At 66.9% G+C, this 56,929-nt stretch carries 49 protein-coding genes, 1 tRNA gene and 1 pseudogene (2 of these 51 running past the window's edge); 24 read left to right on the forward strand and 27 right to left on the reverse strand.

Going from position 1 to position 56,929, the window contains the following annotated elements; all coding sequences use genetic code 11:
* Positions 1-136, reverse strand: the 5' portion of a protein-coding gene (locus HALKA_RS0104125; protein ID WP_155119357.1) for a DUF8028 family protein. The gene continues 119 nt to the left of window position 1, outside the view; the window shows 136 of its 255 coding nt (coding positions 1-136); its start codon is at positions 134-136; the stop codon falls past the left edge of the window.
* Positions 137-410: 274 nt separating this feature from the next.
* Between HALKA_RS0104125 and HALKA_RS0104130 the strand changes: the two genes are divergently transcribed.
* Complete coding sequence (locus HALKA_RS0104130; RefSeq protein WP_018256795.1) at positions 411-1,055, forward strand: HAD family hydrolase; 645 nt, start codon at positions 411-413, stop codon at positions 1,053-1,055.
* 3 nt (positions 1,056-1,058) lie between these two features.
* On the opposite strand, the gene HALKA_RS0104135 is transcribed toward HALKA_RS0104130, so the two are convergent.
* Positions 1,059-3,443, reverse strand: coding sequence for a DEAD/DEAH box helicase (locus HALKA_RS0104135; RefSeq protein WP_018256796.1), 2,385 nt, complete (start codon positions 3,441-3,443; stop codon positions 1,059-1,061).
* Positions 3,444-3,587: 144 nt separating this feature from the next.
* Here HALKA_RS0104135 and lipA point away from each other — a divergent pair, with 144 nt between their 5' ends.
* The gene (lipA, locus tag HALKA_RS0104140; RefSeq protein WP_018256797.1) at positions 3,588-4,511 is read left to right on the forward strand and encodes a lipoyl synthase; all 924 of its coding nucleotides are present in this window, start codon (positions 3,588-3,590) and stop codon (positions 4,509-4,511) included.
* A gap of 50 nt (positions 4,512-4,561) precedes the next feature.
* Here lipA and HALKA_RS19915 read toward each other — a convergent pair whose 3' ends face one another.
* The gene (locus HALKA_RS19915; protein ID WP_018256798.1) at positions 4,562-6,199 is read right to left on the reverse strand and encodes a cellulase family glycosylhydrolase; all 1,638 of its coding nucleotides are present in this window, start codon (positions 6,197-6,199) and stop codon (positions 4,562-4,564) included.
* A 196-nt stretch (positions 6,200-6,395) separates the two neighbouring features.
* Here HALKA_RS19915 and HALKA_RS0104150 point away from each other — a divergent pair, with 196 nt between their 5' ends.
* The 10 genes and pseudogenes from HALKA_RS0104150 (at position 6,396) to HALKA_RS0104190 (ending at position 20,580) form a co-directional block, all read left to right on the forward strand.
* Positions 6,396-7,028, forward strand: a complete 633-nt coding sequence (locus HALKA_RS0104150) for a DUF8054 domain-containing protein (RefSeq protein ID WP_018256799.1) — start codon at positions 6,396-6,398, stop codon at positions 7,026-7,028.
* A 131-nt stretch (positions 7,029-7,159) separates the two neighbouring features.
* Entirely contained in the window at positions 7,160-8,266 is a 1,107-nt protein-coding gene (gene pdhA / locus HALKA_RS0104155) for a pyruvate dehydrogenase (acetyl-transferring) E1 component subunit alpha (protein ID WP_026190142.1), read from the forward strand.
* Entirely contained in the window at positions 8,263-9,246 is a 984-nt protein-coding gene (locus HALKA_RS0104160) for an alpha-ketoacid dehydrogenase subunit beta (protein ID WP_018256801.1), read from the forward strand. The genes pdhA and HALKA_RS0104160 overlap by 4 nt, the downstream gene beginning before the upstream one ends.
* Before the next feature lie 3 nt (positions 9,247-9,249).
* Positions 9,250-10,905 carry a dihydrolipoamide acetyltransferase family protein gene (locus tag HALKA_RS0104165; protein ID WP_018256802.1) on the forward strand — a complete coding sequence of 552 codons (1,656 nt, stop codon included), beginning with the start codon at positions 9,250-9,252 and terminating at the stop codon, positions 10,903-10,905.
* 318 nt (positions 10,906-11,223) lie between these two features.
* Positions 11,224-12,489, forward strand: coding sequence for a BamB-related PQQ repeat family beta-propellar protein (locus HALKA_RS0104170; RefSeq protein ID WP_281170676.1), 1,266 nt, complete (start codon positions 11,224-11,226; stop codon positions 12,487-12,489).
* A pseudogene (locus HALKA_RS21795) lies at positions 12,486-12,803 on the forward strand (2-oxo acid dehydrogenase subunit E2); the annotation flags it as partial. The gene HALKA_RS0104170 and the pseudogene HALKA_RS21795, both read left to right, overlap by 4 nt.
* Before the next feature lie 114 nt (positions 12,804-12,917).
* The gene (locus tag HALKA_RS0104175; protein ID WP_018256804.1) at positions 12,918-13,679 is read left to right on the forward strand and encodes an ABC transporter ATP-binding protein; all 762 of its coding nucleotides are present in this window, start codon (positions 12,918-12,920) and stop codon (positions 13,677-13,679) included.
* Complete coding sequence (locus HALKA_RS0104180; RefSeq protein WP_018256805.1) at positions 13,666-15,255, forward strand: hypothetical protein; 1,590 nt, start codon at positions 13,666-13,668, stop codon at positions 15,253-15,255. Before HALKA_RS0104175 ends, HALKA_RS0104180 begins: the two co-directional genes overlap by 14 nt.
* A 223-nt stretch (positions 15,256-15,478) precedes the next feature.
* Positions 15,479-18,247, forward strand: coding sequence for a leucine--tRNA ligase (leuS, locus tag HALKA_RS0104185; protein ID WP_018256806.1), 2,769 nt, complete (start codon positions 15,479-15,481; stop codon positions 18,245-18,247).
* An 80-nt stretch (positions 18,248-18,327) separates the two neighbouring features.
* Entirely contained in the window at positions 18,328-20,580 is a 2,253-nt protein-coding gene (locus tag HALKA_RS0104190; RefSeq protein ID WP_018256807.1) for a bacterio-opsin activator domain-containing protein, read from the forward strand.
* Between the two features lie 70 nt (positions 20,581-20,650).
* Here the strand turns inward: HALKA_RS0104190 and HALKA_RS0104195 are convergent, their stop codons facing one another.
* The 6 genes from HALKA_RS0104195 to HALKA_RS0104220 all read right to left on the reverse strand — a co-directional run bounded on the left by HALKA_RS0104195 (position 20,651) and on the right by HALKA_RS0104220 (position 25,889).
* On the reverse strand, positions 20,651-21,445 hold the full coding sequence (locus HALKA_RS0104195) for an NAD-dependent epimerase/dehydratase family protein (protein ID WP_018256808.1): 795 nt from the start codon (positions 21,443-21,445) through the stop codon (positions 20,651-20,653).
* Positions 21,446-21,486: 41 nt separating this feature from the next.
* The gene (locus HALKA_RS0104200; protein ID WP_018256809.1) at positions 21,487-22,272 is read right to left on the reverse strand and encodes a DUF7089 family protein; all 786 of its coding nucleotides are present in this window, start codon (positions 22,270-22,272) and stop codon (positions 21,487-21,489) included.
* Positions 22,273-22,362: a hypothetical protein gene (locus tag HALKA_RS22435; RefSeq protein ID WP_018256810.1), complete on the reverse strand. Its 90-nt coding sequence runs from the start codon at positions 22,360-22,362 to the stop codon at positions 22,273-22,275.
* A gap of 39 nt (positions 22,363-22,401) precedes the next feature.
* A complete protein-coding gene (locus HALKA_RS0104210; protein WP_018256811.1) occupies positions 22,402-23,898 on the reverse strand; it encodes an MATE family efflux transporter in 1,497 nt (498 codons plus the stop codon).
* 164 nt (positions 23,899-24,062) lie between these two features.
* Positions 24,063-25,451, reverse strand: coding sequence for an FAD-dependent oxidoreductase (locus tag HALKA_RS0104215; RefSeq protein ID WP_018256812.1), 1,389 nt, complete (start codon positions 25,449-25,451; stop codon positions 24,063-24,065).
* Between the two features lie 192 nt (positions 25,452-25,643).
* Positions 25,644-25,889, reverse strand: a complete 246-nt coding sequence (locus HALKA_RS0104220) for a ferredoxin (RefSeq protein WP_015761667.1) — start codon at positions 25,887-25,889, stop codon at positions 25,644-25,646.
* Positions 25,890-25,990: 101 nt separating this feature from the next.
* Between HALKA_RS0104220 and HALKA_RS0104225 the strand changes: the two genes are divergently transcribed.
* From HALKA_RS0104225 to HALKA_RS0104235, 3 genes are all read left to right on the forward strand, one after another.
* The gene (locus HALKA_RS0104225) at positions 25,991-28,417 is read left to right on the forward strand and encodes an ATP-dependent DNA helicase (protein WP_018256813.1); all 2,427 of its coding nucleotides are present in this window, start codon (positions 25,991-25,993) and stop codon (positions 28,415-28,417) included.
* Positions 28,417-28,917 (forward strand): KEOPS complex subunit Cgi121, encoded by a 501-nt coding sequence (gene cgi121 / locus HALKA_RS0104230; protein ID WP_015761669.1) that lies wholly within the window; start codon positions 28,417-28,419, stop codon positions 28,915-28,917. The genes HALKA_RS0104225 and cgi121 overlap by 1 nt, the downstream gene beginning before the upstream one ends.
* A gap of 129 nt (positions 28,918-29,046) precedes the next feature.
* Positions 29,047-30,024: a hypothetical protein gene (locus tag HALKA_RS0104235; protein WP_018256814.1), complete on the forward strand. Its 978-nt coding sequence runs from the start codon at positions 29,047-29,049 to the stop codon at positions 30,022-30,024.
* 29 nt (positions 30,025-30,053) lie between these two features.
* On the opposite strand, the gene HALKA_RS0104240 is transcribed toward HALKA_RS0104235, so the two are convergent.
* From HALKA_RS0104240 to HALKA_RS0104250, 3 genes are all read right to left on the reverse strand, one after another.
* Positions 30,054-31,457 carry an adenylosuccinate synthase gene (locus HALKA_RS0104240; RefSeq protein ID WP_018256815.1) on the reverse strand — a complete coding sequence of 468 codons (1,404 nt, stop codon included), beginning with the start codon at positions 31,455-31,457 and terminating at the stop codon, positions 30,054-30,056.
* Between the two features lie 68 nt (positions 31,458-31,525).
* Positions 31,526-32,068, reverse strand: coding sequence for a DUF1684 domain-containing protein (locus HALKA_RS0104245; protein ID WP_015761672.1), 543 nt, complete (start codon positions 32,066-32,068; stop codon positions 31,526-31,528).
* Between the two features lie 90 nt (positions 32,069-32,158).
* Positions 32,159-32,229 (reverse strand) — tRNA-Gly (locus tag HALKA_RS0104250).
* A 202-nt stretch (positions 32,230-32,431) separates the two neighbouring features.
* On the opposite strand from HALKA_RS0104250, the gene HALKA_RS0104255 reads away from it, so the two are divergent.
* Positions 32,432-32,884: a reverse transcriptase-like protein gene (locus HALKA_RS0104255; RefSeq protein ID WP_018256816.1), complete on the forward strand. Its 453-nt coding sequence runs from the start codon at positions 32,432-32,434 to the stop codon at positions 32,882-32,884.
* 15 nt (positions 32,885-32,899) lie between these two features.
* Here HALKA_RS0104255 and HALKA_RS0104260 read toward each other — a convergent pair whose 3' ends face one another.
* The 3 genes from HALKA_RS0104260 to HALKA_RS0104270 all read right to left on the reverse strand — a co-directional run bounded on the left by HALKA_RS0104260 (position 32,900) and on the right by HALKA_RS0104270 (position 36,919).
* Entirely contained in the window at positions 32,900-33,568 is a 669-nt protein-coding gene (locus HALKA_RS0104260) for a hypothetical protein (RefSeq protein WP_018256817.1), read from the reverse strand.
* A 10-nt stretch (positions 33,569-33,578) separates the two neighbouring features.
* Positions 33,579-36,269 (reverse strand): alkaline phosphatase PhoX, encoded by a 2,691-nt coding sequence (locus tag HALKA_RS0104265; RefSeq protein WP_026190145.1) that lies wholly within the window; start codon positions 36,267-36,269, stop codon positions 33,579-33,581.
* A gap of 236 nt (positions 36,270-36,505) precedes the next feature.
* Positions 36,506-36,919 carry a hypothetical protein gene (locus HALKA_RS0104270; RefSeq protein WP_018256819.1) on the reverse strand — a complete coding sequence of 138 codons (414 nt, stop codon included), beginning with the start codon at positions 36,917-36,919 and terminating at the stop codon, positions 36,506-36,508.
* Between the two features lie 490 nt (positions 36,920-37,409).
* Between HALKA_RS0104270 and HALKA_RS0104275 the strand changes: the two genes are divergently transcribed.
* Positions 37,410-37,730, forward strand: coding sequence for a cupin domain-containing protein (locus HALKA_RS0104275; RefSeq protein ID WP_018256820.1), 321 nt, complete (start codon positions 37,410-37,412; stop codon positions 37,728-37,730).
* A gap of 1,211 nt (positions 37,731-38,941) precedes the next feature.
* On the opposite strand, the gene thsA is transcribed toward HALKA_RS0104275, so the two are convergent.
* From thsA to eif1A, 4 genes are all read right to left on the reverse strand, one after another.
* Positions 38,942-40,618, reverse strand: a complete 1,677-nt coding sequence (gene thsA, locus HALKA_RS0104290; RefSeq protein WP_026190146.1) for a thermosome subunit alpha — start codon at positions 40,616-40,618, stop codon at positions 38,942-38,944.
* A 210-nt stretch (positions 40,619-40,828) separates the two neighbouring features.
* On the reverse strand, positions 40,829-41,377 hold the full coding sequence (locus HALKA_RS0104295; protein WP_018256824.1) for a 16S rRNA 3'-interacting factor aDim2p: 549 nt from the start codon (positions 41,375-41,377) through the stop codon (positions 40,829-40,831).
* A gap of 55 nt (positions 41,378-41,432) precedes the next feature.
* Entirely contained in the window at positions 41,433-42,353 is a 921-nt protein-coding gene (gene rio1 / locus HALKA_RS0104300) for a serine/threonine-protein kinase Rio1 (protein ID WP_015761680.1), read from the reverse strand.
* Between the two features lie 45 nt (positions 42,354-42,398).
* A complete protein-coding gene (gene eif1A, locus HALKA_RS0104305) occupies positions 42,399-42,686 on the reverse strand; it encodes a translation initiation factor eIF-1A (RefSeq protein WP_015761681.1) in 288 nt (95 codons plus the stop codon).
* A 107-nt stretch (positions 42,687-42,793) separates the two neighbouring features.
* On the opposite strand from eif1A, the gene HALKA_RS0104310 reads away from it, so the two are divergent.
* The gene (locus tag HALKA_RS0104310) at positions 42,794-43,204 is read left to right on the forward strand and encodes an SCP2 sterol-binding domain-containing protein (RefSeq protein WP_018256825.1); all 411 of its coding nucleotides are present in this window, start codon (positions 42,794-42,796) and stop codon (positions 43,202-43,204) included.
* Between the two features lie 573 nt (positions 43,205-43,777).
* On the opposite strand, the gene HALKA_RS0104320 is transcribed toward HALKA_RS0104310, so the two are convergent.
* Complete coding sequence (locus HALKA_RS0104320; protein WP_245545322.1) at positions 43,778-44,521, reverse strand: hypothetical protein; 744 nt, start codon at positions 44,519-44,521, stop codon at positions 43,778-43,780.
* Positions 44,522-44,878: 357 nt separating this feature from the next.
* Here HALKA_RS0104320 and HALKA_RS0104325 point away from each other — a divergent pair, with 357 nt between their 5' ends.
* Positions 44,879-45,079 carry a DUF7470 family protein gene (locus HALKA_RS0104325; protein ID WP_018256828.1) on the forward strand — a complete coding sequence of 67 codons (201 nt, stop codon included), beginning with the start codon at positions 44,879-44,881 and terminating at the stop codon, positions 45,077-45,079.
* On the opposite strand, the gene HALKA_RS0104330 is transcribed toward HALKA_RS0104325, so the two are convergent.
* The 3 genes from HALKA_RS0104330 to lrp form a co-directional block, all read right to left on the reverse strand.
* Positions 45,076-47,052, reverse strand: a complete 1,977-nt coding sequence (locus HALKA_RS0104330) for a DUF460 domain-containing protein (RefSeq protein WP_018256829.1) — start codon at positions 47,050-47,052, stop codon at positions 45,076-45,078. The genes HALKA_RS0104325 and HALKA_RS0104330 overlap by 4 nt on opposite strands.
* Positions 47,053-47,147: 95 nt before the next feature.
* The gene (locus tag HALKA_RS0104335; protein WP_018256830.1) at positions 47,148-48,704 is read right to left on the reverse strand and encodes an MATE family efflux transporter; all 1,557 of its coding nucleotides are present in this window, start codon (positions 48,702-48,704) and stop codon (positions 47,148-47,150) included.
* 150 nt (positions 48,705-48,854) lie between these two features.
* Positions 48,855-49,313: an HTH-type transcriptional regulator Lrp gene (lrp, locus tag HALKA_RS0104340; protein WP_015761687.1), complete on the reverse strand. Its 459-nt coding sequence runs from the start codon at positions 49,311-49,313 to the stop codon at positions 48,855-48,857.
* Positions 49,314-49,439: 126 nt separating this feature from the next.
* On the opposite strand from lrp, the gene glnA reads away from it, so the two are divergent.
* Complete coding sequence (gene glnA, locus HALKA_RS0104345) at positions 49,440-50,792, forward strand: type I glutamate--ammonia ligase (protein WP_018256831.1); 1,353 nt, start codon at positions 49,440-49,442, stop codon at positions 50,790-50,792.
* Positions 50,793-50,846: 54 nt separating this feature from the next.
* On the opposite strand, the gene HALKA_RS0104350 is transcribed toward glnA, so the two are convergent.
* Both HALKA_RS0104350 and HALKA_RS0104355 read right to left on the reverse strand, forming a co-directional pair.
* A complete protein-coding gene (locus HALKA_RS0104350; RefSeq protein WP_018256832.1) occupies positions 50,847-51,746 on the reverse strand; it encodes a phosphatase PAP2 family protein in 900 nt (299 codons plus the stop codon).
* Positions 51,747-51,748: 2 nt separating this feature from the next.
* Entirely contained in the window at positions 51,749-52,324 is a 576-nt protein-coding gene (locus tag HALKA_RS0104355; protein WP_018256833.1) for a hypothetical protein, read from the reverse strand.
* 27 nt (positions 52,325-52,351) lie between these two features.
* Here HALKA_RS0104355 and HALKA_RS0104360 point away from each other — a divergent pair, with 27 nt between their 5' ends.
* On the forward strand, positions 52,352-52,747 hold the full coding sequence (locus tag HALKA_RS0104360; protein ID WP_018256834.1) for a hypothetical protein: 396 nt from the start codon (positions 52,352-52,354) through the stop codon (positions 52,745-52,747).
* On the opposite strand, the gene HALKA_RS0104365 is transcribed toward HALKA_RS0104360, so the two are convergent.
* Complete coding sequence (locus HALKA_RS0104365) at positions 52,744-53,853, reverse strand: tRNA (guanine(26)-N(2))-dimethyltransferase (RefSeq protein WP_018256835.1); 1,110 nt, start codon at positions 53,851-53,853, stop codon at positions 52,744-52,746. The genes HALKA_RS0104360 and HALKA_RS0104365 overlap by 4 nt on opposite strands.
* Positions 53,854-53,940: 87 nt before the next feature.
* Here HALKA_RS0104365 and HALKA_RS0104370 point away from each other — a divergent pair, with 87 nt between their 5' ends.
* The 3 genes from HALKA_RS0104370 to HALKA_RS19055 all read left to right on the forward strand — a co-directional run bounded on the left by HALKA_RS0104370 (position 53,941) and on the right by HALKA_RS19055 (position 56,569).
* The gene (locus HALKA_RS0104370; RefSeq protein WP_018256836.1) at positions 53,941-54,288 is read left to right on the forward strand and encodes a hypothetical protein; all 348 of its coding nucleotides are present in this window, start codon (positions 53,941-53,943) and stop codon (positions 54,286-54,288) included.
* Between the two features lie 59 nt (positions 54,289-54,347).
* Complete coding sequence (locus HALKA_RS0104375; protein ID WP_018256837.1) at positions 54,348-56,141, forward strand: sensor histidine kinase; 1,794 nt, start codon at positions 54,348-54,350, stop codon at positions 56,139-56,141.
* Between the two features lie 107 nt (positions 56,142-56,248).
* Positions 56,249-56,569, forward strand: a complete 321-nt coding sequence (locus HALKA_RS19055) for a DUF7344 domain-containing protein (protein ID WP_044956480.1) — start codon at positions 56,249-56,251, stop codon at positions 56,567-56,569.
* Here HALKA_RS19055 and HALKA_RS19060 read toward each other — a convergent pair.
* Positions 56,566-56,929 carry the 3' portion of a helix-turn-helix domain-containing protein gene (locus HALKA_RS19060; RefSeq protein WP_018256839.1) on the reverse strand. It continues 161 nt past the right edge of the window, so the window shows 364 of its 525 coding nt (coding positions 162-525); its start codon lies off the right edge, out of view — the gene reads right to left on this strand; its stop codon occupies positions 56,566-56,568. The genes HALKA_RS19055 and HALKA_RS19060 overlap by 4 nt on opposite strands.

The raw sequence follows: 56,929 nt of genomic DNA on the forward strand, positions 1-56,929 counted from the left end.
CTGGCAGGACGACGGCCAGCCAGAACGCCAGTCGGCGAGCGATCAGGACGGAGCTACGCAGGACCGTCCGCACCCGACAGACGAGCGCGGGTGCGCGGTCGACCCCACGCCGCTCGGTGGTTTCGGGTTCCGACATCGTGGACGAGTACATATTGCCTGTCCAATCATTTAACAGTGAGGTGTGATAGCAATAGGCGTGCAAAAGTGATCGACGCCGTCGAGAGTCGGAAAGTAAATTGCAGTGGCCGAACCAGTGTCGGGCCACCAGACGACCGATACTGCCGGCGATGAGTTCGGGAGGAGAGTCGCCGCCCCGAGGCAGCGAGGCCGTTCACGCCGGCAGCCGGTAGTGGAACGGACACGCAGGCGCGAACGCTACGCATTTGTCACTGCGAGAGAACCGGACGAGCATGGACGCCGCGTGCTTCGACATGGACGGAGTGCTGGTGAACTCGGAGGACTACTGGATCGAACTGGAGCGCGGGGAGATCCTGCCGACGGCGGTCCCCGACCAGGAGGTGCCGGTCGAGGAAGTGACCGGGATCTTCTACGAGGAGCAGTACGACGTGCTCGACGAGAGCTACGACCTGGCCGTCGACTACGAGGCGTTCGTCTCGCTGTACGAGGGAGCGGCCGAGGAGATCTACGGCGAACAGGTCGAACTCACGCCCGGCGTGCGAGCGCTGCTGACGGAGCTGCGCGAGGCCGACGTGCCCGTCGCCATGGTGACGGCCTCGCCGCCCGAGTGGTACGAGATCGTCCTCGAACGGTTCGACCTCGGGGAGCTGTTCGACACCGTCGTCAGCGCCGCGGACCTCGACGGCCCCGGGAAGCCCGAGCCGACGATCTACGAGCGCGCCGCCGCCGAGCTGGGCGTCGATCCAGCGACCGCGCTGGCCGTCGAGGACTCCCACCACGGGACGACCGCGGCCCACCGCGCGGGGATGACCGTCGTCAGCTTCGGCGTCGGGGCGGCCGCGGGCGCGACCGAGAACGCCGACCTCGTCGCCGAGACGCCCGCCGAGATGGCCGAGATCGTCCGATCTCGACTCTGAGCGTCATCGTTCGACACTGACGGTCCGGGACTCCCTGACCGGCGGGATCGGCAACTCGGGGAAGGTGACCTCGATCGCGAAGGTGAGTTCGTCGGCGTCACCGCCGAACGCGGCGACCGGGACCGTCGCCTGACCGAGGTACGACGGTTTGGTGGTCATCTCGTGGCCGTTGACAGTCACGCGGATGCCGGCGCGGGCGCTGCCGGCGACCGAGCGGACCGTCACCTCGTGGAGTTCGCGCTCCCCGGCCGCGATCTGGTCCGGGAACTCGCCCCACTCGACGACGACGTTTGGCAGGTCGGTCGCGTTGTCGCGGACGCGCTCGGCGACGCTCTCGGAGAGCCCGGCCGCGACGAGTCCGGCGACGCCAGCGTCGACGACGTCTGCCGGCGTGCGAAAGCCCTCGGCGGCGAGCGTGCGCGCCCGTCCGGGGCCGACCCCGTCGATCGCCGTGAGGCCCGCCGCGTCCGCGCTGACGCCGTTCTCGACGCGCGCCTCGACGCGGCGTGCGAGGTTGGCGGCGCGACCGCCCGCGAAGCGGTCGAGGAAGGCCCGCAGCGCGGCGAGCATGCGGAGCGCGTTCTGCTTGATGACCCAGGCGTCGCTCTGGAGCTCTGACGGCGTCGTTCCGGACATCGAGGAGCGGAGGATCGCCAGCACCTTCCGCTGGCCGGCGGTCAGCTCCTCGCCCCGTGAGCCGATCACCGCCGCGACGGCGTCTTCCTCGTCGCTGCGGGCGCTGACGCTGTCGAACTCCGTCGCACCGGCGACCGTCGAGAGGATCGCGTCCTCGTCGAAGCCGTCCGGGTCGGCCGCCGCACGGTCGGCGCAGTCCTTGAACCGACGGGCCGTCGCCAGCCGGAGGTAGAACTTCGAGGCCAGTCGACCGAGCGGGGTCCCCTCGACCGAGAGGTCGTCCATCTCGACGAAGCCGTCGGCGACGAGGTCTCCGAGCGTGTCTGAGACCCGCTCGCGGAGGTCGGTGCCGGCGGTGTACCGCTCGGGAGCGCGCTGGGCGCGCCGGTAGTAGAACGTGGTTTCGAGCCAGTCCATCACGTCCTCGATGTCGCCCAGCGTCCCCAGCGCGATCTCGGCGTTGAGGTGTGCGTCCAGATCGTCGGCGAGTCTGGACTCGATCTCTTTGCCCTCCCGCAGGAGGGTGCGGTACTTGTCGGCGTCGGCCCGATCACAGACGATCCAGGCGTAGCCCATGTCGTCGTACCCCGGCCGACCCGCGCGCCCGAGCATCTGGAGCACGTCCAGCGGGCTCATGTCGACCTCGCCCTCCAGGGGGTCGTGGAGCTTCGTGTCCCGAATGACGACACAGCGGGCCGGGAGGTTCACGCCCCAGGCGAGCGTCGAGGTCGAGAACAGCAGCTGGATGAGCCCCCGTTTGAACCACTCCTCGACGCGGTCCTTGTCCTCGCGCGATAGACCGGCGTGGTGGAAGCCGACGCCGTCCAGCACCGACTGGCGGAGCGTGTCGTTGTCCAGTTCCGCCGCTTCAGTATGAAAATCGTACTCCCCGCGGGCCCCCATCGGCACGTCGCGCTCGACGATCTCGTCGCGGGCCTTCTTCGCGGCCTGGACGGTGTCCTGTCGCGAGGAGACGAACACGAGGGCCTGGCCCTCCTCGCGGATGTGTGGCTCGGCCAGATCCAGCGCCCGGTAGAGCCGCCGGTACTTGTCGGCGAAGGCGTTCTCGCCGTGGCTGTAGGTCTTCACGTCGGCGTTGAGCGGTACCGGCCGGTAGTCGTCGCCGAACTGAAAGGTCGTCTCGCTGGGCGCGTCGAGCCACGCCGCCACGTCGTCGACGTTCTCCATCGTCGCCGACAGCGCGACGACGCGGGGATCACACAGTCGACGGAGCCGCGAGACGGTCACCTCCAGTACCGACCCCCGTCGGTCCGAGTCCAGCAGGTGGACCTCGTCGATGAGACAGCAGTCCACGTCCGTGATGAACTCGTAGCGCCGGGAGTCGTGCTTGCGAGTGGCCGAGTCGGCCTTCTCCGGGGTCATCACGAGGATGTCGGCCCGCTCCGCTCGGCGGGGGTTGAGGTCGCGCTCGCCGGTGACGACGTACACCGAATACCCCAGGTCCTCGAAGCGCTCCCACTCGCTCTCTTTCTCGTTCGTCAGCGCTCGCAGCGGGGCCAGAAAGAGCGCGGTCCCGCCCGCCTGCAGGGTCTTGCAGATCGCGATCTCGGCCAGCGCGGTCTTGCCGCTGGCGGTGGGCGCGCTGACGACGACGTTGTCGTCGCGATTCAGGAGCGCCGGGAGCGTCTCCGACTGCATCCGGTTGAACTCCTCGAACGGAAAGGCGTCGGCGAAATCCGGGAGCACGTCCGCGACCGCGACGGCTGGCTCCCCGTCGGCGCTCGGTGACACGTCAGATGGCGGGGGCCGTGTGCTCAAAGGCGTTTCCATACTCGTGATCGCGGTGACCCACTCGGTCCCCGCTCGGTGCCCGGGAGCGACGCGAGTGGACGGTCGTTCCGTACGTTTTTGCCCGCCCGTGCCTAATTTCCGTCAATGAGTCGCGCCCGCAAGCCCGACTGGCTCAAGAGCCGGCCGCCGTCGGGACAGCGTTTCACGGAGATCAAACAGTCGCTGCGCGAGCGGGACCTCCACACAGTCTGTGAGGAGGCCAACTGTCCGAACGTGGGCGAGTGCTGGAGTGGCGAGGACGGGCCGGGGACGGCGACGTTCATGCTGATGGGCGATCGCTGTTCGCGCGGCTGTAACTTCTGTGACGTGGAGACCGGCGGGATGGAGCCGCTCGATCCCGACGAGCCCGAAAACGTCGCCGACGCGGTCGCGGACATCGGACTGGACTACGTCGTGCTCACGAGCGTCGACCGCGACGACCTGCCCGACCAGGGCGCGGGCCACTTCGCCGAGACGATCCGGGCGATCAAAGAGCGTGACCCGTCGATTCTCGTCGAGTGTCTGATTCCGGACTTCCGGGGCGAGGAGCGGCTCGTCGAGCAGATAATCGACGCCGGCCCGGACGTGATCGCCCACAACGTCGAGACCGTCCAGCGCCTCCAGTGGCCCGTGCGAGACCGCCGGGCCGGCTACGAGCAGTCGCTGTCGGTGCTGGGCCAGGTCGACCGGGAGTCGGACATCTACACGAAGACGAGCCTGATGCTCGGCGTCGGCGAGTACGCCCACGAGATCTACCAGACGCTCTCGGACCTGCGGGAAGTGGGGGTCGACGTGGTGACGCTGGGCCAGTACCTCCAGCCCTCCCGCTCGCACCTGGAGGTCTCGGAGTACGTCCACCCCGACGCGTTCGACACCTGGCGACGGGTCGCCGAGGAGGAACTGGAGTTTGCCTACTGCGCCTCGGGACCGATGGTCCGCTCGTCCTATCGCGCCGGCGAGCTGTTCGTCGAAGCGGTGCTGGAAGGCAACGATCCCGCGATCGCACGGCGGCGAGTGCGGGACCAGTAGGCAGCACACCGGCCGGCAGACGAACCCCGTCCGGTCCGGTGACCGGGCGATCAGCTGTCGCGGATCTTCTCGCGGACCCAGACGCCGGACTCCTTGAGACTCTCTTTGGTCCACGGACCGCTGGGGAGCGAGCCTTCTTTCCACGCCGCGCCGGACCGCTTGTCGTCGGAGTAGTTCCAGTTGGTCCAGCTAACGTCGTACTCGTCCATGATATCGAGGAACCGCTGGGCCGACTCGAAGTCGTTGTCGCCGTCGCCGGTGTACTCCTGTGCGCCCCACTCCGAGACGAAGACCGGCAGGCGCTTGGCCGCCCATTCGAGTTCGTCGCGGTAGGACTGGCCGTGTGAGGCCGCGTAGAAGTGGAAGGTGTACATGAAGTTCTCGGCCTCGACGGGGTCGTCGACGATGTCCTGGGCGCTGGCACCGTCGGAGACGCCCAGCGACGCCCAGCCGTGAGTGCCACACATGACGACCGCGTCGGCGTCGTACTCGCGGATCACGGGTACCATCTCCTCGGCGTAGCTCCGGACGCGTGACCACTCGACATCGTTTGGTTCGTTGGCGATGTCGTACAAGACGTTGTCCTTGTCGGCGTGTTCCGGGACCACGTCGTCGAAGAACTGCTTGGCGAGGTCGATGTTTGCCCACGGATCGCCCGGAGAGAGCTGGTGCCAGTCGATCAGCGCGTACATGCCCCGATCGGTCGCTTCCTCGACGAAGCGATTGACCTCCTGGGTGAACCCCTCAGGGTCGGTCTCGTAGCCGCCTTCCTGGACGTACATCGAGATCCGCAGGACATCGGCGTTCCAGTCGTCGGCCAGCGCGTCGAGTCCGTCGTCGGTGATGCAGTCGTCCCAGCCGTACCACTGGATGCCGTGCGTGCTCATTCCCCGTAGCTGGACGGGATCACCCTGTTCGTCGACGAGCTGGGTGTCGTCGACCCGGAGCTGGCCGTGGCGCTTGATCGGCGTGGTCTCGTTGGTGTCCTCGGAGACAGAGACGGTCTGGGTCGTGGTCGCGGTCCCACCGTCGTCGTCCGTGACCGTCAGTTCGACCGGGTAGTCGCCCGCCGTCTCGTAGACGTGGGTCGCGGTCTCGCCCATCGCCGTCTCCCCGCCACCGAAGTCCCACTCGTAGCTGACGATCGAACCGTCCGGGTCAGAGGCGCTCGCGCCGACGGTGAACTCCTGACCCGGCCGGATTTCGGAGGGGTATCCAAACGACACCGAGGGCGGGGTGTTCGGGTCCTCGGCACACGGCCCGACTTCGGTCCACGGTCCCCAGTCGCTGACGCCTGGCTCGTCGCCACTGGTCCACCACGACGCCTCCCAGAGGCTGCCGTCGTGAACCGCCTGAGTGCCGCTCTGGTACGTGACACTGGCGTCCCACGATGCGACAGCCGTACAGTCCGGGCCGCCGGACGTACCGTCGTCCGGCGTTCCGTCGTCGCTCCCCCCACAGGAGCCGACTGTGGTCCAGACGGACGCGCTGGTCGAAGGCTCGGTCCCCTTGGTCCACCACTCGGCGGTCCAGAGCGTGCCGTCGTAGCGCACGCGGTCACCACCGGTGTAGGTCGCGCTGTCGTCCCACTCGGGGACGCCGGTGCAGTCTGTGGCCGATGCGAACCCGGAGACACCGGCGAAGCCGGCAAGTCCAGGGATCGTCTTGAGAAGATTGCGTCGTTTCATGGTTCGAATCCGGTGACATCCAGCCCCAACACCCACGTGGCCGACACACTGGTGCCGGCCGAGCGGCCAGTGTGTCAGTCCGACACATAATTTCTACGGCGAAAGCTTCTGCGATTTTCTGTCGCAGTCGTTCACTCATGCGGGAGAGGTTCGTAAATAGAAGCGGGCGACTCGTCGCCTCGACCGAGGACGGTCGGTGGTCACACCGTCGACGCCGGAATCGGTTCGGACGGCAGGGCGGCGCGCACGGCACTGCCGGCACACGATTTATTGTCCGTCACTGCGATGGGAGAGCATCGACAGACAAGGCCCGCGAGACCGACCGGACGAGATCCCGACCGTCGAGTCACTGCTTCGCTCGGCAGGCGTCCTCGAACCGACGGCCGACGGCACCGACCTCCGGCTCGCCGAAGGGTTCGCCGAGGCCTGGCACGAGCGGATGGATCAGATGCGCGGGGGCGACCGGGCGCTGCGCTGGCTGGCAGCCAGCGAGGGGCTCGACGCCGACGCCCTCGACGTGACCGAGGCGGACGATCGGTACGTCGTCGCGCACGGAGACGAAACGGTGGGCGCGTGGCACTCCAGAGCGGGGTTTCTCGCCGCGATCGTCGCCGAACCGACGATCAGAGAGTGGGTCGACGCGGCCCGACTGGCACGGCTCCCGGACGCGCCCCGCGAAGAGCTGGCAGCGCGACTCGTCATGTGTCTCGAACGGTGTCCGACGTGTGACTCGGCGCTCGCCTTCGAAGACCGCCGCGACGGCGAGAGCGGCGTCGCCCTCCGGTGTCGCGGCTGTGGGGCGACAGTCGCGGTCAGTTCGATCGCGTGAGGAGGCACGCCGGGATAGTACCCACGTAGGAATTACCTTCGGTAATGCCACCGAGAGAGATATTCGTCCGCACAAACCATAAGCCGACCCCGCGACAACGTGTATCGTATGTCACACGGAAGGTGGTCCCACTGAGCGTCCTCCATCGCGACCCGACAGACCAGGTACAGGTACTCGACGAGAACGGCGAGGTGCGGGACGGCGCGACGGTTCCCGACCTCGCGGACGAGGAACTCGTCGCGATCTACCGCGAGATGAAGCTGGCTCGTCACTTCGACCAGCGGGCGGTGAGCCTCCAGCGACAGGGTCGGATGGGGACGTACCCGCCGATGGCCGGCCAGGAGGGCGCACAGGTCGCGAGCGCCCACGCGCTGTCCGACGGTGACTGGGTGTTTCCGAGCTACCGGGAACACGCCGCGCTGCACGCACACGGGTGGCCGCTCGACCAGATCCTCCTGTACTGGATGGGATCGGAGGCCGGTAGCGACCCGCCGGACGGCGTCGCCGCGTTCACGCTGGCCGTCCCGATCGCGACGCAGATCCCCCACGCAACGGGCGCGTCGTGGGCCGGGAAGCTACGGGGGCAAGACGAGGTCCACCTGGCGTACTTCGGCGACGGCGCGACCAGCGAGGGAGACTTCCACGAGGGACTGAACTTCGCCGGCGTGTTCGACACCCCGACGGTGTTTTTCTGTAACAACAACCAGTGGGCCATCTCGGTCCCCCGAGAGCGCCAGACCGCCAGCGCGACGCTGGCCCAGAAGGCCAGCGCCTACGGCTTCGAGGGGATCCAGGTCGACGGGATGGACCCGCTGGCCGTCTATCAGGTCACCAGCGAAGCCGTCGAGAAGGCCCGAGATCCGACCGGCGAGGACCCGCGCCCGACCATGATCGAGGCGGTCCAGTACCGCTTTGGCGCACACACGACCGCCGACGATCCCTCCGTCTACCGGAGCGACGAGGAAGTCGAGCGCTGGCGGCGCAAAGATCCGATCCCGCGCATGGAGGCGTTCCTGCGGGATCGCGGACTCCTCGACGACGAGTCCGTCGAGGCCATCGAGTCGTCGATCGCCGACGAGGTCGCCGACGCCATCGAGACGGCCGAGAGCTACGAGCGGCCAGCGCCCGAAGAGATGTTCGCACACGTCTACGCCGAGATGCCACAGCGGCTGCGAGACCAGCTCGACTACCTCGAAGCGCTGCGCGATCGCCACGGCGACGAGGTGTTGCTGGAATGAGCACCGACACGCAGGACCTGACCCTCGTCCAGTCGGTCCGGGACGGGCTCTACGGCGAGATGGACCGCGACGAGGCCGTGCTCGTGCTGGGCGAGGACGTGGGCGAGAACGGCGGCGTCTTCCGGGCCACACAGGGCCTGATCGAGGAGTTCCCCGACCGCGTGATCGACACGCCGCTGGCCGAGGCGGGCATCGTCGGCACCGCCATCGGCATGGCCGCCCACGGCCTGCGCCCGGTCCCGGAGATGCAGTTCTCCGGGTTCATGTACCCGGCCTTCGACCAGCTGGTGTCTCACGCCGCCCGCCTGCGGACCCGCAGCCGCGGGCGCTTCACCTGTCCGATGGTCGTCCGCGCGCCCTACGGCGGCGGCATCCGCGCGCCCGAGCACCACTCCGAGTCGAAGGAGGCCTTCTACGCTCACGAACCCGGTCTGAAGGTCGTCGTCCCCTCGACACCCGCCGACGCCAAGGGGCTGCTCGCGGCGTCGATCCGCGATCCCGACCCCGTCGTCTTCCTCGAACCGAAGCTGATCTACCGGGCCTTCCGCGAGCCCGTCGACGCCGAGTGCTACACCGTCCCGCTTGGCGAGGCCGCCGTTCGCCGCGAGGGGTCGGACGTGACCGTCGTCACGTGGGGCGCGATGACGCGCCCGACCGTCGAGGCGGCCGAGGAGCTCGCCCCCGAGGTCGACGCCGAGGTGATCGATCTGCGGACCCTCTCGCCGATGGACACCGAGACCGTCGTCGAGAGCTTCAAGCGGACCGGTCGGGCCGTCGTCGTCCACGAGGCCCCCAAGACGGGCGGGCTGGCCGGCGAGGTGATCGCGACGATCCAGGAGGAGGCGCTGCTCTACCAGGAGGCCCCCGTCCAGCGCGTGACCGGCTTCGACACGCCGTTCCCGCTGTACGCCCTGGAGGACTACTACCTCCCCGAACCCGCCCGGATCAAAGACGGTATCACAGACGCCTGTGAGTTCTAATTCATGTTCGAGTTCGAACTCCCCGACCTCGGGGAAGGCGTCGCCGAGGGGGAGATCCTCGCGTGGCACGTCGAGCCGGGCGACCGCGTCGAAGAGGATCAGGTACTCGCGGAGGTAGAGACCGACAAGGCCGCCGTCGACGTGCCCTCGCCGGTCGCTGGCGTCGTCCGCGAACTGCACTACGAGCCCGGCGATATGGTCGAGACCGGTGCCGTCGTCGTGTCGATCGCGACGGACGAGGCCGACGACGGGACAGACGGGGAAGCGGCGGCGACGGCGGCCGACGAGCCGTCGGACAGCGAGCCGTCAGCCACGGGCGGGCGCGTGTTCGCGCCGCCGAACGTCCGTCGGCTCGCCCGCGAACTGGGCGTCGAGATCACTGCCGTCGACGGCAGCGGCCCGAGCGGCCGGGTCACCGAGAGCGACGTGCGAGCGGCCGGCGAAGACGCGGCGTCCGCGGACGACGCAGGGATCGAATCCGCCGTCAGCCGCGTCGACGACGGTGACGGCGGCGACGGCGTGAAGTCGGCCGTCAGCCGTGTCGACGACGGTGACGGCAGCGGCGTGAAGTCGGCCGTCAGACGGGTCGACGACGGCGACGAGGCCGACGACGAGCCAGCCGTGAAGTCGGCCGTTTCCGCGGTCGGCAGCGACGCCGAGCGGGACCGCACGCTCGCGACACCGGCGACCCGCACGCTCGCGAGCGACCTCGGGGTCGACATCGACGCCGTCCCGACCGACGAGAGCCGCGACGGCGAGCCCTACGTCGACGAGGCGGCGGTCCGGGCCTTCGCCGCGTCGGCCGACGAGACCGAGCGAGAGCGAGCCGCTGGGTCCACGGGACGGGACGGGGAGCCGTCGACCGCGGACGGTGCGAGCGGTGAAGCCGCGAGCGCCGAGGGCCACCGCCGCGAACCGTACCAGGGAGTCCGGCGGACGATCGGCCAGCGGATGGCCGAGTCCCGCCGGGAGATCCCACACGCGACCCACCACGACCGGGCCGTCGCCGAGGGACTGGTCGACGCCCGCGAGCGCCTCGAACCGCTGGCCGAGGAGCGCGGCGTGGACCTGACCTACACCCCGCTGCTGCTGAAGTGCGTGGCCGCGGCGCTCCGGGAGCATCCGATCCTGAACAGCGAACTCGACGCGGAAGCCGAGGAGATCGTCTACCACGACCGAGTCGACCTCGGCGTCGCCGCGGCGACCGACCACGGGCTCGTCGTCCCCGTCGTCGAGCGCGTCGACGAGAAGGGACTGCTGGCCATCGCCCGCGAGGTAAACGACCTCGTCGCCCGCGCACGCGACCGCGACCTCGCCCGCGAGGAGATGCAGGGCGGGACCTTCACCGTCACCAACTTCGGCGCGATCGGCGGCGAGTACGCCGATCCGATCATCAACGCACCCCAGACGGCGATTCTCGGAACGGGCGCGCTGAAGCAGCGGCCGGTCGCAGAGGACGGGGAGACGCGAGCACAGCGAGGGTCTCCGAACGGCGAGCGGGGACCACAGCGACCCGCGAGCGGCGAGGTCGTCGCGAAGCCGACCCTGCCGCTGTCGCTCGCGATCGACCACCGCGTGATCGACGGGGCCGACGCCGCCCGCTTCGTCAACACGCTCAAGGAGTACCTCGCCGAGCCCAGTCTGCTGTTGCTGGAGTGAAGACAATTCGATCGGCGGACTCTCTCAGAGTCTCTGTCTGCTCGCGCGCATTTCGAGTCTTCGAGAGATGGAACCTTCGCAAACGTAGACCTCAAGACGAGATACGACGCATCTCTTCGATATAACATCAACAAGAGTATCGACTTTAGCTGGTAAATAGAGCGATAAATCGCTATTTTTTATTATTTGTCGTATTACATGCTGGGAACAGAATAATCGGAAATAGTTTTTATAGATCGAGAATAATAAAATATGGGCAGACAGACAAAGAAGTCATCACAAATACGTATGAGAGAATTCGCTACCACCCGCCGTGAGATGATTTACAGCGGGTGCTCGTTGACTGGAGCCCTTCTCGGAACAGAAACTGTATCGTCTGCCCCGGGAAGCGATGAGTGGCAGGAGTTCGGTTTCGATACAGCTAACAGCGGTAACGGCCGGGAGAACCGAGGGCCGTCTACGGACATCGGAACCAGTTGGTCGTTCCAAACAGACGACCAGATCACGTCGTCTCCCGCGGTCGTCGACGGGACCGTCTTCGTCGGCAGTCACGACGGAGCCCTCTACGCATTCGATGAGACAGACGGGACACTCGTTTGGCAGTTCGAAATGACCGAGCGCGTCCTCTCTTCGCCAGCCGTCGTCGACGGAACTGTCTTCGTCGGTAGCAACGGTCCAGACCGCGCCGTGTACGCCCTCGATGCGGAGACGGGCGACGAGGTGTGGAACTACGAGGCGTCGAACTGGATTACAGCGTCGCCGACGGTGGTCGACGGTCACGTCTACGTCGTCGACGACAACCAATGGGTGTACGCAATCGACGCTGCCGACGGATCGGAGCGATGGACCTTCACCGGGACCGATTCGGTCCCACCACCACTCAAGACTGCCGGCGTGGCTGTCGCCAACGAGACGGTGTACTTCGGCAGTCGGGACAGCACCGTGTACGCACTCGACGCGAACGATGGAACAGAACGGTGGTCGTCGTCGACCGACGGTCAGATCGGGTCGCCGCCAGCCGTTGTAGATGGGTCGGTGTACGTGGGCAGCGACGACAATCACGTGTATGCCTTCGACGCCGAAGACGGACGTGAGCGCTGGCGATACGAAACCGGCTACTGGGTGGAAGCGTCACCTGCCGTCGTCGATGGAACGGTGTACGTCGGCAGCTTCGACGGAACGCTGTACGCCCTCTCGGCTGCCGACGGAACTGTCGAGTGGACGCGAAACGTCGGTGACGAGCTGGAATCGTCGCCGGCTGTGGTCGATGGCACGGTCTTCGTCGGCTCCGACGACACGAAACTCCACGCGATTGACGCCGAGAACGGAACCCATCGCTGGGCGTTCCGAACCGGCGGACGCGTCGAGTCTTCCCCCGCAGTAGTAAACGAACGGGTCTATGTCGGAAGCAACGACGGAAACGTCTACGCGCTCAGTAGCGATGCACGGTCTGACTCGTCGATACCGGAACTGTCGATGCGAAATCTGGGGATCGCTTCGGCCGCTGGCCTGCTCGGCGTGGGGTACCTCCTGCGTAGTCTAAAAACGGATACCGCTGAGACTGACACCAGCAACAGCGAGTAGACAGGGATCGACGTCGTCGAAGCTTGCTGGCTGGACTAATACTACCGGCTGTAAATCTGTCACAGATTTCGCCACCCCGGGGTGGCGAATATCTGAACGAAGTTACAGCCGGCAGTATAAATCAAGGGATACCGATCATCAACGTCCGACAAACCGCCATTCTCGGAACGGGCGCGCTGAAAGAGCGGCCGGTCGCAGAGGACGGGGAGACGCGAGCACAGCGAGGGTCTCCGAACGGTGAGCGGGGAGCACAGCGACCCGCGAGCGGCGAAGTCGTCGCGAGGGCGACCCTCCCGCTGTCGCTTGCGATCGACCTCAGCACGACGAGTCAACATGCGCTGTCGGGCGAACTGACGGTCGAGGACGCCCCGGCACCCGACGACTGATTGACCCGAAGACATTCCTCGGTGACACCCCACGGACCGACAATGACAGTGTCCCCGGCAATCGCCACGGACGGACTGAGCAAGCGGTACGGCTCGACGACGGCCGTCGCCGACCTCGATCTGACGGTCCCCTCCGGCGTCGTGTACGGCTTTCTCGGGCCCAACGGCGCGGGCAAGACGACGACGATGCGGATGCTGACCGGACTGGTCGAACCGAGCGAGGGGGCGGCCACGGTCGCTGGCGTCCCGAGCGACGACCGCCGACAGCTCGTCGACCGGATCGGTCTGTTACCCGAAGAGCCGCCGCTGTACGAGGAACTGACCGGGCGGGAACAGCTGGAGTTCGCGGCCGACCTCCGTCGCGTTCCCTTCGAGCAGATCGCCGACCGGGCGCTGGGGCTGTGCGACCGACTGGGGCTGGGCGAGGACCTCGATCGCCGCGTCGACGGCTACTCGAAGGGGATGCGCCAGAAGACCGCCTTCGTCCAGGCCGTCCAGCACGATCCGAGCGTCGTCTTCCTCGACGAGCCCACCTCCGGGCTCGACCCCCGCGCGGCCAAGACCCTGCGGGAGCTGATCGTCGAGCTCGCGGCCGACGACACCACCGTCTTCCTCTCGACGCACATCCTCCCGGTCGTCGAGGAGATCGCCGATCGGGTGGGCGTCCTCCACGACGGCCGCCTCGTCGCTGAGGGACCGCCGGGAGAGCTGATCGGATCGGTCGAGGCGGAGGGGGGCGCGGACCTCGAAGACGCCTTCCTCGCGCTGACCGGCGACGCCAGCGAGGCCTATGCGACGGAGTGACCTGCGGGACGGTGCGGTGCTCGCACGCACCGAACTGCGGGCGCAGGTGCGCCGAATCGCGGGCAACCGCCGCCAGCTGATCGGCGTCGTCGTCGGACTGCTCTCCTTTGGCCTGTTCTTCCCGCTGACCTTCCTGTCGCAGGTGCTCACCTTCGCCGAGGGGCTCGCAAGCGGGGCTCCGCCGCTGGCTCGCTTCGGGACGGTCCTCGTGAGTGTCCTCACAGTCGGAGTGTACTTCGGGGCCGCGACGGCGATCAACCAGACCCGCGTGGGGGCGATCGGCCCGCTCGTGCGCACGTCGATCCCGCCGGAGGGGGTCGTCATCGGACGATTCGCCAGCGAGACCCTCCAGGCGACGGCCTTCGCCGTCGTTCCGGGGGTCGTCCTGCTGGTCATGGTGGCGGCCGGCGCTGGGACGCCCCTGCCCGCGCTGCTCGTGCTCGCCGCCAGCCTCCCGCTGCTGGTGGCCGGTCTCGTCGCCGGGCGGACGATCGGCGCGACGGTCCGCTATCTCGGACTGCTCTCGCGACTCTCGGCGTGGGGGAAAGCGGTCGTCCTCGTCGTCCTCGCCGGCACCGCCTTCCTCGGACTCCAGACGGCCATCCCGGCGGTGATGGGCGACGACGGCGCGCCGTCGCTGTCGGCGCTGCTCCCCGGACAGCCGCTCCAGGCCTACGCCAGCGTCGTCGCCGCACCGCTGGGCGCGACACCGCGACCGCTGGGCGTGGCAGTGGCCGCGGTGGTGCTGGCCGCGGTTCCGGTCGGGCTGGCGGCGGCGCTGCGCATCGAGAGCGCGCTGCTGTTCGACGACCGCGGCGACCAGTCGGGCGACCAGCGGACGACGAGCCGATCGGTGCCCCGCGTGCTCGCGGCGACGCCCGCGACGCGCATCGCCTGGCGATACCTCCTGCGGACGCGCCGGAATCCGAAGCTCGTCTCGCACCTCTCGATGGTGCTGTTCGGCGCGCTCGCCTTCGCGGGGAGCCTCGTCAGCCAGCCGGAGCTGCTGATGGACCTGGGGCCCGGGGCCGCCGTCGTCGCCGGGAGCGTCCTCGCGGGCGCGACCTTCTGCCTGAATCCGATGGGCGACGACCGCGAGCAGCTCCCGCTGTTGCTGACGAGCACGGCCTCGACGAGACACCTCCTGCGGGGTCGAGTGGTGGGCGGACTGGTCGTCGGCGGGACCGTCGCAGTCGGCGTCGGGCTCCCGCTGGGGCTCGTGAGCGATCCGCCCTTGCGCGTGCTCGGACGGACGCTCCTGACACCCGTCGTCCTGCTGGCGGCGGCCGGCACGGCGCTCGGCGTCGGGGCCGTCGTCCCGAAGTTCGAGCGCAGCGAGTACATGAACGTCGAGCGCGCCCATCCGTCGACGCTGGGGACGCTCACGTACTTCTTCGGGACGCTGGTGGTGGTGGGCATCGGCCTCGCGCTCGTCTGGCTCTCGGTCGACGGGGGCAGTGGCCCGCTGCTGGTCGGGGCCTGGATCGTCTATCTGGCCGTCCTCGCGACGACCGGCGTCGGCGGCTATCGCTACGCCGTCGGGACGTTCGATCGCCTGACGATGGACGACGTCTAGTCGCCGGACGGCCCCGACTCGTCGGTGGCGTCGCCGGGACGGTCGTAGGCACTCCGATGGGCGAGTAGAGTCGCGCCACCGTTCGGTCGTCGGGCCGAGCGAGGGTAAGTGCGGGAGTCGTCACAGCGGACGTGACAGCGAATGGAGACGGCGACGCTGGGACCACGCGCGGGCGAACCAGCTACTCATTTAGTCCCCGGGACTCATGGGGTCAACAAGAACGATGTCAGACAGTTCGAGCGGGTACGATCCGAGCGCGATCGAACCCAAGTGGCAGGCCGAGTGGGACGACGCCGAGGTGTTCCGGACCCCCGACAGCGCCGAGGACGTGGAGTACGTCCTGGCGATGTTCCCCTACACCTCCGGCAACCTCCACATGGGACACGTCCGCAACTACACGATCACGGACGCCTACTCCCGGTACAGGCGCATGCAGGGCGAGGACGTGCTCCACCCGATGGGGTGGGACTCGTTCGGACTGCCCGCCGAGAACGCCGCAGAAGAGCGGGACACGAGCCCCGAGGAGTGGACCCGCAAGTGCATCGAGTCGATGAAGGCCCAGATGAGCGAGATGGGCTTTGGCTACGACTGGGACCGGGAGGTCACGACCTGCGATCCGGAGTACTACCGGTGGAACCAGTGGCTGTTCAAGCGCTTCCACGAGGAGGGCCTCGTCGAGCGCAAGGGGTCGGAGGTCAACTGGTGTCCCTCCTGCGAGACGGTGCTGGCAGACGAGCAGGTCGAGGGCGAGGCAGAGCTGTGCTGGCGCTGTGACACGCCCGTCACCCAGCGCGACCTCGACCAGTGGTTCCTGACGATCACCGACTACGCCGACGAGCTGGTCGACGACATCGACGAGCTGGCGGGGTGGCCCGAGAGCGTGCGCGCGATGCAGCGAGACTGGATCGGCCGCCAGCACGGCGCGCGCGTCCCCTTCGAGGTGGAGGGGTACGGCGAGGTCGAGATCTTCACGACGCGGCTGGACACGATCCACGGGGCGACCTTCTTCGCGGTGGCTCCGGACAGCGAGATCGCACAGGATCTCGCAAAAGAGGACGAGGACGTGGCTCACTTCGTCGAGGAGGTCGCCGACCCCGACGGCGACGAGCCAAACGGCGTCGCCACCGACCTGACGGCGACCAACCCCGCGACGGGCGAGGAGATCCCCGTCTTCGTCGCGGACTTCGTCCTCTCGGACGTGGGGACGGGCGCGCTGATGGCGGTGCCCGCCCACGACGAGCGCGACCACGCCTTCGCCACGAAAAAGGACGTTCCGATCCGGCCGGTGATCCGCCCGGAGGACAGCGAGGACGACCAGCGGGAGTCCTCGGGACAGGCGAGCGGGGACCTCCCCGATGTCGAGGAGACTGCCTTCACCGAGGACGGCGTCGTCGACCACAGCGAGGTGCCCGCGGACGCGGCGGGGACCGGCGGCTCCGATCCGGCCGACTACGACGGTCTCGCGAGCGCCGACGCCCGGAGCGCGCTCGAAGACGACCTACCGGGTGCCGGTCACGACAAGCAGTACCGCCTGCGCGACTGGGGGATCTCCCGGCAGCGCTACTGGGGGACGCCGATCCCGATGGTCCACTGCGAGGAGTGTGGCGCGGTGCCGGTGCCCGACGAGGACCTCCCCGTCGAGCTCCCCGAGTTCGTCCAGACCACGGGGAACCCGCTGGACGAGGTCGACGAGTTCGTCCAGACGACCTGTCCCGACTGTGGCGGCCCCGCCGAACGCGAGACCGACACCATGGACACCTTCGTCGACTCCTCCTGGTACTTCCTGCGCTACACCTCGCCGGACCGCGAGGACGCCCCGTTCGACACCGCTCGCGCGAACGACTGGCTGCCGGTCGATCAGTACGTCGGCGGCATCGAACACGCCGTGATGCACCTGCTGTACGCTCGCTTCGTCACGAAGGCCATCTCGGATCTGGAGCTGCTCGATCACCGCGAACCGTTCCAGAACCTCGTCACGCAGGGGATGGTCCAGCTCGACGGCGAGAAGATGTCCAAGTCCAAGGGCAACGTCGTCTCCCCGCAGAACATCGTCGAGGAGTACGGGGCCGACACCGCGCGGCTGTTCATGATGCAGGCCGCCCGCCCCGAGCGGGACTTCGACTGGAAAGACGAGGGCGTCGAATCGAGTCACCGCTTCCTGACGCGGCTGTACGACGCCGTCGAGGCCCACGTCGACTCCCCGCCCGCTGGCGAGGCCGGCGACGTGACCGACTACGTCCGCCGCGAGATCGATCGGGTCACCGCCATCGCCGACGAGAGCTACGAGCAGCTGACGTTCACCGAAGCGCTGCGCGAGACCAGGGAGTTGCTCTCCTTGCTGGATCGCTACGCCGAGGCCACCGAGCCCCACGCCGAGACCGTCGAGGCAGCGCTGTCGACGATCGTTCGCCTGCTCGCGCCGGTCGCGCCCCACGTCACGGAGGAGCTGTGGTCGGAGCTCGGTCGCGCGGACGACCAGCGGGAGTCCGCGGAACGAGCGAGCGGTGAAACCGCGAGCGGCGAGGGCTTCGTCGCCGAGGCCGAGTGGCCGACCGCCGACGGCGATCTCGGCCGGCACCAGCTGGAGCGCCAGCTGGTCGAGGACACCCGCGAGGACGTGCGCCAGATCGTCGACGTGGCCGACATCGAGGACCCGAGCCACGTCGAGATCGCCGTCGCGCCCGAGTGGAAGTTCGAGGCCCACGCGATCGCTCGCGAGTTCGACGGCGACAACCTCGTCGGCGAGATCATGAGCGACGAGCGGTTCCGCGGCGAGGACGGCGCACCGGACTACGCGAAGGACCTGCAGGCGGAGCTGCAGACCCTGACCGAGACACTCGACGCCGCGACCGAGGCCGAGGTGCTCGCGCGCGCTCGCTGGCTGATCGCCGAGGAGTTCGACGCCGAGGTGACCGTGCGGGCCGGCGAGGACGCCGACGCCGATCTGGTCCGGAAAGCCGAGCCGGGGCGGCCGGCGATCAACATCGAGTGAGCGATTCCGAACGGGGGCGTCGCTGGACGCGCGACCGTCGGGGATCCGCTTAAGTACTCGAACACACTAACGTATTAGGTATGAGGCCGGACGAGGAGGCGGCAGACGCCGCCGACGGCGAGGACGTGGGGAAGAGTGACGCCGACGCCGGGGGGCGAGGCGAGCAACCGATCGAACGCGCGACGGAGACGCGGATCGTGACCGACGGCGGCGTCGATGCCGCCATCGAGGACGCGAGCGTCGAGCAGTACGCGGGTATCGTCGGGGCGCTGGAGGACGGCGTCTACGTCCTCGACGAGGACGGTCACTTCACGTTCGTCAACGAGGCGATGGTCGAGCTGACTGGCTACGACGAGACGGAACTCCGGGGCGAGCCAGCCACCCGCATCAAGGACCGAGAGACCAGCGAACGGACCGAGACGGCGCTGGCGGCGCTGCGCGACGGCGAGACAGAGGACCTCGATCGGACCTTCGACCTCTCGGTACAGCCCAAGCGGGGCGAGCCCATCGCCTGCGAAGAGCACGTGACTGCGCTGTTCGACGACGGGCAGTTCCGCGGCGTCGTCGGGATCGTCCGGGACATCTCCGATCGACGGCGGCATCGAGAGCTGATCTCACAGCTACAGGAGACCTCGCGATCGCTCATGCAGGCTCCGAGCCGAGAGTCGGTCGCGGACATCGTCGCGAACGCGGCCCGGCAGGTGCTCGGCTTCGAGCTGAGTGCCGTCCGGCTGTACGACGCCGACGAGCGCGTGTTGCGACCGACGGCGACGACCGACGCCACCGACGACCGGCTCCCCGAGCGGCCGGTGTACGCCCTCGACGAGGGCCAGCCCGGCACCGTCTTCGCCTCGGGCGAACCCGCCGTCTACGACGACGTGCGAACGATCGAGGACCCCGACGGGGAGTTCGGGCCGGTGCGCTCGGCCATGTACTTCCCGATCGGCGTCCACGGGACCCTGACCGTCGCCTCGACGACGGTGGGTGCCTTCGACGAGAACGACCGACAGGTGGCCGCGCTGCTGGCGATCAACGCCGCCGCGGCGTGCAACCGCGCCAAGCGCGAACAGGAGGTGCGAGAGGCCCGCGAGCGCATCGAGACGATCCTCGAACGGATCAACGGGCTGATCCAGAACACCGTCGAGGTGCTGGTCGAGGCCACCACGCGCGAGCAGGTCGAGGCCGGCGTCTGCGAGCAGCTCGTCGCCGTCGAACCCTACACCTTCGCGTGGCTGGGTCGGCCGGACGTGCGCGCCGAGACGATCAGCGCCCGCGAGTGGGCCGGCAGTCAGCCCAGCGGCGCGGCCACCGCCTCGGACGACGAGCGAGACGCACCTGCCGGGGAGCCACCCGTCGACGTCGCGGACGTGGCCGAACCGATCGACGGCGACACGCCGGGCGCGCAGGCCCTCGAATCCGAGGAGCCGAAGGTACTGGAGGGAGACGCGCTCGAAGACGCCGGCGGCTGGTTCCGGTCGGCCGCCGAGAACGGCGTCCGGTCGGTGATGGCGATTCCGCTGTCGTACACGGACTCGAACTACGGCGTGCTGTACGTCTGTGCCGACCAGACCGACGCGTTCGACCAACGGGAAAAGGTCGTGCTGCAGGCGCTGGGTCGGGCCGTCGCGAACGCGATCAACGCCATCGAGAGCGGCCGAATCCTCAGTGCCAACAAGGTGATCGAGCTTGAGTTCACCGTCGACGACCGGGACCTGCTACTGTCGCGCCTCTCCGGTCGAGCCGGCGGAACGATCGCCTCCGCCGGGACCGTGACACAGGAAGACGGGTCGCTGCGGCTGTATCTCACCACCCAGGACGCCGACACCGACGAGGTGATGGCCGTGCTGGACGCCGACGACGCCGTCGAGTCCGCGAGCCGGGTGGCCGAACACGACGACGAGGCGCTGTTCGACGTGACCATCACGGAGTCGCTGATCGCGACGCTCGTCGACCACGGGGCCGTCCCGAAGTCGATCGTCAGCGAGACCGGGATCGCCCGCTACAACATCGAACTCCCCTACGAGGCGGAGGCCCGCGAGGTGTTCGGGCTCGTCGAGGACAACTACGACTCGACGGACCTAGTCGGCTACCACGAGCACGAGCGTCCCGTCCAGACCCAACAGGAGTTCCGCGCCGCGCTGGCCGACCGGTTCACCGACCGACAGGAGACGGCGCTCCGGACGGCCTACCTCGGCGGCTTCTTCGAGTGGCCCCGCGAGGTCGACGGCGACGAGCTCGCCGGTGGGATGGATATCTCTCGGCCCACCTACCACCAGCACCTCCGGGCCGCCCAGCACAAGGTCTTCGAGGAGCTGTTCGAAGGCGGCTACTAGGGCGCTGGCGTTCGTCGCTGTCACAGAGACGAACACCTCGAAAGTCCTCTGCGCGCCAGCGAGAGCGCAATTACGCCATCGCCGCCCGGATCTGGGAGCGCAGCGACGCCTCGATGGGTGTCGGGTCCCGCAGGCGGATGTCGTCGGCCGAGAGCTCCATCGGCGATGGGGGAGTGCGGTCGACGATCGACAGCGCGGGCTCGGTGCCGGTCTCCTCGGCGACGATCGACTGGATCGACTCGCCGACCGCGGCGTTCGTGAAGGTGTACGACGAGACCGCAGCGGGGCTCTCGACGGCGAACGAGCCGGTCCCGAGTTCGCGGAGGAAGGCACAGAGATCGCCCACGTCGACGTAGGGGCGAACGATCTCGCCGTCGCCCCAGACCTCGATCTCGCCGTCGAGGGCCTGTTCGATCATGTCCTGGGCCTGTCCCCGCGGGGCGGGGCCGCCGACGACGTTGGGAAACCGGACGGTCGTGACCCCGTCGTACTCGCTGACGGCTCCCTCCGCGAGGTGCTTCGAGTGGCCGTAGCGGTTGACCTGGTCGGCGGCGGCGATGCTGGAGGCGAACACCACCGGAACGTCGCGTTCGCGGGCGACGCCGACGACGGTCGCCGTCCCCATGACGTTGTTCTCGACGAGGTGTCGCCAGTCGTCGGTCCACACGTCGGCGTCGGCCGCGAGGTGGTAGACCGCGTCGAAGTCGTGTGCCTCGAACAGCGCCTCGACGCGGTCGGCGTCCCGAATGTCGTCGGCCGGATCGACCGCGTTGTCGAAGCCGACGACCTCGTGGCCGGCCGCCGAGAGCTGGTCTGTCAGCACACCGCCGATGTACCCCGCGTGTCCGGTGACGAGCGCGTTCATTGCTCGTAGTTGCGCTGGCGGTTATTTGAATCCGGTGAAGATCAGGACAGCTCCGAGAGCGTCTTCTCGGCCCACGTGACGGCGTACTCCGGGCCGTACTCGCCGTACGCGCTGGTGTCGAGGGCTGCGAACGGAGTCGGGACCTCGACGCCGTGTTTGATCGCCGAGCAAGCCAGCTCCGCGGCCGCGGGAAACTCCGTCCGCCCCATCGCGACCTCCCCGGAGAGGTCGCCCAGGCGCGGTTCGAGGCGCTCGCCCGCGTCGACCCACGCGTCGAACAGCGCCGGCAGGTCGCCCTCCCAGTCGGCAAACACCGGACGCGTCTGCAAGCCGACGAAGGCGTCGAAGACCGCCGCCGCGAGCTGGTAGGTCCCGGCCGGCGAGAGGTGATCGCCCGTGGCCGCCGCGAAGTCGGGATACCGCTCCTCGAAGAAGCCGAGGAACTGTTCGGGCACGTCGAGCCCCGTGGCGACCAGCGCCTCCGCCAGCAGAAAGTCGACGAAGTCGTCCGGCGAGCCCGCCAGGCGGGGCTTGACCAGCACGACCGCCGGGTCGGTCTGGCGCGTCCAGGCGACGCCGCCGTCGCCGGGCATACCGACGGTGAAGTCACTCGACGCGACGGCGTGGAGCTCTGCGGGCGCGTCGTCGGGCACCCACTCGTCGGGAGAGGACAGTGGATCGACGCCGTCGGTCACCAACAGGAGATCCTCCGCGACGGCCGGATCCAGTGTCTCGAAGTCCCGCTCGCAGTCCAGCACGAGGGCGTCGGGCGCGTGTCGATCCCGAACAGTCGCCAGCTCCCCGTCGAGGGAGCGCTCGCTGAACATCTACGCGAGCGCGAGGTTCGCGATCAGTGCCAGGGACAGCAGCGCCGAGACGGCGATGGTCCCGAGAACGATCTTCGTTGGGTTGCTCATACCGGTGGCTGGGTCGGGTTCGGCATTAAAGCTTCAGTTCTAGTCGTCGGCCCCCACGCCGGAGGCCCGCGCGACGGCGCGCCACTTCCCCGTCCAGAAGCGACCGGTGTTGACCGCGGCCTTGACGTAGTAGTCACCGACGATGGCCGCGAAGATGGCGGACAGTCCCCAGCCCATGCCGGGCGTGAGGGTGATCTCGAGGACGGGGACCGTCACGGCGAAGCCGACGGGGAGCGCGAGGACGGCGACGGGGATGCGATAGAGGTAGGAGCCGACGAAGGTGCCATAGAGGGGCCAGCGGGTGTCCCCAGCGCCCCGGAGGCTCCCGCGCATGGTCCGAGAGACGCTGAAGCCGGCGACCGCCAGCGCGAACACGCGGATGAACGTGACCGTCAAGTCCGGGTACTCCGTCCCGAAGAGCAGCGAGATGGGACGGGCAAAGACTACCAGCACGGCGGCGATCAGCAGCTGCGTGACCAGCGCGATCCGGAGCGTCTGCCAGCCGTACTCCCCGGCGTCGGTGTCGTCGCCGGCCCCGACGTACTGGCCCACGAGCGTGCTCGCGGCCGTCGAGTACCCCCAGGCGGGCATCAGCGCGAGCAACATCACGCGGCGACCGATCGCGAAGGCGGCGACCGTCGGCGTCCCGAGCACGCCCAGCACGAACAGGAACGGGAAGCGAGCGAACGTCTGGAGCAGGCGCATCCCCGAAAGCGGGAGCGCGACGCGGACGATCTCGGTCAACAGACCGAGATCCAGCTGGCGGCCGCCGAGTCGGAGCGTCACGACGTAGCGCCCGGACGCCAGCAGCGCGAAGAAGACGGCCGCCGCGAGCGTGTTGGCGACGGCGGTCCCGATGGCGGCACCGGCGATCCCCAGCCGCGGCGCGGGGCCGAGCCCGAAGATCAGGACCGCGTTGAGGACGACGTTGGTCGGCAGCGTCAGCAGGCGGACGTACATCGGCGTCCGGGTGTCCGCGCTGCCGGCGAGCGCCCGCGCCGCGACCATGCTCCAGAACCGCGGGGCCAGCGACAGCATCACGATCGAGAGGTAGAGCCCGCCGAAACGGATCGCGTCGGGGTCGTCCGTGAGAAGTCCCACCAGCGGCTCGGCGTACAGCCACGAGACGGCCGTCAGGGGCACCGAGATTAGGAGCGCGAGCCACAGCGACTGCTTGACCGCGAGGTCCGCGCGCGCGGACTCACCAGCACCCTGGAGCCGGGAGACGACGCTGATCGTCCCCGAGGTGACAGCCAGCGACAGCCCGAAGCCGATGAAATAGTACTGAAAGCCGAGCTCCAGGCCGGCGATCGCGGCGTCGCCAAGCGCCAGTCCGACCATCGCGAAGTCGGCGATTCGCAGGAAGATCCGGAGGCCCCCGGTGACCATCACGGGCGCGGCCAGGTCGAGCGCCTCCGTCGACTTCTCCCGGTCGACGAGCCCGTACTGCGCCAGCAGCGCCGGGAAACCGTCGATGAACCGACCGGGAAGTGCGGAGAGCCAGGCGACCAGCTGCGCGAGGAGGCGACGGGCCATCGAGACGAAATGGAGACCGAACGCTACTGAGGGTTTCGCTGGCGATAGACGAACCGTCGAAGTCGAACGCGAAGGCGGCCGTCATACGGACGGTTGTAGGCGTTTACCCAGTCGACCGCACGATGGCGTGCGGTCGATCTGGTAAAGACCTACAACTTTCCGTATCAGTCGTCCTGTGCGGGCGCTTTCGTCTGCTCCTCGTCCTCGTTGGCGGTTTCGGCCCGCGGGAAGCTCTCGATGGTCGCCGAGCGGAACCCGTCCTTGTCGAACTCGTAGTCGTCGCCCAGCGCCTCGACGAGGTGCTCGGTGTCGCGCATGGCGTTTTTCAGGCTCGTGGAGGCACCCGGCGAGGGCGTGATGTTGAAGATCACGTCGTCGTCGGTGATCTTGGCCTCGCCCATGTCCAGGGTCTTGTTCTCGGTGTCGACGATCTGAGGGCGGACGCCGCCGTAGCCCTTCGCGCGGTCGATGTCGTCCAGTTCCGCGGTCGGGACGACCTTCTGGACGTGGGGCAGGAAGGCCCGCTTGCCGACCTCGGGCAGGTCGTAGACGAGGTTCTTCAGCACGTAGGGCAGCAGGATGCGGTCGGCGAGGATGTTGGCGTAGCTGAGGAACGAGTCGACGTTGAGGCCGAACACGTCGAAGAAGTCACTGACAGTGGAGATCTCGCCCCGTTCGAGCGCGGGGACGAGCTTGGCCGTCGGTCCGAAGCGCGTGACCGAGTCGTCGTGTACGTCGGCGTCGCCGTGGACCGCCGCGAAGGGCAGCTTCTTCATTTGGAGGGTGTACACCTTGCCGTTGAGGAAGTCGTCGGCCAGGAAGAAACTGCCCGCGACCGGCAGCAGCGACATCCCCTCGCCGTAGCCCATCTCCTTGGCGATCTGGAGGCTGTGAGAGCCCGCGGCGACGACGGCCGCGTCGGACTCGAACCAGCCCGCGTCGGTCTGGAAGATGTAGCCGTCCTCGGTGTCGTCCATCTGGGTGACCTCGGTGCCGGTGAACACGTCGACGCCGTCGATCTCCTCGGCGTCCTCGACGAACGAGTGGGAAACGTCGCCGTAGTCGACGACGTAGCCGTCCGGGGTCTGGAGCGCGAGCATCTCCTCGGTCGGGTCTCGGCCCTCGACGACCTTCGGCTCGATCTCGGCGATCTCGTCGCGGTCGATGGCGTCGAGTTTGGGGAACAGGTCGCCAAAGCCCTCCTCGTAGTAGCGGTCTTCGAGGCTCTGGACCTCCTCGTCCCCGACGGCCAGCACCATCTTCGAGCGCTTGCTGTGCATCTCGCGGTCCGGGTCGACGTTTTCGAGATAGCCCGCGAGCATCTCCGCGCCCTCCTTGACCTGCTCGGCTTTTTCGAGCGTGTAGTTGGTCTCGATGTCGCCGAAGTGCAGCGTCTGGGAGTTGTTCGTGTGATGCGAGTTGATCGCCGCGATCTCCGATTCCTTCTCGACGAGCGCGATCTTCTCGATGTCGGTGAAGTTCGCGACCGTGTAGAGAAGCGATGCGCCACTGATCCCACCGCCGACGATAACGAGGTCGTATTGCTCTGTCATGATTAGTTCCTAGCCACCGCAGTGCGAACCGCTCACACCCCGAATGTACGATCTGTGCTATTTAAGCCTCTCTACTCGCCAATCTGTGTATAAGATGACACGTTTGCGCTGTCAGTGTGTCTCGTTTAGACGGTAACACCACCGTCGCAGGTACCACATCGCTCGAAGACTCTCTCTCGTGACCGACTACGATTACGGAATCAGTTGCTCGCCGTCGTCGTCGTAGACGGCGATGGCGTCGACGGGACAGGAGCGGGCCGCGAACTTCGCGTCCAGTTCCGCCCCGTCGGGGACCTCGCGGACGAAGACGCCGTCGTCGGTCTCCTCGCTGTCGGCCAGGACGGCCTTGCCGGCGTCCTCGTCGCGTTCGAACTCGTCCCACTCGGCGACGCACTGGAACATCCCGATACAGGTGTCCCGGTCGTACTCGATTCGCATACCCGCGCTTGCGGCCTCTCGGGCAAAGTGCTGTCGCCATCGACCACGATCGCGACGCGAGGGCGACAGTTTAAACCACCGGAGGAGCCAAGCGAGGCGTAATGGACGTTGCGGACCTGCCAGGTGTTCCGTCGTGGCTGCCAGAGCACCTGCAGTCGGCGGGGATCGAGGCACTGTACCCACCGCAGGCCGAGGCCGTCGAGGCCGGCGTCACGCGGGGCGAGAACCTCGTCGCCAGCATCCCGACCGCCAGCGGCAAGACCCTGATCGCCCAGCTGGCGATGCTGTCGGCGATCACGGACGCCGCGGGAGCGAGCGAGCGGGAGCGAAGCGACCCGGAGACGCCTCCTGCAGACGGCGACGGCACCGCCCTCGGCGGCACGGCGCTGTACATCGTCCCACTGCGGGCGCTTGCCAGCGAGAAGCAGGCCGAGTTCGAGGAGTTCGAGCAGTACGGGCTCGACGTGGGCGTCTCGACGGGCAACTACGAATCCGACGGCGGGTGGCTCGCCGACAAGGACATCGTCGTCGCTACCAGCGAGAAAGTCGACTCGCTGGTGCGCAACGACGCGCCGTGGCTCGACGACCTGGCCTGTGTCGTCAGCGACGAGGTTCACCTCGTCGACGACGCCGAACGCGGGCCGACGCTGGAGGTGACCCTCGCGAAGCTGCGGCGGATCAACCCCGACATGCAGACGGTGGCGCTGTCGGCGACGATCGGCAACGCCGACGTGCTCGCCGAGTGGCTCGACGCCGAACTCGTCGACTCGGACTGGCGGCCCATCAGCCTGAAGAAGGGGGTCCACTTCGGACAGGCGCTCCACCTCGAAGACGGCAGCCAGTCGGAACTGCCGGTCCGCAACAGCGAGAAGCAGACCGCCGCCATCGTCCGGGACACCCTCGACGACGACGGCTCGACGCTGGTGTTCGTCAACTCCCGGCGCAACGCGGAGGCCGCCGCGGGACGGCTGGCCAGCGTCACACGCGAGGCCCTGACTCCGGAGGAGCGAGAGCAACTCGCGGACGTGGCCGCGGAGATCCGCGACGTGAGCGACACCGAGACGAGCGACGAGCTGGCCGACGCCGTCGCCGACGGAGCCGCCTTCCACCACGCCGGGATCGCGAGCGGGCACAGAGAACTCGTCGAGGACGCCTTCCGCGACCGCCTGCTGAAGGTCGTCAGCGCCACCCCGACGCTGGCGGCGGGAGTCAACACGCCCAGCCGCCGGGTCGTGGTCCGGGACTGGCGACGCTACGACGGCACCGCTGGCGGAATGCAGCCCCTCTCGGTGCTCGAAGTCCACCAGATGATGGGGCGGGCCGGCCGTCCGGGGCTTGACCCCTACGGCGAGGCGATCATCCCCGCCGCGAGCCACGACGAGCTCGACGAGCTGTTCGACCGGTACGTCTGGGCCGACCCGGAGCCGGTCCAGTCGAAGCTGGCCGCCGAGCCGGCGCTGCGGACTCACCTGCTGGCGACGGTCGCGAGCGGGTTCGCCCGCTCTCGGGACGGGCTACTGGAGTTCCTCGAACGCACCCTCTACGCGACACAGACCGACGAGAGCGGCCGGCTGGCACGAGTCGCCGACGAGGTGCTGGGCTACCTGCAGCGCAACGACTTTCTGGAGCGTGACGGCGAGGAGCTCTCGGCGACCGCGCTCGGACACACCGTGTCCCGGCTCTACCTCGATCCGATGAGCGCCGCCGAGATCATCGACGGCCTGCGGTCGGGCGGTGGATCTGCCGCCAGCGGCGACGACGCGGGCGAGGAGCCCGCCGAATTCACGACCGCGAGCGACCTCGCCGACGAGGCGGGCGGCGACGAAGCGAAGGACCCGACCGCGATGGGACTGTACCACCTCGTCGCGCGCACCCCGGACATGTACGAGCTGTACCTCCGTTCTGGCGACGAGGAGGAGTACAGCCAGATCGCCTTCGAGCGTGAGGCGGAGTTCCTCGGGCGCGTGCCGTCGGAGTTCGAAGACGACCGGTTCGAGGACTGGCTCGCCGCGCTCAAGACCGCAAGCTTGCTGGAAGACTGGGCCAGCGAGGTCGACGAGGACGAGATCACCGACCGCTACGGCGTCGGCCCCGGCGACATCCGCGGCAAGGTCGAGTCCGCCCAGTGGCTGCTGGGGGCCGCCGAGTCGCTGGCGAGCGAACTCGGGCTCGACGCCGCGCCGGCCATCCGGCGCGCCCGGACCCGCGTCGAGCACGGCGTCCGCGAGGAACTGGTCGACCTGGCTGGCGTCCGCGGCGTCGGGCGCAAGCGCGCACGCCGGCTGTTCGACGCCGGCATCGAGAGCCGTGCCGACCTCCGGGACGCCGAGAAGTCGGTCGTGCTGGCGGCGCTGCGAGGCAGAGCCAAGACCGCCGAGAACGTCCTGGAGAACGCCGGCCACCGCGATCCGTCGATGGACGGCGTCGAGCCCTCCGAGGAAGTGTCGTACGAGCGAAGCGACGGCGACGGTCGAGCGTCGGACGGCGAGGAGACGACGGACGACCAGACCAGCCTGGGTGATTTCTGATGCAGCTGATCGAAGGCACTGCGACCGTCGACGACGTGGACGAGTTCGTCGAACGGCTCGGATCGCTGGGCGAGGACCACGGCGTCGTCGTCCAGGCGTTCGACGCCCGCTACGTCGTCGACCGACGGCACCTCGAACGGGCGGTCGAGTTGGCCGATCGCGCGTTCGACCGCGGCGAGTCGATCGCCCGCGACCGGGCCGTCGAGATCCTGCTGTACGCCGCCGGTCGCCGCCAGATCAACCGCGCGCTGGCGATGGGCGTCGGAGACGGCAGCCAGCCCGCCGTCGTCGTGGTCCACGACCCCACGGGCGAGGGCAGCGAGGCCGCGGCCGCCGACGCCGTCAGCGCCCTGCTCGAACCGGGCGAGACGCTCGGCGACTACGACGAGGGGGTCGTGCGGGAGTTCTTCGACGTGAGTGAGGCCGAGCTGGCGGCGACCAGTGGCACGCTCTCGGATCTCGTCGCCGAGCGGGTCGCGCTGTTGACCGTCGAGCGATGACGCCGCGGTCGCCGACGGCAGCGTCCGTGTCGCGGGTGCGAGACGTGTCCGCCTCTCGTCACGTATGACGATCCCCCCAGAACGGTATTACGAAGCTATAACACCGCCTGTAGCGGGATTTCGGGTACGATGATGTCCTTCGAGGGAGCCGGACTCTTGGTCGGTGCGATCGCACTCGGGGCGATCCACGGCATCGAGCCGGGACACGGCTGGCCCGTGGCCGCCTCCTACGCCCTGGACCAGACGAACGAGTGGGCGTACGGCTTCGCCGCGAGCCTGATCCTCGGCGTCGGCCACCTCGTCAGCAGCATCGCGATGGTCGGCGCGTTCTTCTACGCCAAGGAGTATTTCAGCCTCACGCAGGTCAACGAGCCGATAACGGTGGTCGGCGGCCTCCAGATCGGTGGCCCCGTCAGTCTCGTGGCCGGCGTCCTGCTGATCGCGCTCGGGCTCCGAGAGTACCTGTCCGGCCACACACACGGCACCAGTGCCGGCCACGACCACGGCGGCGGCCACGACCACGGTCACACACACGGCACGGACGACGGCCACGGGGGGCACCACCACACGGGCACCGACGATCACGGGCACGGACGCGATATCGACGGCAGTCACGAGCACCACAGTGAAGCCGACGAGCACGCCCAGTCGCGCGAGCGAGCGGACCGGAGCCTCGTCGATCGACTGACACTACCGGCTGTAAATCTGTCACGGATTTCGCCACCCTGGGGTGGCGAATATCTGAACGAAGTTACAGCCGGCAGTATGAAGACGGTGATCCCGTTCGTCGGCAGCGGGCACGCGCACGGAGAGATGGACACCGACCGTGGTCTCCTGGGAATCGCGTGGTTCGCGTTCGTCCTGGGGTTCGCACACGAAGAGGAGTTCGAGATCATCGCGCTCTGTGCCGGTTCGGACGCGTGTCTCGAACTCATGGGTGCGTACGCGCTGACGGTCGTCGTCGGCATCGTCGGGCTGACGATGCTGTTGATCGCGGGCTACGAGCGCTGTGAGGAGCGAGTCGAGCAGTACACACCGTATCTCCCCGTGTTCTCTGCACTGGTCCTCGTCGTCATGGGGATCGGACTCGTCACCGGCATCTTCTGAGGCAGACGGTCGTCGGTCCGTGAACCGGGCTACGTCGTCGGGTTCTCCAGGACGATGGTCTGGTCGCGGCCGGGGCCGACGCCGATGGCGTACAGCGGCGTGTCCAGCTCCGACTCGACGAAGTCGAGGTAGTCGCGGGCGTTCTCCGGAAGCGCGTCGTAGCCCTCGCTGGCGACGGCGTCCCAGTCGACCTCGGGCCAGCCGTCGAACGTGCGGTAGTTCACCGAGCAGCGGCCCCACTCCTCGGTCGTCGTCGGCACGGTCGTGATCTCGGTGCCGTCGAGATCGTAGCTGACGCCGACCTGGACCTCGTCGAGGCCGGCCAGCACGTCGATGTGGCCGACGACGACGCTGGTGAACCCGCTGGCCCGCGTCGCGTGGCGAAGCACCGGGAGGTCGAGCCAGCCGACACGGCGCGGCCGGCCGGTGACGGTGCCGTACTCACCGCCCTCGTCGCGGATGTAGGTCGCGAGTTCCTCCTCGCGCTCTCCGGCATCACTCGGCGGCTGCGCCGCTTCGTGGTCCGAGGCGCGCTGCGCCTCGCTGCCCTCGTAGCCCGGCGTATCGCCCTCGACGCCGGCAAGCTCGGTCGGCAGCGGGCCGCTGCCGACGCGCGTGCTGTAGCCCTTGACGATGCCGACGATCTCGCCCTGGCCGATCTCGGTCGGGCCGAGACCGGTGCCGGTACAGGCCCCGCCAGCGGTCGGGTTCGACGAGGTGACGAAGGGGTAGTTACCGTGGTCGATGTCGATGAGCGTCCCCTGTGCGCCCTCCAGCAGCACCTCGTCGCCGTCGTCGATGCGAGACTGGAGGTAGTCGCCGCAGTTGACGGTCATCCCTTCCTCGGCGAGTCGCTCGCCGTAGCCGCTGTAGGTCTCGAAGAGCGCCGTCAGATCGAGTTCCTCGCCGGCCTGCTTGCCGAATACGTCCTCGACGACGGCACGCTTCTGGGGGACGACGTACTCCAGTCGCGTCCGCAACACCTCGTCGTCGAGCAGGTCGCCGATTCTGACGCCGCGGCGGCCGGCCTTGTCCTCGTAGGTCGGGCCGATGCCCCGGCCCGTCGTCCCGACCTCCTCGTCTTTGTCCTCCTCTTCGATCCCGTCCAGTCGCCGGTGGTACGGGAAGATGACGTGGGCGCGCTCTGCGACGCGCACGTCCGGATCGAGGCCGCGCTCGCGGAGGGCGTCGAGTTCGTCGAACAGCGTCTCGGGGTTGACGACACAGCCGTTGCCGATGACGCAGGTCTTCCCCCGAACGACGCCGGACGGAAGCAAGGAGAGTTCGTAGGTCTCGTCGCCGACGACGACGGTGTGGCCGGCGTTGTCGCCGCCCTGATAGCGAACGACGACGTCGGCACCCTCGCCGTAGAGATCGACGGTGCCGCCCTTCCCCTCGTCGCCCAGCTGCGAACCGATGATCGTGACGGTCATACCGCCCCGGTATTTTTACCCTCGCTACAAATCGGTGCCGGTTTGACCGGGCGGTCGGGGCCGACCCGTCAGTACTCCCGCTCGCCGGCTTCGATCGTGGTGTCGAGCCAGTTGGCTTCGGGTGGGAGCGGACAGGAGAACGTCTCGCTGTAGGCACAGAACGGCGAGTACGCGAGGTTGAAATCGAGCACGACCTCGTCGCCGTCGGCGAGGGTCTCGTCGGGCTCCAGTTCCATGTAGCGCCCGCCGGAGTAGGTCTGCTGGCCGGTCGTCTTGTCGCGGAAGGGGACGAAGATCGCGTCGTCGGCGTCCTGACGGTAGCCCGCGAGTTCGTACGCCGCACCGTCGATCTCGAAGTCGAACGTGACGACGCGCCGGTAGCGGACCGTCCGGCCGTCGCTGGTCTCCATCTCGACCGGCTCGGGCGCGTCGGCGACGGTGACCGTCGCGGTCACCCGGTAGGTCGGATCGGGATCGAAGTAGTCCAGCCCCTCGAAGTCGTCCCGTTCCTCGGGCGGGATCGGCGACTGACGGTGTTCGTCGAAGAAGGCGTCTTTCTCCTCGCGACTCGCTCGCAGTTCGTCGGCCCATCCGTCGGGTACGTCGCTCATGGGGCGGGGTACGCCGCGGGGATGTTTATACTGCCGGCTGTCGGACGCGAGCGAGACACGACAGGCTCGGCGACGAGAGTCACGAGAGAATGCGCCGTCCGGGAATTGAACCCGGGCTATTAGCTTGGGAAGCTAATGTCCTACCACTGGACCAACGGCGCTCGCTTCGCTCGCCCCGAGGCTCGCAGTTCCCGCAGAACTGCTCACCAACGGCGCACTCACTGCGTCCGCGCCCCGAGGCTCGCGAACTGGCTCGTTCGCTCACCAACGGCGCGCTCGTTCCAACGTAGTACGTCGGGTCCACTTGAACGTAGCGCTTCGCCGGGCGACAGCGACTTGTCGCTGCGGGCCCCAGTCACCGCCGTGACGCCACAGACAGACGCGCTACCGCCGTCGCTCTTGCTGTACTTCGACGCGAGCGTCCGCTACGGCGAGGACAACGCGACGCCGACATCCGCGGCGGTGGGGTTCGTCGTCGAAGACGGGACGGAGACGATCATAGAGGGATCGCTCCCCGTCCGGACGTTCGTCTCCAGCGCACACTTGGAGTACCGCGCGCTGTTAGAGAGCGTGCAGGCGGTCGCAGACCGGGACGGGCAGATCGCCTCGTTACACGTCCACGGCGACGCCGACGCGGTGATCGATGCGGTGGATCCGGCCACCGACGCGACACCGGGCGACCGGATCATGCGCCAGCGCGTCGCGGCCATCCGGGCGGCCGTCGAGGAGATCCCGACGGTCACCTACCGCGCCGTCGGGCGGGGGCGAAACGAGCGCGCCCACGCGCTCGCGCAGTCGGGCCACGCGACGGAGTAGGCCGCCCCGCTGGGATTACCGGCGGCGTCCCAGCAGGGCGGCGATCGCGAGTGCGAGCGCCGCAGCCAGACCGCCGAAGCCGGGACCGGAGCCCGTCGTCGTCACTGCACCGCCGCCCGAGGCGTCGGTCTCGGGCGGCTCGCCGCCGGACGCGGCGTCGGTCGTCGGCTGCCAGTCCGTCTCCGTCGGGGTCGCAGTCGGCGCGTCGACCGCGATGGTGCCCGCCGCCGTCCCCGGATCGACGCGACCGCCGTCGTCGTCGTCGACCTGGGCGGCCTCGACGGCGAGGGGCGCGGTGCCCGTTCCGTTGGCCTCGACGGTGACCGTCGCGAGGGTCACGTTCGTGGCACCAGGACCAACTGCGGACTCTAAGTCTGCGGCCTCGATCGTGATTTCCCGGCCGTCGGGACCGACGTCGGGGTCGGTCGTCGGTCGGAGCCGGTCGGGGTACTCGGCACCGCCGACGGTCGCGACGCCAGAGCGGAGCGCGAGCCGGATCTCGAATCCGGCGAGTCCGTCCGGAGCCGAGTCGAGTGCCACGCGAACCGTCGTCGAGCCGTCCGGTTCCAGCGTCGCGTCGGCGATCGTGAGCGTCGGCTCGCTCTGGACGCCCCCGGCGGGCGCGACCGCCAGACAGGCCGCCAGGACGACGACGCAAGCGAGGACGAGCGGTCGAGCGGTCATCGGTCGACGATCAGATCTCCTCGTAGAGCTCGACGACGTCGTCGAAGTCGATCTGGCCGTTGTCGTTGAAGTCGTAGGCCTCCGGATTCAGGCGGACAGCGTCGGAGTCGAGCGTCTCGAACAGCAAGACCACGTCGTCGTAGTCGACCCGGCCGTTGCCGTTGACGTCCTCGTAGCGCCCGTCGCTGTCGGGGTCTTCCGGGACAGCGCCGCCGCCGGCCGCGGGAGGTCCGGTGATGACGAGACCGCGACGAGTTTCGACGCCGATCTCGACGCCCGCCTCGTCGTCGATCGTTTCGACGGACACCGCGAGGTCCGTCGTGCCGGGAGCACTGCCGGTGACTTCGACGCCGGCCAGCGTCACGTCGAGTGAGCCGGGCTGGATCGAGCGCTCGATGTCGCCGACTCGAATCGTCGCGCTCGAACCGTCGTCGGCGACGCTGACCTTCTGCAGGCCGATCGCGTCGGGGAAGGTCACGTCGGAGATCGCCGCGACCTCGGGATCGGTGAGCGAGACGGTGAACTCCCCACCGGCGAATCCACCCGGCGCGGCGTTCATCGTGAGATCGACGGTGCCGGTCGCATCCGGAGAGACGGCGACGGCCGAAGCGTCGAGGATCACGTCGGGCTGGTAGACGTACAGCCCGTCGTTGGGGTACGAACGGGCGGGGCCGCCGAAGCCGTCCTCACAGCAGAGCACGCGCCCGTCGTCCATCACGTAGACGTTGTCTATGTTGCGCAAGTCGTCGTCGGCGTCGGCGGCCGGATCGGTGAAGTCGGGACCGACGATCACCGGCTCCAGCGTCGAGACGTTGTAGTCGCGTTCGAGCTGGCCACGGTAGACGACGCCGCCGTCGACGCGATCCATCTGAACGTCGCCCTCGTCGTCCGCGAGAGCGTCGTTGAACTCCGCGATGCCGAAGTAGACGAAGTCACCGGGGCTGACACCTTCCCGGCTACTGACGCCTTCGGCCTTGTTGAACTCGATCGAGGCCCCGATCTCCTTGGCGGCGGCGCGCGTTTCGAGGAAGGGCACCCGCCGGAGTTCTTCGTCGACGTTCTCCGGGCCGTTCTGTTCGTACTGGTCGGCCCACTCGACGATCTCGCCGTTCGTGATGTAGTTCTGGTTGCCGTCCTCGACGACGGCTTTGTCGGCCTCTTCGAGCGCAGTCGCCAGGTCGTCGGTCCAGTCGGTCTCGGCGTGGGCTTCGAGGTACTCCTCCTGGGTCACGTCGTCGTACTCGGCGATCCAGGACTCGATTTCGGCGTTGCTGGCGTGGCCGAGCTCCAGCCACTCGATCTCCAGAGAGACGGCCGCCGGAGAGTCGCGCTCGCCGCCGTCGGCGACCGATACCGCGTCGTTGGTGATCTTCGGCGCGTACAGGGTCCCCTCGACGTCCATCGGGTCCTCGTAGCTCGGGATCGGCTCGTCGGCGACGAACTTGTAGATGCCCTTGCTGTCGCCGTCCGAGCAGCCATAGACCGTCCGCTCGTCGGGTAACACGTCCGGAGCCTCCCAAGCGGTCCGTCCCATCACGTAGTACTTGATCGGCTCTGGGGTCTCCGCGGCCGGCTCGCGGAAGTCGACGTGGTAGCCGTAGCGGTAGGGGTTGGGGTACACGTCGCCGATCGGGTTCGTCGTGTTGTTCTCGTTGTCGCCGGTCTGGTCGACCTGCTCGGCCCCGAGGTAGTACGCGAGGAACTCGACGCCGTCCAGCGCCCAGTACCCCTGGACGAACCACGAGTCGTCGCCGTAGTAATCGTCGATCGCGCTCTGGATGCCCACCGGGTTCGGCCGGTTCCAGAATGCTGCGCCGCCGACGAGCCCCTTGCCGGTGCCGGCCGCCACGATGTCGCCGACCGTGCCGGTCAAGGACACTCGCGTATGGGCGTAGTTCTCCTCGGAAGAGAGCATCGTGTTCCACGGGCTGCGGTCGCCGTAGCAGTTGATCCGCGTCCCGCCGAGTTCGCGGAGCGGTTCCGTGTTCGCCAGGTTCGTGGCGTTCTCCAGGTCCGCCTCCCACTCGCCTTCCTTGGTCCGGCTGACGGGCAGGCGAGTGACGTTCCCCGGACTGTTCTCCCAGTTCGTGTAGAGATACCCCTCCGTCCCGTCGTCGTTCGTCGGGATGAACTGGTTGCAGTCGGGGTTGGTCGCGGCCGCGCCGTACTGGGTCCCCGCGAAGTTGTCCTGCGTGATCTCGGTGCCGTCGGGGGTCTGGACGACGCCGAACCGCTCGTCGCCGCCCTGAATCTCTTCCCGAGCGTGCGCGAGGAAGACGTACTCGCCCTCGGAAGAACGGATCCGTCCCTGTTCGTCGACCGTTGAGGGAACCGACAGCTCGGAGAAGTCGTCGTTGTCGCCGTCCAGTTCGAAGGTGAAGCCACTGAAGTAACCCACTCCGGCCCGGTCGAAGGGCGCTTCGTTGGCCTTCACGTCCGAGTTTTCGAAGTCGCCGCCACGGTCACCCGTCGCGGGGTGTTGGTTACTGTAGAGAAGACTGCCGTCCTGAAAGACGAACGGTCCAGTCACTTCCGCGCCGAAGGAGGTCGTCGAGAACCGTTTCAACGACCCGTTCACGCCGGGCGCACCCGGCGTGTCCGATTCACCCACTTCGTCACCACTCGCGACACCCGCGACGCTCGCACCGAGCGCCGTTGCCACCGAACTCGCCATTAGATTCCGTCGGTTGAGATCTACCATCTGCGGGTGGATCCGGGGAACCGCTGGTAAAGCTCGTTTATATGAGGGGTCCGTGCGTCGACGTACCGCTGTGACCGAAATTACTAGACAATCCTAATCAAAACTATCTCGATTGCTATTGAGAAATACGTTCACACAGCGTCGGGAGAACCCCGGACTTTCGACAGAGTCCGAGGGCGGACCGCCTCGTCGCGGCTGTGAGACGGGCGGTTCAGCTGTCGGGCCGGTTCAGAGAGTCACCGACGGTCGGCGATGCCTTCGCGGATCTCACTGGCGCGCTTGCGGACCCGCGAGACGTAGCGTTCGGCCCGTTCGGGCTTGTGGCCGTAGAAGGAAGCGACCCACTGGGCGTCGACGCCCGGCATCGTCACGAAGTACGCCGCCAGCGTGTCCCGGCCGGCCTGGACGATCTCCGGCGGGATACCCCGACCGCCGGTCCCGGCCTCCGCGAAGCCGTTGACGTCGAAGTACACGTCGGCGTACAGCAGTGCGCTCTCCTCGTCGTCGAAGCGCTTGCCGACGTGGTCGGGCGCTTCGAACAGATACCGTGGCTCGTCGCAATCCTTCGTGCGGAGTTCGACGACCGAAACGTCCAGCGGATACGAGGCACAGACTCGTTCGCTCTCCTGTCGTTCCTGTGACTGGGACATGCCCGATCGCTCGGACGGGGACCACATCAACGTGTGTAAGAGTGGTACGGAGCGGTCCCACGGCCTCCTGTGTAAACAGTTCTCACAGATATCGACGGGTCAGAGACCGGCGACAGCACCGGGTAGTGTTCAGATAAGAGATCGGTGCAGGCAGTCTGAAGCACCAAAAACCCTCGGCACGCTCCGGGGTTCTGTGGCAGATATCCTCACTCTGTTCGGATAGTGCCGCCGCAGAACCCCGGACCGCGCCTCGCCCTTTCATCCGCCAGGATTCGGCTGCCTCACAGTCTGAACCCTGGCGGATGAAAGGGCGAGTACAGTTGCGGGAACCCCGACGATGCAAGCACGCGAAGCGCGCGCAGCGAGTCGCGGGACCGCAACTGTACGAGGGCTTTCGGTGTCTCCAACTCACAAAATGCAGCGGCTTATCTGAACACGATCCAGCACCGCGGGTCAAATCCTTTGAGGGTGGCAGCCGACGTATCGAGTGATGTCCCACACGCTGGTCAACTACGAGGACGTGGAACCGCGCGCCGAGAGCATGCACTTCCTGCGGGACGCGCTGGAGACCGATCAGCTCGGTCTGACGGTGCTGGACTGCGAGCCCGGCTGGAGCGGCATGGAACACGACCACGCCGACGAGGACCACGAGGAGGTGTACTTCCTCGCTGAGGGCACGGCGACGGTCACTGTCGACGGCGAGGCCGTCGAGATGGAAGCCGGCGACGCGCTCCGAGTGTCGCCCGACGCCACACGCAGTATCGAGAACGGCGACACCGAGAGCACGTTTGTGCTCGTGGGTGCGCCGTAGCGCGGTCGCTGGCGGGTTGTAGCGAAAGAAGCGCGGTCGAACTGCGGTGCGGGCGAAAGCGGATGAAGTATGTGGAGTGAATGAGCAACGACTGCAACCGCGACCCTCGCGGGCCACCAGGTTTCCTGTTCGTTGGTCCAGAGATCACTCTTCAGTTGCTCTCCCATATCGTGGCGCACAGACTACCGTGGAGCTCCTTCCTAAGCGAAAATGGAAAATAGGTTTGGGATCTAGATAACAAAGCGAACGGCAATCCAATCATAAACTCTGAGCCTCGTCCTTGCCAACTGCAAAAATAATACACCCATAGAACTCCAAGTAATAAAATTAAATCTGCTACAAAACTATAAGCAACTAAGTGTCTATGGAAATGTAGGTTAGAATGGTTTAGTATAAATACAATAGTGGAAGTTGTCCGAATAGTATTGGAGATTATAAAATAGATCTAACAAGTAATAGCAACAAATGAAGATAAACAGAAATTGGAAGACTATCGCGATAGATCCGAGAAGATCGCTCGTCCCAGCAATCATCGTCCTCATTACCGGCGGCTTTTTATCGTTCGCCACACACACGAATACCATCTCTATTCCTAGCTCATTACGAATACTAAATATAACCTCTACTCTGGTGTGCCCGATTATCGTCGGCACTCTCTCCTACACTTATTTCCGAACCGAGGTGTCGCTGTGGGAGATCCCAGTCGTATTCTTCTGGGGTTTGATCAGTAGCATGATTATTTTGTTCGTTTTGTTCTTGGTGACACTCGATTCAACGGTGTCCTCAACTGCGTCGCCTGGCAGTGTCGGTGTCTCCCGAGGGCTTTGGTATCTCAAACGTTTCGCACTTGATTCCGCTACGTACTCGCTATTATACGGATTCGCGGCAACGCGTCATCGTATCCTCCGCATCCTACTGATTCTCTTCACACCAATTCTATACGGGACTGTATATGTCGTCCCCTTGGTTATGTAATAATCCTCTACCGGGATCGATCGTCCGACAGTACTTGCAGTAACACGCATCCCATAGCGCGGCAGGTGTCTGTGTTCTCGTCGGCGCTGTCTGCACGCTGTCGGCTGGACGGGCGTTCGAGTCGAAACGATGGGGGCAACCGCTATTCGATCGAAAACGGAGAGAAACCGCGTTTTGCGGACGATCCGGGCGTCAGAGTACGGCCCTTGGGGTGGTGTGTTGTTCTAGACCGAACTTCACATCATGCCGCCCATGCCGCCGCCCATGCCGCCCATGCCGCCGCCCATGCCGCCGGGCGCGCCGCCGGGGCCGCCGGGTGCGTCGTCCTCGTCGTCGTCGCTGCCGCCACCCTTGAGGTCGCCGGCAGCGATCACGTCGTCGATGCGCAGGATCATCACGGCCGCCTCGGTGGCGGACTCGATGGCCTGGGTCTTGACGCGGAGCGGCTCGACGACGCCGTCCTCGGTCATGTCGACGACCTCGCCCGTGTAGGCGTCGAGACCGGCGGTGTTGTCGCCGCCGTCGTGCTTGCTGCGCAGGTCGACCAGCGAGTCGATCGGGTCGAGACCCGCGTTCTCGGCGAGGGTGCGCGGGACGACATCGATGGCGTCGGCGAAGGCCTCGACGGCCAGCTGCTCGCGGCCACCGACGGAGTCGGCGTGGTCGCGCAGACCGAGTGCGAGCTGTGTCTCGGGGGCACCGCCGCCGGGCAGGACCTTGCCGTCCTCCAGCGTGGCGGCGACGACGCCGAGCGAATCCTCGATGGCGCGCTCGACCTCGTCGGCGACGTGTTCGGTGCCACCGCGAAGGATCATCGTGACGGACTTGGCCTCGTCGACGTCCTCGACGAAGATGCGCTCGTCGCCGGCAACGTCCTTCTGGGCGACCGAGCCGGCGAAGCCGAGGTCGTCCTCGGTCACGTCGGCGATGTTCGAGACGATGCGAGCGCCGGTCGAGCGCGAGAGGGCCTTGATGGTGGACTTCTTCGCACGGCGGACGGCGAGGATGCCCTCCTGTGCGAGGTAGTGCTGGGCCATGTCGTCGATGCCCTTCTGGGCCACGACGACGTCGGCACCGGCCGCTTTGAGGTCATCGACCATCTCCTTGAGCTGTTCCTCTTCCTGGTCGAGGAACTGCTGGAGCTGGTCCGGGTCAGTGACGTTGACTTCGGTGTCGAGTTCGGTCTCGGGGACCTCGATCGCGGTGTCGAGCAGCGCGATGTCGGCGTCCTCGACGGCGTAGGGCATGTTGTCGTGGACGCGCTCCTTGTCGATGATGACGCCCTCGACGAGCTCGGACTCGTCGGTGGAGCCACCGACGACGACTTCGAGCTGGATATTGTCGGTGTCGACCTCGCCGCCGTCGGCGACGGACTGTGCGGCGCGAACGACGAGATCGGCGAGGACGTCCTTGGAGGACTCCGCGCCCTTGCCGGTCATCGCCGTCGCGGCGACCTTCTCGAGCATCTCGGTGTCCTCGGGGCCGACCTCGATGGCCTGCTCTTCGAGGATCTCCTTTGCCTTCTCGGCGGCCTGGCGGTACCCCTGTGCCAGGATGGAGGCGTGGATGTCCTGGTCGATGAGGTCCTCGGCTTCCGAGAGGAGTTCGCCGGAGATGACGACCGCGGTCGTCGTGCCGTCGCCGACCTCGTCTTCCTGGGTCTGGGCGACTTCGACGATCATGTTGGCCGCGGGGTGCTCGATGTCCATCTCGTCGAGGATGGTGACACCGTCGTTGGTGACGACGACGCCGCCGGAGTCGTCGACGAGCATCTTGTCCATGCCCTTCGGGCCGAGTGTTGTCCGTACGGCCTCCGCGACGGCCTGTGCGGCTGTGATGTTCATCGACTGTGCGTCCTTTCCGGAGGTTCGCTGGGAGTCCTCTCCCAGCACGATCATGGGCTGACCCTGCATCTGGCGCTGACTCATACGTCCGATTGATTGAATGTGCTTCTATATAAAGATTGTGGACCCGGAAGCCAGACCGCCGGAGAGACAGCCCAGCCCGCATTTGACAAGAGTTGTCACAGTGGTTTTAAATACGATATCGGGAGCGGCCACGAGCGCGCCTCGTGACGGCGCTGTGGCTGGGCTCAGTCGAGACCGACGGAAGCGGCGCGGGGGTCACCCGTGGAACTGGTGGTAGTTCAGTCCCTTCTGTTTCATCTCGTTGTGCTTGCGTTCGAGGAACGAGTAGACCGAGCCGTGGGGCGCGCCGTCGAGCAGCATCTCGGCGGCCTCACGGACGGCGTCGACCTGTTCCGGGCCACCGATGATCCCCAGCGTCGAGCCGTAGATCACGACAGACGCGCCGGTGAGTTCCGCCATGAGCTCCCGGGTCCGACCGCCCTCGCCGATGAGGCGTCCCTTCTGTCGAGTGAAGTCGTTCTGGTTGCGGGAGGCGGCGTCGATGTCGACCACGTCGAACATCATCATCTCGTCGTCTAGCAACGCGAGCGCGTCCTCCGGGTTGAAGCCACGGCCGATCGCCTTCACGATGTCGGGGCCTTTCAGTCCCGTGATCGGGTCGCCGACGGACTCGACACCCACCGAGCCGGATTCGGAGTCGATATCGAGGCGAACTTCGGCTCGGTCCTCGATCTCGCGCATGGTCTCACCTCCTTCGCCGATGAGTACGCCGATGCGGTCCTGCGGAATCTTCACGTGTTGCATAATATGTTGCGAGCTACTGTATCCGGACAGTTAAGCGTTCGTCTGTGGCCGTCAGCTACCCGTCGGCCGCCTCGTCGGCCCGCGTGACCGTTGCGAGCAGGTCCTCGGCGGTCACGTCCACGCCCTGTCGTGCGAAGAAGTTCGCGACGTTCTCACAGTCCCGTTCGAGGTAGTCCCGCGCGTTGCCGTGGTGGACCGTCACCGCCTGGCCCAGGTCGATGACGACGAGCTGGCCCTCGTGGAACACGATGTTGTACTCCGAGAGATCGCCGTGGACGAGTCCCGCGTCGTAGAGGCGGCGCATGTACTCCCTGACGACCTCGAAGGCCGTCTCGGGGTTCTCGATGTGGACTTCGTTGAGCCGCTTGGCACGGCCGTCCTCGGTCGCGATGTACTCCATGACGAGGACGTTGCGCTGGACGGCGATCGGATTCGGCACGCGCACGCCCGCTTTCTGGGCCCGCTGGAGGTTGGCGAACTCCTTGCGAACCCACGCCGTCACGACTTTCTTCTTGTCCGAGCCGATTCCCTCGAACCGTGGGTCACCGTCGAGATACCCCCGCATGTCGCGGAAGTCCGAGGCGTTGATCCGGTAGACCTTGACCGCGACCTCCTCGTCCCGTGGCTCCCCGTCGCCGCCCGACTGTCCCGAGGCGCTACGGGCCTCGCTGTCGCCGGCCAGTGCGGTGTAGACGTTCGCCTCCTTGCCCGTCGAGATGGGACCGCCGAAGGCGTCGATGTGTCCGTCCTGGACCAGTTTGTACAGCGCGCCGTACGTGGCGTCGTCGAACACCGACGCCGTCACTTTGAACTGCTCGGTGTTCTTGATCCGCTTGCGAAACTCGCTGAACTCGCGGTCGCGCGTCCGCGCGATCTCGTCTGCCTCGGTGTCAGAAACGTCGATCGACTCCCACTCGTCACCGACGCCGTCGGCCTCCTCGGTGTCGACGAGCCCGAAGTCGCCGTCGTCGCTCATCGGTCGCCCCCGAACGGTGGCGGCGTCATGTGTGCGTGGCCATCGTTACTCCTGGATGTGGCCCTCTTCTTTGAGCTGGTCGGCCTCCTGCTTGTCGTAGCGCCAGGTGATGTCGGCCTTCTCGTCTTGCCAGTCCCACGGTTCGACGAGGACAACGTCGTCTTCGCGGATCCAGATGCGCTTTTGCATCTTCCCGGGGATGCGAGCGGTGCGTTCGACGCCGTCCATACAGCGTACTTTCACGCGGTTGGCTCCGAGCATGTTCGTGACGATGGCGAACACCTCGTCGTCTTCGGGCATCCGGAGGTTCTTGCGGCCTTCGTTGTCGCTCATACGCCACCTTTTGATGGCGAACGGTTTAAGGCTTGTACGGTTTTGACCGAATCGACTCGTCCAGCGAGTGGCAACGCCCAAGTTCCCCTTGGGCCTACGACCGGGCGATGAGTACGACGCTGCCCGAGGAAGCCGACGAGTGGGTCGCCGAGTGGCACGGTGCGCTGGCCGACCGGCCGGCCTTCGCCGAGGCGGCCGCCGACTTCGCCGCGACCTTCCGCTTCGAGATCACGCCGGACGACGCGTACGACGGCGATCCGATCGTCGTCCGACTGGTCGTCGACGACGGGGCGTGTCCCGTCGCCGAACTCGCGACGGAGTTCGACTACGACTTCGCGCTCCGTGGTCCCTACGAGGCCTGGAAGGCGATGTTGCGGGGCGAACTCGACGCGGCCGAGGCCGTCGTGGACGGCCCCTTCACCGTCGAGGGGAACACGATCGAGTTGCTCCAGCATCAAGAGGCCGTCGCGGAGCTCGTGCGGGCCGCTCGTGACGTGGACACGACGTTCGCGCACTGAGAGTCGTCGTTCCGCTCGCTCGATCGGCTATGTTCAAATAAGTGGCCACAGGACAGGCGTACAGGCAGGGGAACACTCGCTTTGCTCATCTCTCGACACTGCTTCGCCGACCGCGATAGCTTGTTGGACTACCACAACGACGACGACAGCACTACGAACACATCCTGGCTGTTATCACAGATACTGATATATCCCCCAGAATAATAGAGCGACTCCCACGAAAAAGAACGCTGCCGTTGGAATGTCGTACGTGATTATATCTAGCAACCGCAAAACACCGTACGCGAGTAAGAGTACACCAGAAACAAAGACAGAGATCGTCACCAGGCTAGTCTTTTTATCGGAATTTTGAGTCATTAATTAGTGTTTTTCAGCAGATCTACATAAAGGTCCCGCTTTATTCTCCATCCCGTGCACGGAAAGCCCAATTCTATTCGAAGGTGGATGCTGTAAGTTGGGCAGCGATACCCTCTGTAGCGTTGCTGGAACAGTTCGGAATGAAACAGTCCGTCTGTCGACTTCACGAACGACAGGGTGAATACGACCCACTCTCTGCGCCTTCGCGTGTAAAGGTTACTCTGACTGTGAGTGGACCGTCGGCGTTGCTGTAATAGGTGCAGCAATGACAGCAGGGGTGATCCGCGACTTCACAACGACTCCGCAACCGTTATTCTGCAAATTAATAGTTCCAATATATATTGCAACTATCCCGCCAAGAGCGACGGTAAGCGGGTTGGACATCGAGCCAATCACACCTGCACTTTTCAGGGTTGCAGCAACGACTGCTGCCGAACCACTCCCGATCGACCCGAGAGCATTGAGATCGTCGATAGTGGAATCACTCATATACAGTTCGACATCCTTTCGAATTCCGCCCCACTTCGTGTCGACGTTCGAGTCGTCTTTGTTACATCCCAGAGCTGTGATCTCCGATTTCTCACCCAGATCTGCCGACTCAAGAGAGGATGTAGAGGGGCTCTCGACGGAGTCTACCGCTTTAGCTATTTCCGACGGCTCAGAATGGACCTCAAAATCACCTCCTTGATCTGCCGAGTCGGCTGTGAGAGTTTCCTGTTCGCTTGTCGTGAAGGTTATGTGTCCTGCTTCGATCGCCAAATTAAAGCTCTTGACAACCTGTGTGAACTGTTCGTGTAGCTCACGCCCGATATCTTCGGGCTCGGCGTCGAGTACAACTTTCCCATCTTCGATCACGATCCAGTCGATTGCGGGATCTTCTGTGGTAGTCGATGTGGACTCTGCTCCCCCAAGACCGCTGCTAACTATTCCGCCAAGCGTTGAACCGGTGAGAGCCATCATAGCCCGCCGATTGAGATATCTTTTTGACATCACTTCAGTTTAAAATCAATAGATTAAAATAGTTTTTGGTTTTTACTTTTTGAGATATGATTACAGAACAGATATAGGAGTGAAGTAGCCTCTCATACGGTTTATTGTAGTTGCTTACCGGTGATCGTCTACTCCGTGGCGACGATCACCGGTAAATCGCTACAATAATCCGTATCAGTGGTCCGCCAGTATCCCGCTCTGGTCAGTTGCAGACACAGAAAGAAACCGGACACTCCTCTCCGAAAACGGGTTCGAGTCAGATCGAAGAGACGCAGCTGTCGCCGCGGACCACAGCCCTTTACCCCCCGCCGGCGGACCACACGGAGTATGTTCGACAAACTCGGGATCGCCGGTCTCCTCGGCGTGGTCGTCATGCTCGGTGGCATCGCGCTGGTCGCGTGGCAAGCACCCATCGTCGCCGCGGGCATCGCCTTCGTCGTCGCCGGTCTCGGACTGATCGTCTACGGGATGGTCACGAACCTGCTGAGCGCCTTCGGTCTCGGCGGCGGGATGGGCGGGATGCCCTAGCTCTCCGGTCGGTCCGCGCGGTGCTCGCTGATGATCTGGTCGACCATCTCCGCGTTTTGCTCCCGTTTCCGCTCCTCGGCGCGCTCCTCCCAGTCCTCGATCGCGGCCTCGACCTCGTGGTCGCGCGCCACCGCGAGTTCGTCGACCTCCTGGACGGTCACCATCTCCGCGGGCGCGACGGGAATCCCGTGGTCGAAGAGGATCTCGTCGGCCACGTCTGAAAGGCCGCCGTTTCGCAGGACGAGCCGCGGGTTCACGTCCGCGAGGCGCTGGGCGGTCGAGCGGCCCGCGCCCGAGGCGTCCCGCAGCAGGAGCACGTCGTCCTCGACGAGGCCGACCGCCTCGTCGGCGCTCTCGATGGCACCGGATGTGAACTGTTCGATCACTTTCACCGACACCAGCCCTTCCTGTTTCTCCGACACGTCCGCGAAGTTCGAGTGATCGAGCTTCCACAGCCCCTTGAGCCGTTCGAGCTTCGATTCGAGGGCCGCGCGGTCCTCGCGTTCGGTTTCGAGCTCGCGTTCGAGGCGCTCGTTTTCCCGCTGGAGGCGCGTGACCTCGCGGTCCTTGCGCACCTCGCGGCGTTCCTCGCTGCGGGCCTGTGAGAGTTCCCGCTCTTTCTCCGCGAGCCGGTCGTCTTTCTGCTGGATCGTCGCCTCCAGATCGTCGACGTGGCCCTCCAGGCGCTCGACGCGGGCCCGCAGCCGTTTGATCTCTTTCTCCTCCTCGGTGAGTTCGCGGGGCGTGTGTTCGGTCTGTTCGTCGCCGTCGTCACCGTCGTCGGCCAGCTCGTCGAGGACGCTCTCGACGGACTCCTCGCCAGCGACGACACGGGCGGTCACCTCGCCCACGTCCTCGCGGGGCGGGACCTTCTCGGCGATGCGCTCGAACTGGTCGGCGTGGTCGTCGTAGGCCCCCAGCGCCGCCGCCATCGCGTCGCGCTCGTGGTCGTTGTCGTACCCCTCCTCGCGAGTGCGGTGTTGTTTCACGTCGATCGCGAGGTCGCTGTCGGGTGTCCACCCCGCGGCGCTGAACGAGCGGCGCAGCTTCTCGACGGTCTCCGGCATCGGCGTCACGTCGGCCGCGACGACGATGGGCCGGCCCCGCTCGACGATCCACTCGGTGACGCCCGCGGCGTCGACGGTCCGCGAGGAGTACACGTCAAGCACCTCGCCGTCGAGCCCCACGACCGCGACGGCCGTCGTCGTCCCGGGATCGACGCCGACGACGACGTGGTCTCGCCGCTTGGCCAGCGGCCGGAACTCGATCCCGTCGCGGCGCTCGCGCTCGATCTCGACGCGCACGTCGCCCGAGCGCATCCGCGAGACGGGGATGTCCTGGGGCCGGGTAGAGACCGTAAAGAGCGCCTGCGAGAAGCCGCCGTACTTCTCGGTGACCTCGCGCTCGTAGTCGAGGCCGGCGTCGTCCAGCTCCGACTCGACCGCGCGAGCGCGCTGCTTGACCGAGCCGTGGATCCGGCGGGTGTAGCGGTCCTCGGACCAGCCGCCACCGCCGCCCGTCGAGCGACCGCGGGCGACCTTCACCTCGGTCGTGTCGGTGAAGGCCGACACCTCCTGCCCGACGTTGGCCGCGGCGAGCCGTGCGGCCGCTTCCGCCTCTTTCATCGGCTCCTTGCCGTAGGGGACTCCGTGACGAGAGGCCACCCGAGAGAGGGGTTCGGGCTGCTCGGCACCGGTCACCTGGACGAGCTTGGTCTCGTCGGGGAGGCTGCCGAGGAAGTGGACGAGTGCGTCCTTGTCCGCCGCGAGTTCGTACATGTTGTCCGTCGCGACGATCGACGGCTCCACGTCGTCGATCAGCCGCCGGAGCTTGCGCAGGCTCACCACGTCGCGCTCGATCTCTTCGCCGTCGAACACGACCAGCGCGTAGGAGGGTGCGTCCCCGCGCACGTCGCCGCTCTGGACGTCGACACCGAAGACAACCGCGTCGAGCGCCCCGGTACGCGTGTTCACGGGCGTGCGTTAGTGACCTGTGACTATAATCCCCACGCCGGCCGGGAGCATCATGGACCGCCGCCCGCACGATCACGGAACGGGGCCAGTGGCCGTCAGTCGTCGGCGACGGCGGCGGTGGGCTCGTCGGTGAGGTCGGCCTCGCGCCAGGTGCCCCGCGAGAACCACGCCCACGCGAGGACGGCGGCCAGCACGTTCGAGACGGCGAAGCCGAGCCAGATCCCGCGAGAGCCGAGCGAGTACGCGAAGGCGTCGGCCACCGGCGTCCCCGCGAGGATGTCGGTCGCGAGCGTGCCGACTCCGGGCACCGAAAGCGAAACGGTCGAAACGTCGACGACGCGGGACGCGACCCACGACACCGGCAGGCGGATGAACCCGAGCATCAGGATCGCCAGCGCGGCGGCGGTGAGCGTCTTGCCCGAGCCACGGAAGCCGCCGGAGTAGGCCCGAACGACGCCGATGAATCCGAAGGTCGGGGCGACCCAGCGGAGGAACTCCGCCCCGATGCGGACGACCTCCTGGTCGGGGCTGAACACGTTGACGATCGTCGGCGCGGTGAAGAAGACGACGACGCCGACCGCGGCGAGGATGAGGAAGGAGGCCTTCGCTGCGAAGTGGTTGGCGGTGTTGGCCCGGTCGGGCTTGTCCGCGCCGATGTTCTGGCCGGTCATCGTCTCGACGCCGCGGTCGACGGCGATGGCGGGCATGAAGATCAGCGAGAAGATCCGGGTGCCGACGCCGAAGGCGGCGACGACCGGCGTCGAGAACGTCCCGACGACGATCAGCATGAGGTTGACCGAGATCGATCGGCCGGTCCCCTCGATGGAGGCGGGGACGCCGATGCGCAACAGCTTGCGGACGTAGGCGGGGTCGGGGACCATCTCGCTGGGGGAGATCTTGACGCCGCGGGCCCCCGAGAGCATGATGGCGAGGCCGACGGCCATCGCGACCCCACGCGAGAAGATCGTCGCGATCGCCGCGCCCTGCACGCCCAGTTCCGGGAAGGCGATCGTCCCGACCACCGGTGCCGACTCGACCAGCGTCCACCCGAAGATGAGGAAGGGGTCGAGGACGACGTTCAGGACGACCGTCCCGAACATCACGAGCATCGGCGTCACGGTGTCGCCAGCGCCCCGCATCAGCGAGATGAACACGAGGAAGCCAAAGAGGAAAGCCAGTCCCAGCGCCATCACCTGCAGGTACGCCGTCGCGCCGGGCAGCACCGACTCCGAGGCCCCGACGAACCGCAGGAAGTCCTCGACGAAGAAGTAGCCGGTGACGCCGAAGAAGACCGACGCCAGCACGGCGAAGGTCACGGTCTGGGAAGCGGCGTACTGGGCCTTCTCGGGTTCGCCCGCGCCGGTGTACTGGGCCACGAGGACGCTGCCGGCCACGGAGATCCCCATGGCCAGCGAGATGAGGAAAAAGACCATCGGGAAGGCGAAGGAGATCGCCGCCAGCGCCTCGGTGCTGTACTGGCCGAGCCAGAAGGTATCGGCGAGGTTGTACGCGACCTGCAGGAGGTTCGTGATGATGATCGGCAGGGAGAGGAAAAAGAGCGGCGTCCCGATCGAGCCGCTGGTCAGCTCCAGCTCTTCCGGGCCCCGAAAGACCACGGAGAAGGCGCGTCGCAGTTCGTCGAGTAGCGTCACTCCCCGATCACCTCTCGTCTGGGTCGCGTCGCGGACCGCGATGGAGGGGCCGGCGGCTGGGCGGAAACGCTCATTACCAGTGTTAACTGACTATTCAGTCAAGAAGGTTTGGATATCGATTTCCCGGGAGGCCACGAGGGCGACGGTCGATTACTCTTCGAGTTCGAGGTCGAACTGCTCGTGTTCGCTGGCGGCGTTGAGCACGACGCTGGTGTTGGACTCCTTGATCTCGGGGTCGGTCAGCAGCTCCTTGATCTGGGCGTTCATGCCGTCGGTGTCGGAGAACTTCCCGACCGCGATGATGTCGTAGTCGCCGGTGACCTCGTAGACCGAGATCATCTGTTTGTGCTCGCGCAGCGACTCCGTGACCTCCGGCAGCGAGGAGCCCTCGACCTTGAGCTGGACGATGGCGGTCACGTCGTAGCCCAGTTCGTCGTAGTCGACTTTCGGCGTGTACCCCTGAATGATCCCCTGTTCTTCAAGATCGGAGAGGTGGTTGGAGACGGTGGTGACCGAGACGTCGAGGTCCTCGGCGAGGCTCCGCAGGCTGGCTCGTCCGTCGCCCAGAAGTTCATTCACTAGCTTCCGGTCCAAATTTTCGTACGTCATTACATCGTGGAACGATCCCCAGGGATTAGAATTTTACGAATATACAATTCCACTCCGTAGGCCCGGAAGCTTTGCGCAAAGCAGCAGGATTTTAGTGATAGCAGTGTTCCTCTCGGGTGTCCAAAAATGACAAGCGAACTCTCGGCAGACACACAAGACGTACTGGAAGAGATCGAAGAGAAGAACGTCGACTTCCTTCGCCTGCAGTTTACAGACATTCTGGGGACGATCAAGAACGTCTCCGTGCCGGCCGACCAGGCAGAGAAGGCCTTCACCGAGGGGATCTACTTCGACGGTTCCTCGATCAACGGCTTCGTCCGCATCCAGGAGTCGGACATGCGCCTGGACCCGGACCCGGAGACGTTCTCCGTGCTCCCGTGGCGCAACGACGGCGAGAGCGCCGCCGCGCGCCTCATCTGTGACGTCATCGACACCTCGACGGGCGAGCCCTTCGCCGGCGACCCGCGTGGCGTCCTCAAGCGCGCCATCCAGCGCGCCGAGGAGATGGGCTACACCGTCAACGCCGCCCCCGAACCGGAGTTCTTCCTGTTCGAGGAAGACGAGGACGGTCGCGCCACGACCGACACCAACGACGCCGGTGGCTACTTCGACCTCGCGCCGAAGGACCTCGCACAGGACGTGCGCCGTGACATCATCTTCGGCCTCGAAGAGATGGGCTTCGACATCGAGGCGTCCCACCACGAGGTCGCCCAGGGCCAGCACGAGATCAACTTCACCTACGACGATGCCCTGTCGACGGCCGACAACGTCGCGACGTTCCGCGCGGTCGTCCGCGCTATCGCCGCCGAGCACGACCTGCACGCGACCTTCATGCCCAAGCCGATCCCGAAGATCAACGGCTCGGGCATGCACACGCACATGTCGCTGTTCACCGAGGACGGCGAGAACGCGTTCCACGACGAGGACGACGAGTTCGACCTCTCCGACACGGCAAAGAGCTACCTCGCGGGCATCCTCGAACACGCCCCCGCCATCGCGGCGGTCTCGAACCCGACCGTGAACTCCTACAAGCGCCTGGTCCCGGGCTACGAGGCCCCCGTCTACGTCGCCTGGTCGGACCGCAACCGCTCGGCGCTGATCCGCAAGCCTGCGGCCCGCGTCCCGGCCGCGAGCCGTATCGAGGCTCGCTTCCCCGACCCGTCGTGTAACCCGTACCTCGCCTTCGCGGCGCTCATCCACGCCGGCCTGGACGGCATCGAGAACGATCTCGACTGCGACGACCCCGTCCGCGAGAACATCTACGAGTTCGACGAGGCAAAGCGCGAGGAGTACGGCATCACCACGCTGCCGTCGAACCTCGGCGAGGCCATCGACGCCCTCGAAGCCGACGAGGTCATCCAGGACGCCCTGGGCGAGCACGTCTACGAGAACTTCGTCGAGGCCAAGACTCAGGAGTACGACGAGTTCCGCGTCGACGTCTCCGACTGGGAGCTCGACCGCTACCTCGAGAAGTTCTGAGGCCACGGAACCCAGTCGTCTCGCCGTCAGGGACGGGACAGCGACGACCGCCGACTACGCGCTCTTTTTTGTGAGGCCGTGACCCGCAAGCGGTGCCGCCACGGTGACGACGCCGCCGACCAGTCCGCCCGCCAGCGCGAGCGGGACCGACGGGGCCAGCAGGCCGATCGCCGCGAGCGCCGGCCCCGCGACCGCGAATCCGAGGAGCGTGGCGAGGACACCGCCGCGGCGGGTGTCCGAAAGCGCCAGGAGGCGATCGCCAGTGACCAGCCACGCCGCCGTCCCGCCGACACACAGTCCGACGGTGGCGACCAGTTCCGGGTGGGGACCCACGACCGGGAGACCGACCACCGCCACTGCCGTCGCGAGGCCGAAGGCCCGCCGTGGCGTCCCCAGGATGCCCACCGCGACGACGAGATACGCGAGGCCCAGCCCCGCCCCGGCGAGCACGTCGACGAGGTAGTGGACCCCGAGCGCGAGCCGAGAGAGAGAGACGAGCGCGACGAGACCGGCGGCGAGCGCGACGCGTCGCCGGAGGGGACCGGCGCGGACGGCCCACGCGAGCCCGCCGAAGACGACTGTCGTCCCCAGCGCGTGGCCGCTGGGGAAGCCGAAGCCGTCGCCGGTCGCGAGCCACGCGTACACCCCCTCCAGAGCCGCCGGAACGAGAGCGGCCTGCGGGGCCACGCCCGCGTCCGGCGGCCGGGCCAGGCCGAACAGCGGCTTGAGCGTCGTGAGCAACGCGACGGTCCCGAGCAGGAGCGCCACGACCGTCGCCGCCCGCTCGCGGTCGACGCCCGCGCCGATCCGGGGCGTGGACCGACCGAGCCAGTAGAGCAGCCCCACGACGACTGTGAGAAACCAGAGGTCGCCGAGCTGCGTGATCAGGGCGAAGGGAACGACCACGGGACCGAGGGCCTCGCCGAGCCACTCGGTGACGCCGATCGCGCGCACGGTCAGCCCCGCAGTCGGTCGAGCAGGCGTCGCGGGATGCCCGCAGCACCGATGCCCAGCCCGGCGACGATCATCGCGACGTAGAGCCCGAGCGTCGAGAGCCAGATGACGACCATCGCCAGCACGGCCCACAGCCCCTGGTCCTGGAGGTAGTAGAACGCGCCGAGCGTCATGGCGGTGCCGTACAGCAAGACGAGGTACGGCCCCCAGCCGCGGGCGTGGCCCCGCCGGAGTTCGCGGCGAACGTACCGGCGGAGGTCGTCTTTGATCTCGTCGCGATGGAGCGTCCGGTCCTCGACATCTTCGCGGAACGACTCCAGTTCGGCGCGCAGTTCGTCGAGTTCTTCCTGTGTCGGATTGTCCCGCCGCGCGGGCTCGTCGGGCGGGGGCGTCTCGCCGCCGCTGCCAGCCGCCTGGCGCTCGCTCGACGGCGTGCTGTCGGCGTCGTCCCCGTCACCCGCGTCCGGTGGGGGCGTCTCCCCGTCCTCGGCTGTCATCGTTGGACCGATGTGGGCGGCGGCCTGTTGTAGCTGCCGGTCCAGATCCTCGCAGCCGCCGGCCCGGGAGGCGGAACCCATATTGTGGGGGCCCTCCTTCGGCCGGACATGCAACGCGTGTTCGACGAGCGAGCGATGGAGGCGACCGCGCTCTTGCTCGTCGCCAGCGTGCTCCTGATCGGAGCCAGCCTCGCCGGAATCGGCGGTGGCGTCCCGCTCGTGGCGGTGCTGGCGCTGATCGCCGTCACGCTCGCCGCGGGCAGAGAGCGCCTCCCCCGTCCCGGTCGGCGACTCGGGCAGGACCTCGACCGCTACGTTCGGAACCTCTGGGTCGCGCCGGCACTGGCAGCGGCCGCGAGCGCGTTCGTCTTCGGGGCGACGCCCGCGGAGATCCAGACGGTCGGCGGCCTGCTCGGGTTCGTCGGCATGGTCAACTACTTCCTCCGGCCGGTGTACCACGCCGGCTACTCCCTCGCCGGGCGGCTCGTCGAGACGCTCGCCTAGGACGAGTCGACCGTCGCGTCCCTGATCTCGGTCACGTCGGCGGCGGTCTTGAACGTCGTGCCGCCGTAGTGAGTACGCGAGGCCTCGTGTCCGGCCGCCCGCAACGCGTCGAGAAAGTCGTCCATCGCGGGCGCGCCGACGCCCCAGCGCTTGCACAGGCGGTGCTGGTCGTAGTGGGTCGGAGTCGGGAGTTCCGCGCCCAGCGTCGCCAGCAGCTCGGCCGCCCGGTCGGCCGTCCCCATGTCCTCGGTGAGGTGCTTCGTCACGGCCGCGGCGAAGTCGGGCTCGCAGGTCCCGCCCAGCCAGAGCGGGCCGGCAGTCTGGAGGTGCTGGCCGCAGTTCGGACAGGCGTCGGGCGCGTCGGCGTGGAGCCCCGCCTCGTGGCTCCGGTAGAGACACTGTTGGCAGTGATAGACGTGGCCGAGTTCGTCGACGGCGGCGTTGGCCACGGTCGCGCCGTGGTCCAGTTCGAGGTACGTCCGGGCGTAGTGCTTGGTCGCGTGGCTGAGGATCGGACGAGCGGCCACGTCGTAGCGGGCGGCGGTCCGGACCATCGCACCGAGCAGGATCCGCATCCCCATCTCGGCGTGGTACTCGGTGTTGCGCGGGATCGCGCTGTAGCTGCGGACGCCGCTCTCGAAGTGTGCGCCACATAGCGGCGCGGTGTCGGTCGCGGTCACGCAGACGAGGTCGCGGGTCCCCTGAAAGGCCGCGTCGGCGAAGGGGATCGGCGTCCCGAAGGGGTCGATGTCGACCACGTCCCAGGGGTCGCTGTGCATCGCCACGTTGGCGTCCTCGTGGCGGACGGTACCCGAGAGATCGTTGCGTTCGAGGTTCCGTTCACAGAGGGCGACCGCGTCGGGATCGACATCGCACAGCGTCGCCTCCCAGCCGTCGGCGGCGGCCCGGACGCCGCGGACGCCACTGGCCGCCGTCGCGTCGAGGTAGCGCTCGGCGCGGGGCTCTCGCTCGCGGACGGCCCGCAGCGTGGCGATCGTCAGGTCGCGGTTCAGCTCCTGAACGGGGTTGAAAAAGACGTTCTCGCCCTTGCCGGCGTCGGCCTGCTCCGGTACCTCGACGGTGACCTGCCCCTCTGTGACGCGCATACCGCTACTGGAGGGCGGGGAGCGAAAAGCGCCACGCATCGCGCGCTCACCGACGGTGTTTTCACCCGTCTCACGCAAGTGGGGCCAATGAGCGCGGTCGAGGAGTGGGTGTCGATGCTCGAAGCCGCGGGAGCGTTGACCCCCGACGCCGTCGACCGCATCGTCTCGGTCCACGGCGACCGCGGCCAGCAGGCCATCGAAGCCGTCGGCGAGCGGCGCGTCAAGGAGTACCGAGACTTCACGGTCGTGGTGGGCCACGACGACGAGTACGTCGTCGAAGACGGCGGCTGTACCTGCGCCGACAGCGAGTACAACCTCGACGCCACGGATCCCGACGAACTGTGCTGGCACGCCATCGCGGTCCGGATCGCCCGGGCCATCGACGCCACCGACGACCACGACATGTGGTACTCCGACGTGCGCGATTTCCTCTGATACGGACGGCCGTCGGACGACCAGCACCGGTAAGTGGCTCGCTACCCACCGGTCAGTAGATGATCGCCGGCAGCTGGATCGTCGTCGCGTCGCTGGCCTCGGGTGCCGGAACGCTGTTGCTGATCGGGCTGCTCTGGCGCTACCGCGAGAAGCCGGGCGCGACGTGGTTCCTGCTGTCACTGGCCTGTCAGGCGCTGTGGAGCGTGAGCTACGCCGTCTCGCTGCTGGTGTTCGACGAGACGATCCGGCTGGCCCTGGAGGTGCTCGGCTGGGCGCTGCTGGCCGGAATCGCGGTGTACTTTCTCGCGTTCGCGCTGGCCTACACCGGGCGCGACCACGTCGTCGAGACGCCGTGGTATCGGGCGCTGCTGACGCTGCCGGCCGTCGCCGTCGTCCTGCTTGGCACGAACCCGTGGCACGGGCTCGTCTGGGACGACTTCTCCGTCGTGGCGGTGGCGGGACTGGCGGGAACGGCCTACGAGCTGGAGCTGTGGGCAGTGGCGGTGGCCACCGGCGGCGTCCTGATCGCGCTGCTAGGCAGTCTGGTGCTGTTCGACACCGTCGTCAGCTACGGGCGACTGTACCGCCGAGAGGCGATCGCCGTCGGCGTGAGCACGGTCCCGCCGCTGTCGGCGGTCGTCCTCTGGCTCTACGGCGTCGGCCCGGTCCCCGAGCTGAACTTCGCGACGGTGCTTTTCCTGCCCCACATCGCGCTCGACGCCTACGCGTTCGTCCGCAGCGACATGTTCGAGTTCCACCCGGCGACCCGACGGGAGGGCGAGCGTGCCGCCATCGAGGACCTCGGAAACCCCGTCGTCGTCGTCGACGAGCGCGACCGGATCGTGACGCTCAACGCCGCTGCCGAGGCGGTCCTGAGCGTCGACAAGGCGCGGGCACTGACCGAGCCACTGGCCGCGTTCCTGACCGACGAGACGTTTGCGGGCCCCGACACGACCGATCGCGTGACGATCGAAACGGGGAGCCGCCGACGGACCTACAGCCTCGCGACGACCCCGCTGACCGGCAGCGGTGATCGGCTCGGCTCGACGATCGTCCTGCAGGACATCACCGAGGAGATCGAGCGCGAGCAGCGCCTGCAGGTGCTCAACCGCGTCGTCCGGCACAACCTCCGCAACGACATGACGGTCGTGCGCGGGTTCGCCGAGGCCGCGAACGAGGCGACCGACGACGCGGAGGTCTCGGAGCTGCTCGACACCGTCGAGGGGAAGGCCGACGACCTCGTCGATCTTGGCGAGAAAGCGCGCGCCATCGAAGGCATTCTCGGCGCGGATCGACGGGCGACCACCGTCGAGCTATCGTCGCTGCTGGCCGACGCCGTCGACGAGGTGGACGCGGACGTGCCGATCGCCGTCGACGCCCCCGACACGGCCGTAACGATCGACGCCGACACGCTCCGGGTGCTGTGTGTCGCACTCGTGGAGAATGCCGTGGAGCACGGCTCCACGAGCCCCGAGTCCGAAACTCCTCGGGACGCCGTGGAACACGGTCCCACGAGCCCTGATTCGCCTACTCGTCAGGACGCCGTGGAGCACGGCTCCACGAACCAAGACGGTCGGTACCCCGTTGGGACCGACGAGAGAGCGCCCGTCCGAGTGACCGCGACGGCCCGCGACGGCGGCATCGAGATCGCCGTCGCCGACGACGGGCCGGGAATCCCCGACCACGAACTCGACGTGCTGGCAGCCGGCGAGGAGACCGATCTCGAACACGCAACCGGACTGGGGCTGTGGCTCACCTCGTGGGCGACCCGGCGGCTGGGTGGGGATCTCGACTTCGCGGTCGACGACGGCACGACCGCGCGGCTGTGGCTCCCGGTCGAGCCAGAGCGGTAGTACACAGCCCGAAGCACGGATCGTCGATGAGTATCTGGCGGGTATCTCAGTACCAGCCATGGTTGACCAGGGAGTGTACAAAACTGTGTGCCAAATAGAGGAGAGGTATGAACGACGGGGCATATCGAGCACTCGCAGATGATCACCGGCGCAGAGTGTTGACCGCGCTGCTAAACGAGGCGTCGACAGTCGTCTCGGCACACCTCTCGGCCACGGACGAAAGAGAGCACGACGCCCGCATCAAGCTGTACCACCACCATCTCCCGATGCTGGCAGATGGCAGCTACGTCGAGTGGGACCCCGCGAGCGGCACGATCGAGCGCGGTCCGGCGTTCGATCAGATACGACCGCTCGTCGAGTTCCACGAGAGCGTAACCGCCGATAGAGTCAAAAGCAGTCAGGCCGAGAGCCAGGCGAACACGGACTAGTCCTCGATATCCTGGATCAGCAGCGTGTGCTCGGTGAGCGTGATGATCGCCCGCCGGAGACGTTCAGTCGTCGCCTGATCGGAGATGTCTAGTTTTCCGGCCAGTTCTTTCGTCGAGATCCGACGCGGGATAGAGTAGTAGCCCTCATCGACCGCAGTCGACAGCGCCTCTCGCTGTGGATACGAGAGTCCGAAGTACGGCCCACCCTCGGGTTTGGTGGGATTGTAGATCCGCTCGACGATGATCCCGATGTCGGCCTGCTCACAGGCCTCGTTGAACGCCGAGAGCTCGTCGTGAGACGAGAACCGGAGTTCGAACTGCCAGCGATCCGGATGCCCGGTCGCTTCGAGGAGTTGAGCC

It is taken from the genome of Halomicrobium katesii DSM 19301 (assembly GCF_000379085.1).
Lineage (GTDB): Archaea > Halobacteriota > Halobacteria > Halobacteriales > Haloarculaceae > Halomicrobium > Halomicrobium katesii.

Excerpts from the sequence above, each read along its gene's own strand:
- HALKA_RS0104130 (WP_018256795.1), top strand. The coding sequence starts at position 411 with ATGGACGCCGCGTGCTTCGACATGGACGGAGTGCTGGTGAACTCGGAG.
- lipA (WP_018256797.1), top strand. The coding sequence starts at position 3,588 with ATGAGTCGCGCCCGCAAGCCCGACTGGCTCAAGAGCCGGCCGCCGTCG.
- HALKA_RS19915 (WP_018256798.1), bottom strand. The coding sequence starts at position 6,199 with ATGAAACGACGCAATCTTCTCAAGACGATCCCTGGACTTGCCGGCTTC.
- HALKA_RS0104160 (WP_018256801.1), top strand. The coding sequence starts at position 8,263 with ATGAGCACCGACACGCAGGACCTGACCCTCGTCCAGTCGGTCCGGGAC.
- HALKA_RS0104165 (WP_018256802.1), top strand. The coding sequence starts at position 9,250 with ATGTTCGAGTTCGAACTCCCCGACCTCGGGGAAGGCGTCGCCGAGGGG.
- HALKA_RS0104170 (WP_281170676.1), top strand. The coding sequence starts at position 11,224 with ATGATTTACAGCGGGTGCTCGTTGACTGGAGCCCTTCTCGGAACAGAA.
- HALKA_RS0104175 (WP_018256804.1), top strand. The coding sequence starts at position 12,918 with ATGACAGTGTCCCCGGCAATCGCCACGGACGGACTGAGCAAGCGGTAC.
- HALKA_RS0104180 (WP_018256805.1), top strand. The coding sequence starts at position 13,666 with ATGCGACGGAGTGACCTGCGGGACGGTGCGGTGCTCGCACGCACCGAA.
- leuS (WP_018256806.1), top strand. The coding sequence starts at position 15,479 with ATGTCAGACAGTTCGAGCGGGTACGATCCGAGCGCGATCGAACCCAAG.
- HALKA_RS0104190 (WP_018256807.1), top strand. The coding sequence starts at position 18,328 with ATGAGGCCGGACGAGGAGGCGGCAGACGCCGCCGACGGCGAGGACGTG.
- HALKA_RS0104195 (WP_018256808.1), bottom strand. The coding sequence starts at position 21,445 with ATGAACGCGCTCGTCACCGGACACGCGGGGTACATCGGCGGTGTGCTG.
- HALKA_RS0104200 (WP_018256809.1), bottom strand. The coding sequence starts at position 22,272 with ATGTTCAGCGAGCGCTCCCTCGACGGGGAGCTGGCGACTGTTCGGGAT.
- HALKA_RS22435 (WP_018256810.1), bottom strand. The coding sequence starts at position 22,362 with ATGAGCAACCCAACGAAGATCGTTCTCGGGACCATCGCCGTCTCGGCG.
- HALKA_RS0104210 (WP_018256811.1), bottom strand. The coding sequence starts at position 23,898 with ATGGCCCGTCGCCTCCTCGCGCAGCTGGTCGCCTGGCTCTCCGCACTT.
- HALKA_RS0104215 (WP_018256812.1), bottom strand. The coding sequence starts at position 25,451 with ATGACAGAGCAATACGACCTCGTTATCGTCGGCGGTGGGATCAGTGGC.
- HALKA_RS0104220 (WP_015761667.1), bottom strand. The coding sequence starts at position 25,889 with ATGCGAATCGAGTACGACCGGGACACCTGTATCGGGATGTTCCAGTGC.
- HALKA_RS0104225 (WP_018256813.1), top strand. The coding sequence starts at position 25,991 with ATGGACGTTGCGGACCTGCCAGGTGTTCCGTCGTGGCTGCCAGAGCAC.
- cgi121 (WP_015761669.1), top strand. The coding sequence starts at position 28,417 with ATGCAGCTGATCGAAGGCACTGCGACCGTCGACGACGTGGACGAGTTC.
- HALKA_RS0104235 (WP_018256814.1), top strand. The coding sequence starts at position 29,047 with ATGATGTCCTTCGAGGGAGCCGGACTCTTGGTCGGTGCGATCGCACTC.
- HALKA_RS0104240 (WP_018256815.1), bottom strand. The coding sequence starts at position 31,457 with ATGACCGTCACGATCATCGGTTCGCAGCTGGGCGACGAGGGGAAGGGC.
- HALKA_RS0104245 (WP_015761672.1), bottom strand. The coding sequence starts at position 32,068 with ATGAGCGACGTACCCGACGGATGGGCCGACGAACTGCGAGCGAGTCGC.
- HALKA_RS0104260 (WP_018256817.1), bottom strand. The coding sequence starts at position 33,568 with ATGACCGCTCGACCGCTCGTCCTCGCTTGCGTCGTCGTCCTGGCGGCC.
- HALKA_RS0104265 (WP_026190145.1), bottom strand. The coding sequence starts at position 36,269 with ATGGTAGATCTCAACCGACGGAATCTAATGGCGAGTTCGGTGGCAACG.
- HALKA_RS0104270 (WP_018256819.1), bottom strand. The coding sequence starts at position 36,919 with ATGTCCCAGTCACAGGAACGACAGGAGAGCGAACGAGTCTGTGCCTCG.
- HALKA_RS0104275 (WP_018256820.1), top strand. The coding sequence starts at position 37,410 with ATGTCCCACACGCTGGTCAACTACGAGGACGTGGAACCGCGCGCCGAG.
- thsA (WP_026190146.1), bottom strand. The coding sequence starts at position 40,618 with ATGCAGGGTCAGCCCATGATCGTGCTGGGAGAGGACTCCCAGCGAACC.
- HALKA_RS0104295 (WP_018256824.1), bottom strand. The coding sequence starts at position 41,377 with ATGCAACACGTGAAGATTCCGCAGGACCGCATCGGCGTACTCATCGGC.
- rio1 (WP_015761680.1), bottom strand. The coding sequence starts at position 42,353 with ATGAGCGACGACGGCGACTTCGGGCTCGTCGACACCGAGGAGGCCGAC.
- eif1A (WP_015761681.1), bottom strand. The coding sequence starts at position 42,686 with ATGAGCGACAACGAAGGCCGCAAGAACCTCCGGATGCCCGAAGACGAC.
- HALKA_RS0104310 (WP_018256825.1), top strand. The coding sequence starts at position 42,794 with ATGAGTACGACGCTGCCCGAGGAAGCCGACGAGTGGGTCGCCGAGTGG.
- HALKA_RS0104320 (WP_245545322.1), bottom strand. The coding sequence starts at position 44,521 with ATGATGGCTCTCACCGGTTCAACGCTTGGCGGAATAGTTAGCAGCGGT.
- HALKA_RS0104325 (WP_018256828.1), top strand. The coding sequence starts at position 44,879 with ATGTTCGACAAACTCGGGATCGCCGGTCTCCTCGGCGTGGTCGTCATG.
- lrp (WP_015761687.1), bottom strand. The coding sequence starts at position 49,313 with ATGACGTACGAAAATTTGGACCGGAAGCTAGTGAATGAACTTCTGGGC.
- glnA (WP_018256831.1), top strand. The coding sequence starts at position 49,440 with ATGACAAGCGAACTCTCGGCAGACACACAAGACGTACTGGAAGAGATC.
- HALKA_RS0104355 (WP_018256833.1), bottom strand. The coding sequence starts at position 52,324 with ATGGGTTCCGCCTCCCGGGCCGGCGGCTGCGAGGATCTGGACCGGCAG.
- HALKA_RS0104360 (WP_018256834.1), top strand. The coding sequence starts at position 52,352 with ATGCAACGCGTGTTCGACGAGCGAGCGATGGAGGCGACCGCGCTCTTG.
- HALKA_RS0104365 (WP_018256835.1), bottom strand. The coding sequence starts at position 53,853 with ATGCGCGTCACAGAGGGGCAGGTCACCGTCGAGGTACCGGAGCAGGCC.
- HALKA_RS0104370 (WP_018256836.1), top strand. The coding sequence starts at position 53,941 with ATGAGCGCGGTCGAGGAGTGGGTGTCGATGCTCGAAGCCGCGGGAGCG.
- HALKA_RS0104375 (WP_018256837.1), top strand. The coding sequence starts at position 54,348 with ATGATCGCCGGCAGCTGGATCGTCGTCGCGTCGCTGGCCTCGGGTGCC.
- HALKA_RS19055 (WP_044956480.1), top strand. The coding sequence starts at position 56,249 with ATGAACGACGGGGCATATCGAGCACTCGCAGATGATCACCGGCGCAGA.